This window comes from Pseudomonas sp. FW305-3-2-15-E-TSA4 (genome assembly GCF_058787295.1).
This window is the reverse complement of record NZ_JBYSZP010000008.1, coordinates 244,561-292,629: the sequence shown is the minus strand read 5'-3', so window position 1 is coordinate 292,629 and position 48,069 is coordinate 244,561. Positions and strand designations below refer to the sequence as shown.

Sequence of the window (48,069 nt, the reverse complement as noted above, 5' to 3'; positions counted from 1 at the left end):
GGAATAGCTCAGTTGGTAGAGCACGACCTTGCCAAGGTCGGGGTCGCGAGTTCGAGTCTCGTTTCCCGCTCCAATTTCACAAAAACGCCGATCAGTGATGATCGGCGTTTTTGTTTGTGCAGCGTTTTGTACGCAACAAAAAAGGACCTTCGGGTCCTTTTTTGTTTTCACGTCAGGCCCGCTGAATCACGGGCCCATGCCTTATCAGAGCTTCGGTAGCTGGCCGACACGGCCCATCATCTCAGTAACGATCTGCAGATCCAGCAGGAACTGGTCAACCGTCTTGAACTCGCCATCGGTATGTCCGGTGTATTTCACTTCAGGCCGGGCCAGGCCGAATTGCACGCCGTTCGGCAGTTCATGCACCGAGGTCGCGCCGGCAGACGTGCCGAACTCGTGCTTCATGCCGAGGTTTTCAGTGGCCACCGCCAGCAGTGCCTTGACCCATTCGCCTTCCGGATTGCGGTACATCGGTTCGGCGATCGAGTAAGTGAAGTCCACGGCAACGTGGGATTTCTTGCTCCAGGCCGCCAGTTTGTCAGCGATTTCCTTCTTCAGTACCTCCGGTGATTTACCCTTCGGCACGCGCAGGTTAACTGCCAGTTTGAAGGCTTTGTCGTCCACGCCGACGTAGGTCAGCGAGGTGGTCAGCGGACCCATGAACGAATCGGAGAAGCCCACGCCGAGTTTTTTACCCAGATAATCCAGGCCCCAGTTGGTGGACGCATAGCGTGCAGCGTCGGTGATCTGGTTGTGCTTGAGCGCCACCTTGCCGTCGAGGCTGTTGATGAAGTCGAGCATCCGCGCGACCGGGTTGACGCCGGACTCGGGTTCGGAGGAGTGCGCTGACACACCGGTGACACTCAGCTTGACGTCTTTGCCGTCAACCTTGGCCGCGACTTCGAAGTCACCACCGTGTTTTTTCGCGTATTCGCTGCCGGCTTTCTGCAGACTCGCAGCCAGTTGCTCAGGCTTGTCGGTGACGAGTGTCGCCACCGAAACCGATGGAATCTGGTTGGTTGCCAGGCCGCCGGTCATCGAGATGATTTCTGCGCCGCTGCCTTCAGCCTTGCGCAGCGGGAAGTTGGCCATGACCGTGCCGTAGCCTTTCTCGGCGATAACCACCGGGTAGCCACCGTCCAGCGCCATGTTGTAGTTCGGTGTCGGGTTGTGTTCGAAGTAATACGGGATCGCGTCGCCGGTGGTTTCTTCAGTGGTGTCCACCAGCAGTTTGAAGTTGCGTGCCAGCGGCAGCTTTTCTTCCTTGATCACTTTCATCGCGTACATCGCGACGACGATGCCGTTCTTGTCGTCCTCGGTGCCGCGACCGTACATGCGGTCGCCGATCAGCGTGACTTTGAACGGGTCGAGTTTGGTGCCGTCCTTCAGCACCCAGTTTTCCGGGGTGACCGGCACCACGTCGGCGTGCGCGTGAATGCCCACGACTTCGTCGCCGCTGCCGTCGAGGGAGATTTCATAGACGCGGTTGTCGACGTTGCGGAACTTCAGGTTGAACGATTCGGCCAGGTTCTTGATCTTTTCGGCGATCTTGATGAACTCAGGATTGTCGTGCTGGGCCACGCCTTCTTTCTGGAAGGTCGGGATTTCCACCAGTTCGCGCAGGGTCTCCAGGGCGGCTTTGCCGTACTTGGCGCGGGTGTAGATGCCCAGCAGGCGATTGATCTCGTTCTGTTGCTCGGCGGTCAGGGTCTTGTTGTCGAGAAAACCATTGATCGCCGGGGCGAGGTTGTCGGTCTTGCTCAGATCGCTTTTCGCTACGGCACCGAGAAACTGACGAAAATCGCTGGCCGTCGTATCGCTGAAGGTCTTAAGGATCGCAGCACTTTGCTCAGGGGTGATGTTGGCCTGGGCAGGCAGGGTGAACGACGAAAGACTGGCCAGAGCCAGGCTGGCAGCGGCCAGTCGCTTGAGAGAAAAATTCATTGCGGTGGGCATTCCTTTGCAGGCAGTTGAGTGGAAGTGTTTGAAAGTTGAAACAAATCTTTTCCAAACTAACACCGCGAAGGTGTTGAAGGGGAGCCCCTGAAGTGGGATCCGTCGCACAGAAATGCAAAAGCGGCGCACAAACGAAAAAGGCCCGAGCAGTGTGCAACTGACCGGGCCTTGTCTTTGGGTGTCGTTTTTACATCGACAGCACCAGCCTGCCGGCGAACAGAATCAGGATCACGCCCATGCTGCGCTCGAACCAATGGCCCATGCGCATGAACAGGGTGCGTACCCGGCTGCTGGAGAAAAACAGCGCGACGATCACGAACCACAGCGCATTGACGAAGCACATCCACACCCCGTACAGCGCCTGAATATTCAGCGGGGTGCTGGCGCTGATGATCGTGGTGAAGATCGCCAGGAAGAACAGCGTGGCCTTGGGGTTGGTGGCATTGGTCAGAAAACCGGTGCTGAACGCCTTGAACAGCGACTGCTCGACCAGCGGTTCGTCAGCGCTTTTTTCGCCTTCGAGCGTGGTCTTCGGTTTACTGCGGATCAGGCTGATGCCGAGGTAAAAGATGTATGCGCCACCGATCACCTTGGCCACCGTCAGCAACCACGGCGTGGTGTGCATCAGGGCGCCAACGCCGAGCAAGGTGTAGAGAACGTGAACGGAAATGCCGGCGCCGATGCCCAGTGCGGTGCAGATGCCCACCAGTCGGCCGAAGCGCACGCTTTGGCGAATGGTCACGGCAAAGTCCGGGCCGGGAGCGACCACGGCCAGAAAGTGAATGGTGGCCAGCGCCAGAAATTCGCCCAGGTAGTTCGATAACATCTCAGCTCCAGAAGGTCAGGGGTGAAGCATTGCCGCGATAGCCGACAAAGAACGAAAGGCTCAGACGCGGATCCGCCACGCCCGGGGTCACCGAGTGCATGCAGCGCGAATTGAACATGATGAAATCGCCGGGCTCCGGCCGCACTTCCAGGGTCGGTGGGCCGAGCAGCGCCGGGTCGATGCCGTAACTGTCGCCACGCATCTGGTCGAACTGATCCGGGGTGATGTCGTCGTCCCACATCTGCAGTGCGCCGCCCTCGGTCGGCATGTTCAGGTACACGTTGCAGGCGAACTGCGCCTCCAGGCTGCGGGCCTGAAAGCTGTCCGGGGCGTCCTTGGCGAAAATGTCGTGGTGGGCGAGGAAGCACACGCCGGGTTTGACCACCCGCGACAGGCCGACATACATCTTGCGGCCATAGAGGTTTTCCAGATGCGCGCCGGCCGGCCACGACTCGTCGAGCATGCAGCGCAGGGTGTCGACCGGCGAGGAATAGGGCGCACAGCGCTCGCGCAGTTCGGCGATGTTGCGGGTGGCGCGCTCGAAGTAGTCCTCGATCAGCAGCGGCTGGTTTTCCGCCTCGTAAAACGCCATGCCGATCCGGCCGATGCTCGGCGCGTTGATGTAGCCCTCAAAGCCCGGTGCAAGAATCTTGTCGCCAATCTCGATCGCCAGCGGCTCGGGCAAGAAGCCTTTGACGCGGATGGCGAGGACTTCTTCGTTGGCCAGTTTTTTTATGCACGTCTCATCGAGACGCTCGACGTCTAGCATCATTGTTTTTAGGTCCATCTATCGATAGTCAACGGAACCGGCGAGTGCGGTTCCCCCGGCGTCGGACGCTGCGCGGAGCAGCGCCCGAGAAGCTTAATCCACGCTGTAGTGGACGGATAACGTGCCTTTCTTCTGCGAAAGCGAGGCGATCGTGACTGTGCCCAAATCCTTCAGGCTGCGTACATGGGTGCCACCGCAGCCATAGGCCGGCAGCTCGCCAAAACCGATTTCCCGCGCGCCTTCGCGCAGTGAGGTCAGGCGCGGCAGGTCGTGCTCGATCCACTGACTGATACCGTGTTGAATGGTTGGCGCGTCGACTTCCTGAGCGGCATCGCCCGGCTTGAATTGCACCCGGCCTTCGTCTGGCCAGTGGTGTGCCTTGATCGGCGTCCAGCCCATGGCCTGCACGAAATGCCCGATCAGGTGCCCGGCCGAATGCATGCGGGTGTTGTAGCGGCGACGTTGTTCATCCACGTGAATACAGGTCATGCCGGGTTTTACCGGGCGATCGACGTAATGCACGATCCGGTCAGGCTCCTGCACCACGCGCAGCACCTGGCTTTCGCCGATCATGCCGGTGTCACAAGGCTGACCACCGCCTTGCGGATGAAACAGCGTGGCGCGCAGCACCACGGCAAATTCGTTCTCGTGGGGCGTGCAGTCGAGGACTTCCACATTAGCCTTGAGGTCATCACTATGGAAAAAGAGGCGAAGCGTCATATTCCATGCCCTTATTAAAGTGTCTTTTTTTATTATATGAATCGTGCAATAACGTGATAATCCGTTCAAACATCAAAGGACTTGTGCGCTGTGAGCATCAATCTTCCGCTGCCACTGCTCGGTGAAATGGCGATCTTCGTCAAGGTCGTGGAGACCGGCAGTTTTTCCGAGGCGGCCCGCCAGTTGGGCTCGTCGCCGTCGGCGATCAGTCGCAGCATTTCCCGGCTGGAAAAGGCCTTGGCGACGCGTTTGCTGCAGCGCACTACACGCAAACTGCGCCTAAGTGACGGTGGCGAGGAAGTGTTCAAGCGCTGTCAGGAGATGGTCAGCGCCGCCAAATCTGTGATGGAGATCAGTGGGCAGTTCACCCACGAGGCGGAAGGGCTGGTGCGGGTCAGTGTGCCGAAAGCGGTCGGGCGTTTCGTGATTCATCCGCACATGCCTGAGTTTCTGCGGCGTTATCCGAAAGTCGATGTCGAGTTGCTGCTGGAAGACCGCCAGGTTGATTTGATTGACGATCATGTCGACCTGGCGATTCGTATCACTGATCGACCGCCGGCCGGGCTGGTCGGACGGCAGTTGCTGACCATCGACCATTTGCTCTGCGCCACCCCGCAATACCTGGCCGAACATGGCACGCCGACCCACCCGCATGACTTGCTCAATCACAGCTGCATCTATCTGGGGGAAACCCCGAGCGATGCACGCTGGAAGTTCAAGAAGGGCAGCAAAGCAGTGACCGTCGGCGTGCGTGGCCGCTATGCCGCCAACCATACTGGCGTGCGGCTCGGGGCAGTGTTGCAGCACATTGGTATAGGCAGCCTGCCGTATTTCACCGCGCGCTATGCGCTTGAGCAGAAGTTGATTGTACAGGTGTTGCCGGAGTGGACATTTCTCGCTTCCTACCATGGCGGCCTGTGGCTGCTGCATTCACCGACGCGTTATCTGCCGCCGAAGCTGCGGGTATTCATCGATTATCTGGTGGAGTGCCTGGAGAAGGAGCCGACGTTGAGCAAGCCGGGCAAGGCGGGGGCGCCGAATAATCTGGCGCTTGCGTATGAATTGCCGGAGAGCGAGGGGCTGCTTTAAAAGCAAAAGATCGCAGCCTGCGGCAGCTCCTACAGGAATCACATGTATTCCCTGTAAGAGCTGCCGCAGGCTGCGATCTTTTGATCTTCAAACCATTAAATCAGTGCTCGCTGTCCTGAGCAGACATCGCCAGCAACTGTTTTTCCTGATTCCAGTCGAACGGTTCGTCGTTCTGTTCGGCTTCGTAGCGACGTTCTTCCAGTGCCTGATACAGGTCGATTTCTTCATCAGACAAGTAGTGCAGGCAGTCACCAGCGAAGAACCACAACAGATCCCGCGGGATCAGGTGGGCAATTTGCGGATAGCGGGTAATCACTTGGGTCAGGATGTCCTGGCCCAGGTACTGGCTTTCGATCGGGTCGATCGGCAGGGACGCCAGCAGTTCGTCAAAGCGCTCCAGGAACAAGGCATGGCTTTCTTCGGGAACCTGTTCGGCCTCACCTACGGCGACCAGGATACTGCGCAGGTGGTCGAGCAAAACCAGATGATCGGCAACGACGTTGGACACGAGATAAGTCCTCAAGAGCAAAACGGGCGCGGGAGTATAAAGCTCTCGTGCCCGTTTTTCACAAATAAACAGCTACACGGTCGTCGGCATCAGCGGACTTTGCCCTCAGCCTGCTTCAGCTCTTCCTTGTCGAAATCATCGACGTCGATCACCTTGCGCCGTGCCGCTTCGGCATCGCGCAGGGTCTGTGCTTCCTGCGGTTGCAGCACCCCGGCCTCCAGTGCGGCGTCGATGGCGTGTTCGCCAGCGACCGGTTTGACCTGACCACTCTTGAGCGAGGTGTGCAGTTTTTTGTGCAGCGGTTGGGCGGCATTCAGCAAATCGCTGGCGTGTTGCAGGGCACCGACGGCATCGTCGGCGGACTGCGGGCGATAGCAGCCGGCGAGCAGTTCTTCGAGGGTCGGATCGCCTTTGGCACGACCGATCACCGCTGCCACTTCGGCGCCGAGCTTGTCCGACGGGCCTTTATGGCGACGTCCGAACGGGAACACGATCACCCGCAGCAGGCAGCCAAACACTTTGTTCGGGAAGTTGCTCAGCAGCTCATCCAGCGCCCGTTCCGACTGGCCGAGGCTTTCTTCCATGGCCCAGCGGAACAGCGGCTCCATATGCGCCGGCGAATCCAGGTCGTGATAACGCTTGAGCGCAGCGGAGGCCAGATACAGGTTGCTCAACACATCGCCAAGACGTGCGGACAGGCGTTCCCGGCGCTTCAGTTCGCCACCCAGCAACATCATGCTGAAGTCCGCCAGCATGGCGAAAGCCGCTGCCTGACGGTTGAGTGCACGGAAGTAGCCCTGACTGATCCTGTCCCCGGGTGCATGTTCGAAGTGGCCGAAGCCCAGGTTCAGCACCAGGGTGCTGGCGGCGTTGCCGACGGCAAAACCGATGTGCTTGAGCAGCAGGCCATCGAATTCTTTCAGTGCCTGTTCTTTGTCTTCGCGGCCAGCGAGGGCCATTTCCTTGAGCACGAACGGATGGCAACGAATGGCGCCCTGACCGAAAATCATCAGGTTGCGCGAGAGGATGTTCGCGCCTTCCACGGTGATGAAGATCGGTGCGCCGTTCCAGCTGCGTCCGAGGTAGTTGTTCGGACCCATGATGATCGCCTTGCCGCCGTGCACGTCCATGGCGTGGGTGATGCACTCGCGGCCGCGTTCGGTCAGGTGATACTTGAGGATCGCCGACAGTACCGATGGTTTCTCGCCCAGATCCACCGCGTTGGCGGTGAGCATGCGCGCGGCGTCCATCATCCAGGCGTTGCCGCCGATGCGCGCCATGGCTTCCTGAATGCCTTCGAAGGCCGACAACGGGACGTTGAACTGCTCACGAATCTGCGCGTATTGACCGGTCACCAGACTGGTGAATTTGGCCGCGCCAGTGCCGACTGCCGGCAGCGAGATCGAACGCCCGACCGACAGGCAGTTCATCAGCATCATCCAGCCCTTGCCGAGCATTTCCTGGCCACCGATGAGGTAGTCCAGCGGGATGAACACGTCTTTGCCCGAGTTCGGGCCGTTCATGAACGCGGCACCCAGTGGCAGGTGACGACGGCCGATTTCCACTCCTGGTGTATCGGTGGGGATCAGCGCCAGACTGATGCCGAGATCTTCCTTATCGCCCAGCAGATGCTCCGGGTCATAAGCCTTGAAGGCCAGACCGAGCAGGGTCGCGACCGGGCCGAGGGTGATGTAGCGCTTTTCCCAGTTCAGGCGCAGACCGATGACTTCCTGGCCTTCCCATTCACCTTTGCAGATGATCCCGGTGTCCGGCATGGCGCCAGCATCAGAGCCAGCCAGCGGGCCGGTAAGGGCGAAGCACGGAATGTCGTCGCCACGGGCCAGCCGCGGCAGGTAATGATTGCGTTGCTCATCGGTGCCGTAGTGCAGCAGCAGTTCGGCCGGGCCGAGGGAGTTGGGCACCATCACGGTGGAGGCGAGGTCGCCACTGCGGGTCGCGAGTTTCATTGCTACTTGCGAGTGGGCGTAGGCGGAAAAGCCCTTGCCGCCGAATTCCTTGGGAATGATCAGGGCGAAGAAGCCGTGTTCCTTGATGTGGCTCCAGGCTTCTGGCGGCAGGTCCATCGACTGGCCGATCTGCCAGTCAGTGACCATCGCGCAGAGTTCTTCGGTGGGGCCGTCGATAAAGGCCTGTTCCTCTTCGCTCAGTTGCGCTTTCGGGTAGGACAGCAACTTGTCCCAGTCCGGACGCCCGCTGAACAGCTCACCGTCCCACCACACGGTACCGGCATCGATCGCGTCGCGTTCGGTCTGCGACATCGGCGGCAGGGTTTTCTGGAACCAGTTGAACAGCGGCGCGGTGAAGTGTTTGCGGCGCAGGTCAGGCAGCAACAACGGCGCGGCCACCACAGCAAGCACGATCCACAACACCAGCAGCAACCAGCCCGGGGCATGGCTGAAAATGCCCATCGCCAGCAGGTATACGGCGACGATACCCAACGCGGGCAGGGGGGCGATGCGGCGGTGGGCGAGATACGCCACACCGACGATCAGAACCAGTATCCACAACAACAGCATATGTAATCCTCCGTGAACCAAGGCAAACCGACCCTCCAGAGCTTAGACGGCATCTGTAAAACGGGGTGGTCAGAACATGGTGATTGAACTCGTGGGAAACCCCGGATGGTTTTCGTAGGTTCGGTGGGCAACACCCGTAGGAAATCGTTCGCCGTTCCCGCGTCTTTGCGTGCATGTTTGGCCGAAACGTCGTTATCTCTGTGCTTGAGCTGTCGCTAGACTCGGGGCTCACCCAGGAGAACATCGTCATGCGCGAGTATCTGAGCCCCGGCCGCTTCATCGATAGTGACCACCCGGCGGTGGTGGAGTTCGCCGAACAACAGCGTGGTGCCAGCCGCGACCCGCTCGCGCAGGCGATCAGTCTCTATTACGCCGTGCGTGAAGCGGTGCGCTACAACCCGTATACCTTCAGCCTCGACCCGCAAACCCTGTGCGGCAGCTATGCGCTGGCCACCGGGGAAAGCTATTGCGTGCCCAAGGCCACATTGCTGGCCGGGTGCGCACGGCATTGCGGCATTCCCGCACGCATCGGTCTGGCCGACGTCAAGAATCACCTGTCGACCCCGCGTCTGCTGGAACTGCTGCGCAGCGATGTGTTTGCCATGCACGGCTACACCGAGCTGTTTCTCAACGAGCGCTGGGTCAAAGCCACGCCGGCCTTCAATCAGCAACTTTGTGAGCTGTTCAACGTCGCACCGTTGGACTTTGACGGGATCAACGACAGCGTTTTCCACCCGTACAACCGTGACGGCGCGCTGCTGATGGAATATCTGGTCGATCACGGCCAGTTCGCCGATGTGCCGGAGCGATTCTTTTTCGAACACCTGGAAAAGTGCTACCCGCATCTGTTCGGCGAACATCAGGCGAAGGTCTTGGGCGATATGCAGAGTGATTTGAGTCGGGTCTGATCCGGCGTATGCTGCCTGCCCACGCATTGGAAAAGAGGCGGTCATGCTGAAGATCTGGGGACGGAAAAACTCATCGAATGTCAGGAAGCCACTGTGGGCCGCCGAAGAGCTGGGCCTGGCCTACGAGGCGATTGACGCCGGTGGCGCCTTTGGTGTGGTCGACACGCCTAAATACCGGGCGATGAACCCGAACGGCCGGGTGCCGGTGATCGAGGATGACGGCTTCGTGCTGTGGGAATCGAATGCGATCGTCCGTTACCTGCTGGCCAAACATGCGCCGAACAGCGCCTGGTATCCGGCAGACCTGCAAGCCCGGGCCATCGCGGACAAGTGGATGGACTGGACCACCTCGAGTTTTGCCGGGCCGTTCCGCACCGTGTTCTGGGGCGTGTTGCGTACCCCAGCGGACCAGCAGGACTGGCCGGCGATCAACGCCGCAATCAAGGAATGCACCGCGCTACTGGCCATGGCCGATCAGGCCCTCGCCAGCCAGCCATATCTGTCCGGCAGCGAAATCGGCATGGGCGATATTCCGCTGGGCAGTTTCATTTATGCCTGGTTCGAGATGCCCATCGAACGTGCCGCGCAGCCGCATCTGCAGGCTTGGTACGCAAGGCTGAAGCAGCGTCCGGCCTATCAGAAAGCAGTCATGACCACGTTGACTTGATAATAACTATCGACACTCTTGACTGTACTTGTGTGGCGGCGGCAAGCACCATTGCGCTCATGCGCCGTGGTTGTTTTGTTCGCCGCCCGGCCCAATCTTTCCTTTTCTTCCCTTCTTGGTGCGTAAATCCGATATGAGTTCCGCTCTGTCCATCCGGCAGCTAACCAAAACCTACGGCAACGGGTTCCAGGCCTTGAGTGGTATCGATCTGGACGTCGCCGAAGGTGATTTTTTCGCCTTGCTCGGCCCCAACGGCGCCGGCAAATCCACGACCATCGGCATTCTTTCGACCCTGGTCAACAAGACCAGCGGCACGGTGAATATCTTCGGTCATGACCTGGACAAGAACCCCGCCGCGCTCAAGCGCTCGATCGGTGTGGTGCCCCAGGAATTCAACTTCAACCAGTTCGAAAAGACTTTCGACATCGTCGTGACCCAGGCCGGTTACTACGGCATCCCGGCGAAGATCGCCAAGGAACGCGCCGAGCAGTACCTGACCCAGCTCGGCCTGTGGGACAAGCGCGATGTGCCGTCGCGTTCGCTGTCCGGCGGCATGAAACGCCGACTGATGATTGCTCGCGCCCTGGTGCATGAGCCGCGCCTGCTGATCCTTGATGAGCCGACCGCTGGCGTCGACATCGAACTGCGTCGCTCGATGTGGACGTTCCTCACCGAGCTGAACCAGAAAGGCATCACCATCATCCTCACCACGCACTATCTGGAAGAGGCTGAGCAGCTGTGCCGCAACATCGGCATCATCGACCACGGCACCATTGTCGAGAACACCAGCATGAAACAGTTGCTGGGCCAGTTGCACGTCGAGACCTTCCTGCTGGATCTGAAAAACGACTTGCACGCCGCGCCGCAATTGATCGGCTATCCCGCCCGGTTGCTCGACGGCCATACCCTGGAAGTCCAGGTCGACAAATCCATGGGCATCACCGCGCTGTTCACTCAATTGGCGCAGCAGAACATCGAAGTGCTGAGCCTGCGTAACAAAACCAATCGCCTCGAGGAGCTGTTCGTGTCTCTGGTAGAGAAGAATCTGTCGAAGGTGGCGGTATGAGTTCCGAGTTCCGCCCCAACCTCGTCGCCCTCCAGACCATCGTTTATCGCGAGGTCAAACGCTTCACGCGGATCTGGCCGCAGACCCTGCTGCCGCCGGCGATCACCATGGTTCTGTACTTCGTGATCTTCGGTAACCTGATCGGCAAGCAGATTGGCGGCATGGGTGGCTTCAGTTACATGGAGTACATCGTGCCGGGGCTGATTATGATGTCGGTGATCACCAACTCCTACGGCAACGTGGTCTCGAGCTTCTTCGGCAGCAAGTTCCAGCGTTCCATCGAGGAACTGATGGTCTCGCCGGTGTCGCCGCACACGATTCTGATCGGCTTCACCATTGGCGGCGTGCTGCGTGGCTTGATGGTCGGGGTCATCGTGACCATTCTGTCGTTGTTCTTCACTCATCTGCAGGTGCATCACCTGGGCGTGACCATCCTTGTGGTGGTGCTGACCGCGACGATCTTCTCGCTGCTGGGCTTCATCAACGCTGTGTTTGCGCGCAACTTCGATGACATCTCGATCATCCCGACGTTTGTGCTGACCCCGCTGACCTACCTCGGTGGCGTGTTCTACTCGATCACCTTGCTGCCGCCGTTCTGGCAGACCGTGTCGCTGGCCAACCCGGTGCTGCATATGGTCAATGCCTTCCGTTACGGCATTCTTGGCGTATCGGATATCCGCATCGGTATCGCAATCACCTTCATGCTGGTGGCGACGGTGGTGTTGTACCTCGGTTGTGCGCGGTTGCTGGTGAGTGGGCGCGGGATGCGGACCTGATCCGAAACCGCGTCGCTGCCATCGCGAGCAGGCTCACTCCTACAGAAGGGCGCGTTCCTATGTAGGAGTGAGCCTGCTCGCGATGGGGCCTATTCAGACGCTACAAAAAAACGGCCTCCACTGCGGAGGCCGTTTTGCATTCAAGACTTGCGGCTTTTCTTGCGCCGCGCCCATTGCCGCGCCACCCACCAGCGCCAATACAGCATGACCGTGAAGTAGGCGAGGATGCCGAGTAGCAGCCCGCATACCACCGATCCCAGCAGAAACGGCTGCCACATGGTCGACAACTCTCCACTGATCCATTCCCAGGTCAACGAATCGGGCAGGGTGCGGGCGGGCACATTCATCAACCAGGCTCCGGCCTGATAAGTACAGAAAAACACCGCCGGCATGGTGATCGGGTTGGTCAGCCAGACCAGACTGACGGCAATCGGCATGTTGCCGCGCACGGTGATCGCCAGTGCCGCCGCCACCAGCATCTGCGCCGGAATCGGCAGGAACGCGGCGAACAGGCCGACGGCCATCGCCCGGGCCACCGAGTGCCGATTGAGGTGCCAGAGGTTCGGGTCATGCAGCAACTTGCCGAGAAAGCGTAAGGATTTGTGTTCCCTGATGCTCGTCGGGTCGGGCATGTAACGTTTGAATAAGCGCCGGGGCATAAGGCTTCTCGGTCGGTTAAGGCGGCAAGTATGTCTGGATTCTACGAAGCGCCCATTCAGACTTTGTGACAATTGTTGACGACGACCCGCCCTCATACCAGCTACCCCTAATCCAGGAACTCTCAAGGACGGGCTTATGCGCACAGGGATGATGGCGCTGGCAGTCGGTCTGCTGGTTCCGGTTTTTTTGCCGGTTTTACCGCCGGTCGGGTTGATGATGTTGTTGCCGTTGGTGGGACTGATGTTGCTGCCGTTTCGCAGCTATCCCCTGGCGTTTCTGCTATTCGGTTTCACCTGGGCGTGCGTCAGTGCGCAATGGGCGTTGAATGATCGCCTGCCGGAAGCGCTTGACGGCGAAACCCGTTGGGTCGAAGGGCGGGTGGTCGGTTTGCCGCAAACCAGCGAGGGCGTGGTGCGGTTCGAGTTGGCCGATGCCCGCTCGCGACACGAAAAATTGCCGTCGTTGATGCGTCTGGCGTGGTACGCCGGGCCGCCGCTCAACAGCGGCGAGCGCTGGCGGCTGGCGGTGAAGCTCAGGCGCCCCGGTGGTTTGCTCAATCCCGACGCCTTCGATTACGAAGCCTGGCTGTTGGCGCAACGCATCGGCGCGACCGGCACGATCAAGGATGGTCAGCGCCTGGCCGAGGCAAACTGGGCATGGCGCGACAGCATTCGTCAGCGCTTGATGGCAGTCGATGCCCAAGGCCGGGGCGGTGCATTGGCGGCGCTGGTGCTCGGCGACGGCTCCGGGCTCAGTCGCGAGGATTGGCAGATCCTGCAGGACACCGGCACCGTGCATCTGCTGGTGATTTCCGGTCAACACATCGGGATGTTGGCAGCGGTCATCTATCTGTTGGTCGCCGGGCTGGCGCGCTACGGCTGGTGGCCGCTGCGCTGGCCATGGCTGCCATGGGCCTGCGGGCTGGCGTTTGCCGCGGCGCTCGGCTACGGCTTGCTCGCCGGGTTTGATGTACCGGTGCAACGGGCCTGCGTGATGGTCGGGCTGGTGTTGTTGTGGCGCCTGCGCTTTCGCCATCTCGGCGCGTGGTGGCCGCTGTTGCTGGCATTCGATGCGTTGCTGTTGCTCGACCCGTTAGCCAGTTTGCGTCCGGGTTTGTGGCTGTCGTTCGCCGCGGTGGGGATTTTGATTTTCACCTTCGGCGGGCGACTCGGCGCGTGGAAATGGTGGCAGACCTGGACCCGCGCGCAATGGCTGATTGCGCTGGGTCTGTGCCCGGTGTTGCTGGCGCTGAACCTGCCGATCAGCCTCAGCGGGCCATTGGCAAATCTGCTCGCGGTGCCGTGGGTCAGTCTGCTGGTGCTGCCACCGGCGCTGCTCGGCACGCTGTTGTTGCCGGTGCCTTACGTCGGTGCAGGCTTGTTGTGGCTGGCCGGTGGTTTGATCGACTGGCTGTTTCGTGGCTTGTCGCTGATCGCCGGGGCTTGGCCGGCGTGGATCTCGCCGTCGCTGCCGTGGTGGGTTTTGCTGCTCGGCAGTCTCGGCGCCTTGCTGTTGCTGTTGCCGCGTGGGGTGCCGTTGCGACCGTTGGGCTGGCCGTTGCTGTTGATTCTGCTGGCGCCGCCGCGCGAGCGAGTAGCCGAGGGCCAGGCCGATGTCTGGCAGCTCGATGTCGGTCAGGGCCTGGCGATCCTGATCCGCACGCGTCATCACGCGTTGCTCTACGACGCCGGTCCACGCTTCGGCGATTTCGATCTGGGGGAGCGGGTGGTGCTGCCGGCGCTGCACAAACTGGGGGTCGAGCGCATTGATTTGATGCTGCTCAGTCATGCCGACGCCGACCATGCCGGTGGTGCGTTGGCAGTATCGCGGGGCTTGAAAGTGACGCGGGTGATCAGCGGCGATCCGCCGGGGCTGCCCGCCATCCTGCAGGCCGAGGCCTGTGAAAGTGGACGTCAATGGCAGTGGGACGGGGTCAGTTTTCAGCTGTGGCAATGGTCGGCGGCCCATGACAGCAATCAGCGCTCCTGTGTGTTGCAGATCGAGGCCAATGGCGAGCGGCTGCTGCTGACCGGCGATATCGACACGGCTGCCGAACGGGTTTTGCTGGAAAGTCCGTTGGCGCTGCCGACGCACTGGCTGCAAGCGCCGCACCATGGCAGCCGCAGTTCCTCTTCGATGGCTTTGCTGCGGGCATTACGTCCGCATTCGGTGCTGATCTCCCGGGGGCAGGGCAATTCGTTCGGTCATCCGCACCCGCTGGTGCTCGCGCGTTATCGCCAGCAAGGGCTGCGCATCTACGACAGCGCGCAGCACGGCGCCATTCAACTGCGCCTGGGCGGCTTTCAGGCGCCGTGGCTGATGCGTCAACAACGGCGTTTCTGGCGCTGAAACACCATTGATCGCGGGATCGCCGAATGCGGCATCAGGTCGTCGGGGCAGCGGGTCTTAATCGCGAACCGGTATGGTAAAGTGGCGCACTTTTTCGAGGGGACTGTCACTGTGTGGGAATTGGTCAAATCCGGCGGCTGGATGATGTTGCCGATCATTCTGAGTTCCATCGCGGCCATGGCGATTGTCGCCGAGCGCCTGTGGACCCTGCGCGCCAGCCGCGTCACCCCCGAGCATCTGCTGGGCCAGGTCTGGGTCTGGATCAAGGACAAGCAGCTCAATAAAGAAAAACTCAAGGAATTGCGCGCCAATTCGCCGCTGGGTGAAATCCTCGCCGCGGGCCTGGCCAACTCCAAGCATGGTCGCGAGATCATGAAGGAATGCATCGAAGAAGCCGCCGCGCGGGTGATTCACGAGCTCGAACGCTACGTCAACGCGCTGGGCACGATTGCCGCCATGTCGCCGTTGCTGGGCCTGTTGGGCACGGTACTGGGCATGATCGACATTTTCAGCGCCTTCACCGGTTCCGGCATGACCACCAACGCCTCGGTCCTGGCCGGCGGTATTTCCAAGGCACTGATCACCACTGCGGCGGGCCTGATGGTCGGTATTCCGTCGGTGTTCTTCCACCGTTTCCTGCAACGCCGCATCGATGAGCTGGTGGTGGGCATGGAGCAGGAAGCGATCAAACTGGTCGAAGTGGTGCAGGGCGACCGTGACGTCGATCTGGCCGGGGACAAAGCGTGAAATTCCGTCGCAAACCCCGGGAAACGATCGACATCAACCTCGCGTCGCTGATCGACGTGGTGTTCATCCTGTTGCTGTTTTTCGTCGTGACCACCACCTTCACCCGCGAAACCCAGTTGCGCGTCGATCTGCCGGAATCGGTCAGCGGATCCCCCGCCGAAGACCAGCAGCTCAAGCAACTGGACGTCGCGATCAGCGCCGAAGGCGTGTTTTCGGTGAACAACAAGGTTTTGCCGAAGAATGACCTGGCGACGCTGATGGAAGCCATGCAGAAAGAAGCCAACGGTGACACCAACATGCCGTTGTCGATCAGCGCCGACGGCAAGACCCAACACCAATCGGTGATCACCGCCATGGACGCGGCCGGCAAGCTCGGTTTCAGCCATCTGCGCATGACCACGGTCGAGGCGGCGCCCAAATCCTGATGAGCCTGTCCGATCGTTTGCTCGCCGCGTGGTATCAGGGGCATCCGGCCCTGACGCTGCTGCGGCCGCTGGAAATGCTCTACCGCCGCGTGGTGGTCAACAAGCGTCAGCGCTTTCTCGACGGTGACGGCCAGATCTATCAGCCACCGGTGCCGTTGATCGTGGTCGGCAACATCACCGTCGGCGGCACCGGCAAGACACCGATGATCCTGTGGCTGATCGAGCATTGCCGACGCGCCGGTCTGCGGGTTGGTGTGGTCAGTCGTGGATATGGCGCCAAACCGCCGCAACTGCCGTGGCGGGTCACCGCCGAGCAGAGCGCCGACGTCGCCGGCGATGAACCGCTGTTGATCGTGCAGCGCACCGGCGTACCGCTGATGATCGACCCTGATCGCAGCGCAGCGGTCAAAGCCTTGCTCGCCAGTGAGCCGCTGGACCTGATCCTCTCCGATGATGGCATGCAGCATTACCGCTTGGCGCGAGATCTGGAGCTGGTGCTGATCGACGCCGCCCGTGGTTTGGGCAACAAGCGCTGCCTGCCGGCCGGTCCGTTGCGCGAGCCGATCGAGCGCCTGCAAAGCGTCGATGGCGTGCTGTTCAACGGTGCCACTGCGGATCGTGAAGACGGCTTCGCCTTTCACCTGCAACCGACCGCACTGGTCAATCTGCGCAGCGGCGAGCGTAAGCCGCTCGGTCATTTTGCGCCCGGTCAATCGGTGCACGCAGTGGCCGGGATCGGCAATCCGCAACGTTTCTTCAATACCCTCGAAGCGCTAGACTGGCGAGCAGTCCCCCATGCGTTTGCCGACCACGCAGAATACAGCGTGCAGGCCTTGAATTTCACACCGTCATTGCCGTTGGTGATGACCGAAAAGGACGCGGTGAAGTGCCGTGCCTTCGCAGCAGACGACTGGTGGTATCTGGCGGTCGATGCCGTGCCGTCACCGGCCTTCGTGGCCTGGTTCGACACCCAATTGATGCGCCTGTTGCCCGATCGTCTTTTGCCTTAACTCTTTATCCAGGGAATGTTCATGGACACCAAATTGCTCGACATCCTCGCGTGCCCGATCTGCAAAGGCCCGCTCAAGCTCAGCGCCGACAAGACCGAACTGATCAGCAAGGGCGCCGGTCTGGCCTATCCGATCCGCGACGGCATCCCGGTGATGCTCGAAAGCGAAGCGCGCACCCTGACCACTGACGAGCGTCTGGATAAATGACCACTGCTTTCACCGTTGTCATCCCGTCGCGTTACGCCTCGACCCGCCTGCCAGGCAAACCGCTGCTGGATATCGCCGGCAAGCCGATGATCCAGCATGTCTGGGAGCAGGCGAGCAAAAGCAGCGCCAGCCGTGTGGTGGTCGCGACCGACGATGCGCGCATCGTCGAGGCCTGCAAGGCGTTCGGCGCTGAAGTGGTGCTGACCCGTGAAGATCATAATTCCGGCACCGATCGGCTGGCGGAAGTCGCGGCGAAGCTGGGTCTTGCGCCGGACGCGATCGTGGTCAACGTGCAGGGTGATGAGCCGTTGATCCCGCCGAGCGTGATCGATCAGGTCGCGGCTAACCTCGCCGCCCACACCGAAGCGCGTATGGCCACCCTGGCTGAGCCGATCGAAGACGTTGAAACCCTGTTCAATCCGAACGTGGTCAAGGTCGTCAGCGACCTCAATGGTCTGGCGCTGACCTTCAGCCGCGCCACCTTGCCCTGGGCCCGCGATGCCTTCGCCAAGAGCCGCGACGTGTTGCCGGACGGCGTGCCGTACCGTCGCCACATTGGCATTTACGCCTACCGCGCCGGCTTCCTTCAGGACTTCGTGAACTGGGGCCCGTGCTGGCTGGAAAACACTGAATCCCTCGAACAACTGCGTGCCTTGTGGCATGGCGTGCGGATTCATGTCGCCGACGCGTTGATCGCGCCGCCAACCGGCGTCGACACCGTTGAAGACCTCGAGCGCGTTCGTCGCCTGCTGGAGGCCTGATGCGCGTTCTGTTCGTGTGCCTGGGCAACATCTGCCGTTCGCCCACCGCTGAAGGCGTGCTGCGCCACAAATTGCGCGAAGCGGGGCTGGCGGATCAGGTCGAAGTGGCGTCCGCCGGCACCGGTGACTGGCACGTCGGCAATCCGCCGGACAAGCGCAGCCAGGCTGCAGCCAAAGTGCGTGGTTATGACCTGTCGGCGCAACGCGCGCAGCAGGTCAGCCGCGCCGATTTCGCCAGTTACGACCTGATTCTGGCCATGGACAACAGCAACCTGCGCAACCTCAAGGCGCTTCAACCGTCCACCGGCAAGGCCGAGCTGGATCTGTTCCTGCGCCGTTATGCCGGTGTGGTCGATGAAGTGCCGGATCCGTACTACGACGGCGATCAGGGCTTCGAGCAGGTGCTGGACCTGATCGAGGCAGCGTGTGACCAACTGTTGATCGAAGTGAAGGGCCGGTTATGAGTTTGCAGCTTCAATCACAGGTTTCGCTGAAACCATTCAACAGTTTTGGCGTGGATGTGCGCGCGCAGTTGTTCGCCGAGGCCCACAGCGATGCCGACGTGCGCGAAGCGCTGGCCTATGCAACTGCCCATGACCTGCCATTGCTGGTGATCGGTGGCGGCAGCAATCTGCTGTTGACCGCAGACATTCCGGCGCTGGTGCTGCGCATGGCAAGCCGTGGCATTCGGCTGATCAGCGATGACGGCAGCCGCGTGGTGATCGAGGCTGAAGCCGGCGAACCGTGGCATCCGTTCGTGCAACACACCTTGGCGCTGGGTTTTTCCGGTCTGGAAAACCTCAGCCTGATCCCCGGCACCGTGGGCGCAGCACCGATGCAGAACATCGGCGCCTACGGCGTCGAGATCAAGGATGTGTTCGCCGGGCTGACCGCGCTGGATCGCCAGACCGGCGAGCTGCGCGACTTCAGCCTGGAAGAATGCAACTTCGCCTACCGCGACAGCCTGTTCAAGCAGCAGCCGGGGCGTTGGCTGATCCTGCGGGTGCGCTTCAAGCTCGATCGTGTCGCGCATCTGCGTCTGGAATACGGCCCGGTGCGTCAGCGCCTGACCGAGCAAGGCATCGAGCAACCGACACCCAGCGACGTCAGCCGCGCGATCTGCAGTATCCGCAGCGAAAAATTGCCGGATCCGGCGGTGCTCGGCAATGCCGGCAGTTTCTTCAAGAATCCGCTGGTGTCGGCGGCGCTGGTCGAGCAGATCAAGGCGCAGCACCCGGATCTGGTGGCCTATGCGCAAGCGGACGGGCAGATGAAACTGGCCGCCGGCTGGTTGATCGAGCGCGCTGGCTGGAAAGGTTTCCGCGAGGCCGATGCCGGCGTGCATAAGTTGCAGGCGCTGGTGCTGGTCAACTACGGCACCGCCACCGGCCTGCAGTTACTCGATCTGGCACAACGCATCCAGAAAGATATTGCCGAACGTTTCAATGTCGAGCTGGAAATGGAGCCGAACCGCTATTGAGGCTACGCTTCAGGTCGGTATCCAAAGCCCTGCACTGATAAAAAGTGCAGGGCTTTTTTGTTAACGGTGGGTTAACTTAGCCAGCTAACGATAACCGTCCATTTGCTCCACCAAAGGCCCGGTGCAGACGTTCGCGTCGGCACAAGAGAGCCTGTGCCAATCACATATCAGTCAGCGATGACCCTGTGGCGAGGGAGCTTACTCCCGCTGGGGCGCGTAGCGGCCCCGCTTTCAAGAAGGGCCTGCTCCGCAGTCCAGCGGGAGCAAGCTCCCTCGCCACAGGTTCATTGTTCGGCTTCACTGGTGTGTATTGGCCCATTAGCCTGAGTCGATCTGCGTGAACCACCGCCAGTTCTGCTCGACCCCATAACCACCAAGAATATGCGGGCGTGCCCATGATTACCCTGAAACTCAATGGCCAGGATCACCCACTGGATGTAACCGAAGACATGCCGCTGCTGTGGGCAATCCGTGATGTCGCCGGTTACAACGGCACCAAATTCGGCTGCGGCATGGGCCTGTGCGGTGCCTGCACCATTCATATCGACGGCTTGCCGGCGCGCAGTTGCATCACGCCGATCGGCTCGGTGGTCGGGCAAAACGTCACCACCATCGACAATCTGCACGCCGATCCGGTCGGGCAGGTGGTGCAGCAAGCCTGGCTCGATAGCGCCGTGGCGCAGTGTGGTTTTTGTCAGGGCGGGCAGATCATGTCCGCCACCGCGTTGCTCAAGACCAACCCCGATCCGAGCGACGAGCAGATCGAAGAGGCAATGGTCGGCAACATTTGCCGGTGCGGCACCTACAACCGGATCAAGACTGCGATCCGCCAGGCCTCGACTCACTTGAAGGAGGCCAAGGCATGAGCCGCTTGCCGAATGATTTCGCCCTGAGCAATCTCAGCCGTCGCGGTTTTCTCAAAGGCGTTGGCGCGACTGGCGCGTTGGTACTGGCCGCGAGTTGGGGCTGGCAGGATGCACTAGCTGAAGACGCGCCGAAGAAGTTCGGTGCTGATGGCATGCCCAACGGCTGGATCGATGATCCCAAGGTTTACGTCAGCATTGCCGCAGACGGCACGGTCACCGTTGTGTGCAACCGTTCGGAAATGGGCCAGGGTGTGCGCACCAGCCTGACCATGGTGGTTGCCGATGAACTGGACGCCGATTGGGCCAAGGTCAAAGTCCAGCAGGCGCCGGGTGACGAGGTACGTTTCGGCAACCAGGACACCGACGGTTCGCGCAGCATGCGTCACTGGTATGAGCCGATGCGTCGTTGCGGCGCGGCGGCCCGGACCATGCTGGAACAAGCCGCCGCCGCGCAATGGCAGGTGCCGGTGGGCGAGTGCCAGGCGCAGCTGCACAAAGTCCTGCATAAACCGTCCGGTCGCGAGCTGGGTTACGGCGAACTTGCCGCTGCAGCCAGTGCACTGGCGGTGCCGGCCCGTGACAGCCTGCGCCTCAAGCAGCCGTCAGAGTTCCGCTACATCGGCAAGGAGGGCACCAAAGCCATCGACGGTGCCGATATCGTCAACGGGCGCGCGGTGTTCGGCGCGGACGTGCATTTCGACGGCATGCTCTACGCGACCATCGCCCGTCCGGCGGTGTACGGCGGTAGGGTCAAGTCGCTGGATGACAGCGCCGCGCTGAAGGTTCCGGGTGTGCTGAAGGTGATGCAGATCGAAAGCCGTCCGCTGCCTTCGGAATTCCAGCCGCTGGGCGGCGTAGCGGTGATTGCCAGCAACACCTGGGCGGCGATCAAGGGCCGCGAGGCGCTGAAGATCGAATGGGACGACGGCCCCAACGCCAGTTATGACTCGATCGCTTACCGCAAGGAACTGGAAGCGGCGTCGCGCAAGCCCGGCAAAGTGGTGCGCAACACTGGCGATATCGACAAAGCCCTGAGCGGCGCTGCCAGTAGTCTCGAAGCGTCTTACTATCTGCCGCATCTGGCCCAGGCACCGATGGAGCCGATGGTTGCCATCGCTCGCTACGACAAAGGTGTGTGTGAAGCGTGGGCGCCGAGTCAGGCGCCGCAGGTGACTCGCGAACGCATCGCCGAGCGCCTCGGGCTGCCGTTCGACAATGTCACCTTCAACGTCACGCTGCTCGGTGGCGGTTTCGGCCGTAAATCGAAGCCGGATTTCGTCGTCGAAGCAGCGATCCTTGCCAAGGAGTTCCCCGGTAAAGCCGTGCGGGTGCAATGGACCCGCGAGGATGACATCCACAACTCGTATTTCCACACAGTGTCCGCCGAGTACCTGAAGGTCGCTGTCGGCAAGGACGGCATGCCGTCCGGCTGGCTGCATCGCACAGTGGCGCCGAGCATCACTGCGCTGTTCGCCCCGGGCATGAACCATGAAGCGGCGTTCGAACTGGGCATGGGTTTCACCAATATGGCTTACGCGATTCCCAGCGTGCGCCTGGAAAACCCCGAAGCCACGGTGCATACCCGCGTCGGCTGGTATCGCTCGGTGTCGAACATTCCTCACGGTTTTGCGATTCAGAGTTTCGTCGACGAACTGGCGCACAAGGCTGGCGTCGATCCGCTCAAGTACCAGATCAAGTTGCTCGGCCCGGATCGGCAGATCGACCCGCGTACCCTGAGTGAGGAGTGGAACTACGGCGAATCCCCCGAGCGTTACCCGATCGACACCGGACGCATGCGCACGGTACTGGAAACCGCGGCCAAGGCTGCCGGCTGGGGGCGTCAGTTGCCCAAGGGCCGAGGCCTCGGTCTGGCGGTGCATTACAGCTTCGTCACCTATGTGGCGGCGGTGATCGAAGTCGAGGTCAAGGACGACGGTACGCTGATCGTGCACAAGGCTGACATCGCCGTCGATTGCGGGCCGCAGATCAACCCTGAGCGCATCCGCTCGCAGTTCGAAGGCGCCTGTGTCATGGGCCTGGGCAACGCGGTGCTGGGTGAAATCAGCTTCAAGGACGGCAAGGTCCAGCAGGACAACTTCCATATGTACGAAGTGGCGCGCATGTCGCTGGCGCCGAAGGAAGTTGCGGTGCATCTGGTGACGCCGCCGGGTGACGTGCCGTTGGGCGGAGTCGGTGAGCCGGGCGTGCCGCCGATTGCGCCGGCACTGTGCAATGCGATCTTCGCCGCCACCGGCCAGCGCATCCGTAACTTGCCGGTGCGTTATCAGTTGCAGAGTTGGCAGAAGGCGCAGGCGTAATGGACAGCGCCGATCTCAACGTCCTGCGCAGCGTGCTCGAATGGCGCCGCGCCGGGCAGCGGGTGGTGCTGTTCAGTGTGGTGCAGACCTGGGGCACTGCGCCCCGGGCACCCGGCGCGATGCTCGCGTTACGTGAGGACGGCGTGGTGATCGGCTCGGTGTCGGGTGGTTGTGTCGAGGATGACTTGATCGCCCGTCTGCACGACGGGCGCATCGCCAGCGACGGGCCACCGGTGCAACTGATTACCTATGGCGTCACCCGCGAGGAGGCGGCGCGTTTCGGCTTGCCCTGTGGCGGCACGCTGCGCCTGACCGAGGAGCGGGTCGCTGATCCGGCGTGGGTCGCCGAGTTGCTCGCCCGTTGTGAAAACCATGAGATTGTCGCCCGTGAGCTGAACATAGAAACCGGTGAGGTTGTGCTGTCGGCGGCGAGCAAATCCGATGTGCTCGAATTCGATGGCAAGACCCTGCGCGCCATTTATGGTCCGCGCTGGCGTCTGTTGTTGATCGGCGCCGGGCAGCTGTCGCGTTACGTGGCGGACATGGCGCGGCTGCTGGATTTCGAAGTGCTGATCTGCGATCCGCGTACCGAGTTCGTTTATGGCTGGGAAGAGCACCACGGACGGTTCGTCCCGGGTATGCCGGATGACGCGGTGTTGAGCATTCAGACGGACGAACGCACAGCCATCGTCGCGCTGACTCACGATCCCCGTCTGGATGATATGGCGTTGCTCACCGCGCTCGATTCGCCGGCCTTCTATGTCGGTGCACTCGGTTCGCGGATCAACAGTCAGAAGCGCCGGGACAATCTGGCTCAGCTGGGCTTGTCAGAAGCTGCCATTGCGCGATTGCACGGGCCGATCGGTCTGCACATCGGCAGTCATTCGCCAGCGGAGATTGCTCTGTCGTTGTTGGCGGAGATTGTGGCGATCAAGAACGGCGTCGAGTTGAAACAGAAGAAAGTCGTGGAGGGCGCATGAGTCGATCTATCGCAGTGATTGTGCTGGCGGCGGGCGAGGGCAGTCGCTTTCGCCAGGTTGCCGGTGCCGACAAGGACAAGTTGCTGGCCGATTGCACCGGGCGTGATGGCGCGGTGCGCTCGGTGATCGAGCAAGTGTTGCTGAATCTACCGGCCAACCTCGACAAGCGGGTGCTGGTGACCACTGAAGCGCGGCCGCAGGCGATGCGCATGGCTCAGGCTTATGGCTGTGACGTGGTCTCGATTGAATCGACCGGGATGGGTGACAGTATTGCGGCTGGCGTTGCCGCCTGCCCCGAGGCGGATGGCTGGCTGATCGTGTTGGGGGACATGCCGTTTATTTTGCCGTCGAGTATTGAGCGGGTGGTGGCGGCGATGGCCGATGACGCCGTAAGTGTGCCGGTGCAGGAGGGCGAATTTGGGCATCCGGTGGGGTTCGGGCGTTCGTTCGGGCCGGGCTTGCAGGCATTGAGTGGTGATCGCGGCGCCAGGCCTTTGTTCAAGCAGGGCAGGGTGATTGAGGTAGCGGTGGATGATCCCGGGGTGTTGTGGGATATCGATGTGCCCGATTCTCTGGTATTTCCTCAATCCTGAGCCCTGCATAAATCCTCTGTAGGAGTGAGCCTGCTCGCGATAGCGTTGGGTCAGTGTCATTTGTGGTGGCTGATACACCGCTATCGCGAGCAGGCTCACTCCTACAAGGGATCGGGGTGATGCTTGAATTGGATGAGATAAAAAAGCCCCGCCTGATTGCTCAGGCGGGGCTTTTTATTGGCTTGCGGAATCAGACGAGCGGTTTAGGCTCGTGCTCTTTTTCCTCGGCCGCCTGGTGATGCTCGACCGCGTCCTGAACGGAGCGTGGTGCTTCGGCGATCACCGATTCAACCACCGCTTCTTCAGTCACGGCAGCAACCTCGACCACTTCAGCTGCCGGAGCAGCAGCGGCAGCCAGTTCGGCTTCCTTCTGCAGACGCTCGGCTTCACGCTTGCGGCGACGCACTTCACGTGGGTCGTTTGGCGCACGGCCGTTTGGCGTCAGGGCGCTGACCGGAGCGGCTTCAACCACTGGAGCAGGGGCTTCGGCAACCACTGGCGCTTCGACCACCGGTGTTTCAACCACTGGCGCTGGAGCAGGTTCGGCGGCTTCGACCACTGGCGCGGCAGCCTTGGCTTCTTCAACCACTGGGGCTTCAACGACTGGCGCTGAAGTTTCAGCGACGGCAGGCTCGGCAACCCAGTTGAACGCGGTCTGTTCTTCGCGTACTTCACGCACGGTTTCGGTCACGGTTTCAGTGACGGTTTCAGCAACCGGCTCTGCGGCCACGACTGGCGCCTCAACGGCAGGTTGTGCAACGGATTCAACCTGAGGCAGTGTTTCTTGAACCGGTGCCACTTCGACTTCCGGAGCAGCAACCACTTCCACTGGGGTAGTGGCCTCAACAACCGGCGCTTCCACTGGAGCGGTTTCCTGAACAGCGGCGGTGGCGCGTTCGGCTTGCTCGTGAGCCTGTGCTTCGGCCGGAGCGCTGATCACGCTGCTGGCAACAGCGGCAGTGACGGCCAGGCCGGCAGCCAGATCGGCGGCGCTTGGTGCTGTTTCAGCGTTTTCGCCGGACTCGGACTCTTCCGAACCTTCGATCACGTTGCCGTTGGCATCACGCTGACGCTCGCGACGGTTGCTGCGACGACGCTGACCACGGGAGCGACGACGTGGACGATCGCCTTCGGCGTTGTCCTGACCGTCTTCCGGCAGTTGCTCTTCGTTGCTGTTCACTTCTTCTTCAGCAACGGCAGCAGCAGCTTGCTCGGCACGTGGTTGACGCTCTTCACGCGGTGGGCGCGGTGCGCGCTCTTCGCGTGGCTGACGGGCCGGACGCTCTTCTGCGACCACAGCGGCAGCGGCAGCCGCTACGGGTGCAGCCGGAGCGGCGTCCAGTGGCTCGCGCAGTTCACGCACACGCTCTTCACGCTCGCCACGTGGCTTGCGGTCTTCGCGCGGCGCACGTGGTGCACGTTCTTCACGCGGAGCGCGGGGTGCGCGTTCTTCGCGAGCGGCCGGTGCTTCGCTGCGGGCTTCACGCGGCTCGCGGACTTCACGGGCTTCACGTGGCTGACGCTCTTCACGCGGCTCGCGTGGGGCGCGTTCTTCACGCGGTGCACGTTCTTCGCGCGGCTTGCGCTCTTCATCACGGCGACCGTTACGGTTGCGGCTCTGCTGACGACCGTTGCGACGCTCTTCGTTGCGGGCCGGACGCTCGGTGGCCGGTTTTTCAACGACGACCGGAGCGGCTGGCTCTTCTTTGGTCGCGAACAGGCTGACCAGCGATTTCACCAGGCCCTTGAACAGGCTTGGCTCTGGCGCGGCAACCGGAGCCGGTGCAGCAGCGGCAGGCGCGGCGACTTCGGTCGGCACCGGCGCATTGGCACGGGCCGGCGCAGTCTTGACCGCGGCTTCCTGGCGAACCAGGGTGCGGGTCGCCGCGGCTGGCTGGACTTCTTCGACTTCGGCAGCGGCAGCAGCGATTTCGTAGCTGGACTGGTTGGTCGCGGCTTCCGGGCTGTCGTCACGCAGACGCTGAACTTCGAAGTGCGGGGTTTCCAGGTGATCGTTCGGCAGAATGACGATACGGGCACGGGTGCGCAGTTCGATCTTGGTGATCGAGTTGCGTTTTTCGTTGAGCAGGAACGCGGCGACCGGGATCGGCACCTGAGCGCGCACTTCGGCCGTGCGGTCTTTCAGGGCTTCTTCTTCGATCAGGCGCAGGATTGCCAGCGACAGCGATTCGACGTCACGGATGATGCCGGTGCCGTTGCAGCGCGGGCAGACGATGCCGCTGCTTTCGCCCAGCGATGGACGCAGGCGCTGACGGGACATTTCCAGCAGGCCGAAGCGCGAGATGCGGCCGATCTGCACGCGAGCGCGGTCGGCTTCCAGGCATTCGCGGACTTTCTCTTCCACGGCGCGCTGGTTCTTGGCAGGGGTCATGTCGATGAAGTCGATGACGATCAGGCCGCCGATGTCGCGCAGGCGCAACTGACGGGCGATTTCTTCGGCGGCTTCAAGGTTGGTCTGCAGCGCGGTTTCTTCGATGTCGCTGCCTTTGGTGGCACGCGCCGAGTTGATGTCGATGGACACCAGGGCTTCGGTCGGATCGATGACGATGGAGCCGCCGGAAGGCAGTTCGACGACGCGCTGGAAAGCGGTCTCGATCTGGCTTTCGATCTGGAAACGGTTGAACAGCGGCACGCTGTCTTCGTACAGCTTGATCTTGCTGGCGTACTGCGGCATCACCTGGCGGATGAAGGTCAGGGCTTCGTCCTGGGCTTCAACGCTGTCGATCAGCACTTCGCCGATGTCCTGGCGCAGGTAATCGCGGATGGCGCGGATGATCACGTTGCTTTCCTGATAGATCAGGAATGGCGCGGAGCGATCCAGCGAGGCTTCTTTGATGGCAGTCCACAGTTGCAGCAGGTAGTCGAGGTCCCACTGCATTTCTTCGCTGCTGCGGCCCAGGCCGGCAGTGCGCACGATCAGACCCATGTCGGCTGGAGCAACCAGACCGTTCAGCGCTTCACGCAGTTCGTTGCGCTCTTCGCCTTCGATGCGACGGGAGATACCGCCGGCACGCGGGTTGTTCGGCATCAGCACGAGGTAACGACCGGCCAGGCTGATGAAGGTGGTCAGGGCGGCGCCCTTGTTGCCACGTTCTTCTTTTTCGACCTGAACGATGACTTCCTGGCCTTCGCTCAGGACGTCCTTGATGTTGACGCGGCCTTCAGGGGCTTTCTTGAAGTATTCGCGGGAAATTTCTTTGAGGGGCAGGAAGCCGTGGCGCTCGGAGCCGAAATCGACAAAGGCAGCCTCAAGGCTTGGTTCGATGCGAGTGATACGGCCTTTGTAGATGTTGGCCTTTTTCTGCTCGCGTGCACCGGATTCGATGTCCAGGTCGTAGAGGCGTTGGCCATCTACCAGTGCAACACGCAACTCTTCGGGTTGAGTTGCGTTAATCAGCATTCTTTTCATGTAGTACCGTCGGTTTCCGGGCTGCCGGAAACGGCGTTCGGCACACACGACTTCTCACGGTCGGTGTCAGGTGCGTCGGGAGTGGTTGGCCATTCCCGTGTCCAGCGATGTCAGGCCAATTGGGCCGATATCGCGACGTACGCGTCCTGCTTGCTGTGGCTACTTAAGCACTCAGTCAGGAGGAGGAATCAACCAGCGGCTGTGGACGAGATGAAGCGTCTTGATAAAGCCTATTGCTACACAGTCCGGCGGTTGTGCATCTCCACCCTACACGTATCCCTGATAATTCGGGTGCTGCCGCGCGCAGAATCCGCAGCGGGTTGGCATTTACCGTGAGCTCCGAAAGGGGAGGTCACGCATCATGGCTAATTCAGGCGATGTTTCCGAAGCCTTCGCTCGGGGTCATCTGCAGCTGACTGCACTTTGTGAACTGGCCTCGAATATTTGCCTGTCAGGCGAGTGAAAACTCTGCTCGACGGTGTAATTCAGGCCTCATGTCACCTGCGCTTGTTACAACTGCAAACTCCACCGTTACGTAGCGAAAGCCCCGTAGGACGGCCTCGCGTCCTGGTGAATTGCGTTGGTCAGGGCCGGTTTTTGACCGTGGTTCCGCTGTCCAGGCCGCTTTTGGCGGCGTTCGCGACTATAGCAGCAATGATTAAGTGCTTCAATTCCATAAAAATTGTTATCATCCGCGGCATGACAACTACTGCCCCTTCGACTCCAGGCGTTCAACTGCTTGAAGTCTCGCCGGAGTATGCCGGCCAACGAATCGACAATTTCCTCCTTGCCCGGCTCAAAGGCGTGCCCAAGACCTTGATTTACCGCATTTTGCGTAAAGGCGAAGTGCGCGTGAACAAGGGGCGGATCAAGCCCGAATACAAGCTGCAGGCCGGCGATATCGTGCGCGTGCCGCCGGTTCGTGTGCCTGAGCGCGACGAACCGGTGCCATTGGCTCAAGGCCTGTTGCAGCGGCTGGAAGCCTCGATTATCTACGAAGACAAAGCCCTGATCGTGATCAACAAGCCCGCCGGCATTGCGGTTCACGGCGGCAGTGGCTTGAATTACGGCGTCATCGAAGCCTTTCGTCAGTTGCGCCCCGATGCCAAAGAGCTGGAGCTGGTTCACCGTCTCGACCGTGACACCTCCGGCCTGCTGATGATCGCCAAGAAGCGCAGCATGCTGCGGCACTTGCATGCCGCCCTGCGCGGTGACGGTGTCGACAAGCGCTACATGGCGCTGGTGCGCGGCAACTGGGCGACCTCGATCAAGCAAGTCCGTGCGGCGCTGGGCAAGAGCAACCTGCGCTCCGGCGAGCGCATGGTCGAGGTCGACGAGGAGGAGGGCAAGGAGTCGGTGACCGTGTTCAAGGTCCTGCGTCGTTTCGGCGACTTTGCCACTCTGATCGAAGCCAAGCCGATCACCGGTCGCACCCATCAGATCCGCGTCCATACGTTGCACGCCGGGCACTGCATTGCCGGCGACACCAAGTACGGCGATGACGGTTTCAGCAAGGAAATCCGTGATCTGGGCGGCAAGCGTCTGTTCCTGCACGCCTACATGCTGACCGTGCCGCTGCCCGATGGCGGTGAGCTCAAGTTGCAAGCACCAGTGGATGAAATGTGGGCCAAGACCGTGGAGCGATTGAGTGCGCCCATCTGATTACAAGCTGCTGATTTTCGATTGGGACGGCACCCTCGCTGATTCCATTGGTCGGATTGTCGAAGCGATGCATTCTGCGTCCGCGCGTTCCGGTTTCGAGTTGCGTGATGATTTTGCCGTCAAGGGCATCATCGGTCTGGGCTTGCCCGAGGCGATCCGCACCTTGTACCCGGACATCAGCGATGCCGAGATGACCCTGTTTCGCGAGTATTACGCCGACCACTACATCGCGGCAGAAGCCGTGCCTTCGCCGCTGTTCGAAGGCGTAGTGGAGTCGATGGCGTCGTTTCGCGAGCAGGGCTACCACCTGGCGGTCGCGACCGGCAAGAATCGTCGTGGACTGGATCGGGTGCTCAAGGCCAATGGCTGGGAAGATTATTTCGATATCACCCGTGCCGCTGACGAGACCGCGAGCAAGCCGCACCCGCTGATGCTCGAGCAGATTCTCGACCATTGCGGCGTGCGTCCCGAGCAGGCGTTGATGGTCGGGGATTCGTCCTTCGATCTGCTGATGGCGCGCAATGCAGGCATGGCGTCGGTGGCGGTCAGTTACGGTGCGCAGTCGATTGAATCGCTGCAACAGTTCGAACCGCGCCTGTCGATCGACCGTTTTAGTGAATTGCACGCCTGGCTGAGGCAGCAGGCTTAATATGTTTTTGCTGGGGTAGCGCATGACCGACGAATGGAAAGCATCGGCCAAGGCAAGTGCCGACGACGGTGACGAGAAAAGCTGGAAGCTGCTGGAAAAGACTTTGCTGGCCAGTGTGCAGGAGCAGCGTCGCTCACGGCGTTGGGGGATTTTCTTCAAGCTGCTGACGTTTGTTTATCTGTTTGTCGCGCTGATCCTGTTCACGCCGCTGATGGACATGGAAAAGAGCGCCACCCGTGGCCCGAACTACACCGCGCTGATCGACGTCACCGGCATGATTGCCGACAAGGAGCCTGCGAGCGCTGACAACATCGTCGGCAGCCTGCGTGCAGCCTTCGAGGACAAGAAGGTCAAGGGTGTGATCCTGCGGATCAACAGTCCTGGCGGCAGTCCGGTGCAGTCGGGTTATGTGTATGACGAGATCAAGCGTCTGCGCGGTCTGCACCCGGATACCAAGGTGTACGCGGTGATTTCCGATCTCGGTGCGTCCGGTGCCTATTACATCGCCAGTGCTGCGGATCAGATCTATGCCGACAAGGCCAGTCTGGTCGGCTCCATCGGTGTAACGGCCGCCGGTTACGGTTTCGTCGGCACCATGGACAAGCTCGGCGTCGAGCGTCGCACTTATACCTCGGGCGAGCACAAGTCGTTTCTGGATCCGTTCCAGCCACAGAAGCCTGACGAGACTGCGTTCTGGCAGACCGTACTGGATACAACGCACAAGCAGTTCATCAACAGTGTCAAACAGGGTCGTGGCGATCGCCTGAAGGACAAGGAGCATCCGGAGTTGTTCTCCGGGCTGGTCTGGTCCGGCGAGCAGGCGCTGCCGTTGGGCTTGATCGATGGTCTGGGCAATGCCAGTTCGGTGGCGCGGGATGTGATCGGCGAGAAAGAGCTGGTGGATTTCACTGTGCAGGAATCGCCGTTCGACCGCTTCTCGAAGAAGCTCGGTGCCAGCGTGGCTGAGCAGTTGGCGATGTGGATGGGTTTCCACGGGCCTTCGTTGCGTTAAGCCTGGTGCAGTGTTGAAAAGAAACCGGCCTCAATGGCCGGTTTTTTGTGCGTTAAGGGATTTGCACGCCCTCGACCAGCAGCATGTCGATCAGGCGAATCAGCGGCAGACCGATCAGGCTGGTTGCATCAGGCCCTTCGGTGGACTGGAACAGACTCACGCCCAACCCTTCAGCCTTGAAGCTTCCGGCGCAGTCGTAGGGCTGCTCCAGGCGCAGGTAGCGTTCAATTCGCGCCTCGTCGAGCTGACGCATGTGCACGGTAAACGGCACGCAGTCGACCTGGCAGTGGCCGGTCTGGCTGTTGAGCAGCGCCAGGCCGGTGAGGAAGGTCACGCTGGCGCCGCTGGCGGCGAGTAGTTGCTCGCGAGCCTTGTCGAAGGTGTGTGGCTTGCCGATGATCTGATCGCCGAGCACTGCGACCTGATCCGAGCCAATAATCAGATGAGCGGGATGGCTCGCGGCGAGTGCGCGGGCTTTCTGTTCGGCGAGGCGCTTGACCAGTTCGATGGCGGATTCGCCCGGTCGGTGGCTTTCGTCGATATCCGGCGAGCTGCAGACGAACGGTAGGTGCAGGCGGGCGAGCAATTCCCGGCGATAGGTCGAGCTGGAAGCAAGTAATAAAGGCAGCATTGGCGTCTCCTGAGGCAGGCGCGAATTCTAGCGGAGGCACGCAAGTGACGGACAGGGCACAATTTCCTTTGACATGGGTGGGTGCATCCCTATAATGCTGCGCCTATGTTGAATGACCCGATTCCACCTCACGTTGACCCGCGCAAATTGGCTGACCGTGGCACCACCCTTCAAGGTGAACTGCTGCTGGCCGATTTGAAGAGACTCTGCGACCCGCTTTCCGACGATGTCGGTACGGTGCAGGCCAAATTCGTTTTTGAACGAGATGAACGTAAATCTGTGGTGATCCACAGCTTTATCGACACCGAAGTCAAAATGGTTTGCCAGCGTTGTCTTGAGCTGGTCACCCTGCCGATCCACAGCGAATGCAGTTACGCTGTAGTGAAGGAGGGTGCGAATACCCAGTCGTTACCGAAAGGTTATGACGTGCTGGAACTGGGCGAAGATCCATTGGATCTGCAGTCACTGATCGAGGAGGAGCTTCTGCTCGCCTTGCCCATTGTGCCTGCTCATCATCCGGAAGAATGCCAGCAGCCGGCGGGAGCAGATGAACCCGAACCGAGCGAGGACGAGGTAACGCGGTCCAACCCGTTCAGTGTATTGGCGCAGTTAAAGCGTGACCCAAACGTTTAGGAGTTAATCAATTATGGCTGTTCAGCAGAACAAAAAATCCCGCTCTGCCCGTGACATGCGCCGTTCGCACGACGCTCTCGAGGCTAGCACCCTGTCTGTAGAAAAAACAACTGGTGAAGTTCACCTGCGTCACCACGTATCGCCAGAAGGCGTATACCGTGGCCGTAAAGTGATCGACAAGGGCGCTGACGAGTAATCACTTGTCCGCTCAAGTCATCGCGATTGACGCAATGGGCGGGGACTTCGGTCCCCGCAGCATTGTTCAGGCCAGCCTTGCTTGCCTTTCTGCTACGCCCTCGCTGCACCTGACCCTCGTCGGTCAACCCTCCCTACTTGAAGAACTGATCAACGGCCAATCGGCTGCCGATCGCGCGCGCCTGACAATTGTCCCGGCGTCTGAAGTCATCACCATGGACGAAAAGCCGACCCAGGCCTTGCGTGGCAAGCCGGACTCGTCGATGCGTGTCGCCCTTGAACTGGTGCGTGACGGCAAGGCTCAGGCCTGTGTCAGTGCCGGCAATACCGGGGCGTTGATGGCGCTGTCGCGATTTGTGCTCAAGACCTTGCCGGGGATTGATCGGCCGGCGATGGTGGCGGCGATTCCGACGCAGAAGGGTTATTGCCAGTTGCTCGACCTGGGCGCCAACGTCGATTGCAGCGCCGAGCATCTATTGCAGTTCGCGGTGATGGGCTCGGTGGCGGCGCAGACGCTGGGCATCGCCCGGCCGCGTGTCGCGTTGCTGAATATCGGCACCGAGGACATCAAGGGCAATCAGCAGGTCAAGCTGGCGGCGACCTTGTTGCAGGCGGCGCGCGGCATTAACTATATCGGTTTTGTCGAGGGCGATGGCCTGTATCGCGGCGAGGCGGATGTGGTGGTCTGTGACGGTTTTGTCGGCAATATCCTGCTCAAGTCCAGCGAGGGCCTGGCGACGATGATCGCCGCGCGCATTGAGGCCTTGTTCAGGAAAAACTTTGCTTCCCGCGTGGTAGGTGCTTTGGCCCTGCCATTGATGAAGCGCCTGCAGGCGGATCTCGCACCGGCGCGACATAACGGCGCAAGCTTCCTCGGCTTGCAGGGTATCGTGGTGAAAAGTCACGGTTCGGCCGGGGTTCAGGGTTTTCAGAGTGCGATTCAACGCGCGCTGATCGAGATTCAGGAGAACCTGCCCGAACGCCTCCACGGTCGTCTGGAGGATCTGTTGTCTTAGGCGTTTTCGTCGGACAATGCTTAAATGTGACCGCCCGGTTCAAAGGGCCATCCAACTGTCAGTTTCTTGCGTCCCCCAGTGGGGCGTCATTTTCGACGACAAGATCATTAGGGGCTTGTTACATGTCTGCTTCCCTCGCATTCGTCTTTCCAGGACAGGGTTCGCAGTCCCTCGGCATGCTGGCCGAGCTGGGCGCGGAATATCCGTTGATCCTCGAAACCTTCAAAGAAGCCTCCGCTGCTCTGGGCTATGACCTGTGGGCACTGACCCAGCAGGGCCCGGAAGAGCTGCTCAATCAAACCGACAAAACCCAACCGGCCATTCTGACCGCTTCGATCGCTCTGTGGCGTCTGTGGCTGGCTGAAGGTGGCGCGCGTCCGGCATTTGTTGCCGGTCACAGCCTGGGTGAATACAGCGCGCTGGTTGCTGCCGGCAGCCTGAGCCTGGCTGACGCGGTGAGGCTCGTTGAGCGCCGTGGACAGTTGATGCAGGAAGCCGTTCCGGCCGGGCAGGGCGGCATGGCTGCCATCCTCGGTCTGGAAGATGCCGACGTGCTGGCAGCCTGTGCCGAAGCGGCGCAGGGCGAAGTGGTCAGCGCGGTGAACTTCAACTCGCCGGGTCAGGTAGTGATTGCCGGCGCCAAGGCTGCGGTTGAACGTGCCATCGAGGGCTGCAAGGCCCGTGGCGCCAAGCGTGCCATGCCGTTGCCAGTGAGCGTGCCATCGCACTGCGAACTGATGCGTCCGGCTGCCGAGCGCTTTGCCGAATCCATCGCCGCCATCGACTGGCAGGCGCCGCAGATCCCGGTCGTACAGAACGTCAGCGCGCAAGTGCCGGCCGATCTGGAGACCCTCAAGCGTGATCTGCTCGAACAACTGTACAAGCCCGTTCGCTGGGTTGAATCGGTTCAGACCCTGGCTGCCAAGGGCGCTACCAGTCTGGTCGAGTGCGGCCCGGGCAAAGTGCTGGCCGGTCTGAACAAACGTTGCGCCGAAGGCGTTTCGACTTCCAATCTCAATACCCCAGACGCTTTCGCTGCCGCCCGTGCAGCGCTGGCCTGAATCAGGAGAAACTTGCATGAGTCTGCAAGGTAAAGTTGCACTGGTCACCGGTGCAAGCCGCGGTATCGGCCAGGCTATCGCACTGGAACTGGGTCGTCAGGGCGCCATCGTTGTTGGCACTGCGACCTCCGCCAAGGGTGCCGAGGCGATTGCTGCCACGCTCAAGGAGCACGGCATTCAAGGTACCGGCCTGGAGCTGAACGTCACCAGCGACGAATCCGTTGCCGCCGTGATCGCGAGCATTCAGGAGCAGTTCGGCGCGCCGGCGATTCTGGTCAATAATGCCGGCATCACCCGCGATAACCTGATGATGCGCATGAAAGACGATGAATGGTACGACGTGATCGATACCAACCTGAACAGTCTGTATCGCCTGTCCAAGGGCGTTTTGCGTGGCATGACCAAGGCGCGCTGGGGCCGAATTATCAGTATTGGCTCGGTGGTGGGTGCCATGGGCAACGCAGGCCAAGTAAACTATGCAGCCGCCAAGGCCGGTCTGGAAGGTTTCAGCCGTGCGATGGCGCGTGAAGTCGGTTCGCGTTCGATTACGGTCAATTCGGTAACCCCTGGGTTCATCGACACCGATATGACCCGCGAACTGCCGGAAGCACAGCGTGAAGCCTTGCAGACGCAGATTCCGCTGGGCCGTCTGGGACAAGCTCAAGAGATCGCCTCGGTGGTCGCTTTTCTTGCATCCGACGGTGCGGCATACGTCACTGGGGCTACAATCCCGGTGAACGGTGGGATGTACATGTAAGTAAAATGTGACGGATTGCTTCAAAAAAATGTCATACGAGCTGTCTAAAATCCGTTATAAAGCTGCAATCTATTTATAGGCAGAGGGCCGCAGGGTTTGAGGAGTGAAGCTTTCAGTTGAAAAGCTGAAAAGCCTTTCTATACACTTACCCGCTGGCCAGCTGCCTGAATTTGTCCATTAGGAGTGAAAACAAGGTATGAGCACCATCGAAGAGCGCGTCAAGAAAATCGTTGCCGAGCAACTGGGCGTTAAAGAAGAAGAAGTGGTCAACACTGCTTCCTTCGTTGAAGACCTGGGTGCCGACTCCCTTGACACCGTTGAGCTGGTGATGGCTCTGGAAGAGGAATTCGAGACCGAAATCCCTGACGAAGAAGCTGAGAAGATCACTACTGTACAAGCTGCAATCGACTACGTTACTAGCCACCAGGCGTAATAGTTTGTAATCGTTGTCTGCTGTCATGGAAAAACCGCACTGCCATCATGGCGTGCGGTTTTTTCTTTAGGCCTGATGCAAAGTCGTCATTTGAAAAAGGAGAGTGCTGTGTCGCGTAGACGCGTCGTAGTCACCGGTATGGGTATGTTGTCGCCACTGGGCACGGATGTGCCGAGCAGTTGGCAGGGCATTCTGGCTGGCCGCAGTGGCATTGGTCTGATCGAACACACCGACCTTTCTGCCTATTCCACCCGTTTTGGCGGCTCGGTAAAGGGCTTCAATGTCGAGGAATACCTGTCGGTCAAGGAAGCACGCAAGCTCGACCTGTTCATTCAGTACGGTCTGGCCGCGGGTTTTCAGGCTGTTCGCAACGCCGGTCTGGAAGTCACCGACGCCAACCGTGAGCGCATTGGCGTGGCCATGGGCTCGGGCATCGGCGGTCTGACCAACATCGAAGAAACCAGCCGTACCCTGCATGAGACGGGCCCGCGTCGAATTTCGCCATTCTTCGTGCCAGGCTCGATCATCAATATGATTTCCGGTTTTCTGTCCATCCACCTGGGTGCACAGGGGCCGAACTACGCCATTTCCACTGCTTGTACCACCGGTACGCACTGCATTGGCATGGCCGCGCGCAACATCATGTACGACGAAGCCGACGTAATGATCGCCGGTGGTGCCGAGATGGCCGCGTGCGGTCTGGGCATGGGCGGCTTCGGCGCGTCCCGTGCGCTGTCGACCCGCAACGACGAGCCGACTCGCGCCAGTCGTCCATGGGACAAGGGCCGTGATGGCTTCGTGCTGTCTGACGGTGCCGGTGCGCTGGTACTCGAAGAACTCGAGCACGCCAAGGCCCGTGGCGCCACGATCTACGCCGAGCTGATCGGCTTCGGCACCAGTGGCGATGCGTTCCACATGACTTCGCCGCCTGCTGATGGCGCCGGTGCAGCCCGCTGCATCACCAATGCGCTGCGCGATGCGAAGATCAACATCGACCAGGTGCAGTACATCAACGCCCACGGTACTTCGACCCCGGCCGGCGACCTTGCCGAAGCCAACGCGATCAAGACCGTGTTCGGTGATCACGCCTACAACCTGGCGGTCAGCTCCACCAAGTCCATGACCGGTCACCTGTTGGGTGCGGCGGGCGCGGTCGAGGCGATCTTCAGCGTACTGGCGATCAACAGTCAGGTGGCACCGCCGACCATCAACCTCGACGAGCCGGATGAAGGCTGCGATCTCGATTTCGTGCCGCACACTGCGCGCAACATGGACATCGACGTTGTACTGTCCAACTCGTTCGGGTTTGGCGGCACCAACGGCACATTGGCATTCCGCCGGTTCGCCGGTTGATGGACAGCTGGGTCGACGGTCAGCCGGCTGACGCTCTGTCGCTGAAAGATCGCGGCCTGGCTTATGGCGATGGGCTGTTCGAGACCATTGCCGTGCACGGCGGCCAGCCGGTATTGCTGGATCGTCACCTGACGCGTTTGGCCGAGGGCTGCTCGCGTCTGGCCATCGCCGCGGATATCGAGCGGGTTCGCAGCGAGCTACTGGCTTATGCCGCGGCAATGGGCGAGGGCGTGCTCAAGCTCATTCTCACCCGTGGTGACGGCTTGCGTGGCTACGCACCTGATCCTGCGGCGCAGGGCCGACGCATTCTGCAAGGCACCCCGCCTGCTGTTTATCCTGCCGTGCATGGCGAGCAGGGCGTGCGCCTGTTTCCCTGCGTCACGCGGTTATCCAACCAGCCGTTGCTGGCCGGTCTCAAGCACCTGAATCGTCTGGAACAAGTGCTCGCCCGCGCCGAATGGCACGATGTCGAACACGCCGAAGGCTTGATGCTCGATCAGGCCGGGCGCGTCATCGAGGGCGTGTTCAGCAACCTGTTTCTGGTGCGCGACGGCGTGCTGATCACTCCGGATCTGAAGCGCTGTGGCGTGGCCGGTGTGATGCGTGCTGAAATATTGTTTCAGGCCGAGTCATTGGCCATCCCCACTCAAATCACCGACATCAGCCTCGAACAGCTGCAATGGGCTGATGAAGTCTTTATCTGCAACAGCGTGTATGGCGTCTGGCCGGTACGCGCCTACGCTGCACTGAGCTGGCCGGTTGGCCCGCTCACCCGTAAACTGCAAACCATTGCCCGTGCGCTACTGGATGCCTGATTCGTGAGACGTAAACTCTTGCTGCTGCTGGAAACCGGACTGGTTCTGGCAGGGCTGCTGATGGGCGCCAGCGCCTGGAAAATTCATTCGGCGCTGGAACAGCCCCTGAATGTCACGCAGGAAGAACTGCTGGATGTGCCGAAGGGCTCGACGCCGACCCGTACCTTTCTTGAACTTGAAACCGATGGGGTCATCAAGGACGCCTTCTGGTTGCGCATCTACTGGCGCTTCAATCTGGCCGGCACACCGATCCATACCGGCGAATACCGCATGCAGCCGGGCATGACTGTCAACGGTCTGATCGACCTGTGGAAGCGCGGCGAAGTGGTGCAGTACAGCCTGACACTGGTCGAGGGCTGGAATTTCCACCAGGTCCGTGCCGCGCTGGCAAAAGACGAAAAGATCGAGCAGACCCTCAAGGGCTTGAGCGACAGCGAAGTGATGGAGAAAATCGGCCATCGCGGGCTGTTCCCGGAAGGGCGATTCTTCCCGGATACCTACCGCTTTGTGCGCGGTGTTTCCGACGTCGAATTGCTGAAGAAAGCCTTCGACCGCCTCGACGAGGTGTTGGCCAAGGAGTGGGAGAACCGCTCCGCTGATGCGCCGTACAGCGAGCCATATCAGGCGCTGATCATGGCCTCGCTGGTAGAGAAGGAAACCGGTGTGCCGCAGGAGCGTGGGCAGATTGCCGGCGTGTTCGTGCGTCGCATGGCGCTGGGCATGCAGTTGCAAACCGACCCGACCGTGATCTACGGCCTGGGCGATCGCTACACCGGCAAGTTGACCCGTGCTCATCTCAAGGAGCCGACGCCCTACAACACCTATGTGATCCCCGGATTGCCGCCGACGCCGATTGCCATGGTCGGTCGCGAGGCGATTCATGCCGCGCTCAATCCGGTGGAAGGTAACAGTCTGTATTTTGTCGCCCGTGGCGATGGTAGCCATGTGTTCTCCGATGATCTGGATGCGCACAACAGCGCGGTGCGCGAGTTCCAGCTCAAGCGCCGCGCCGATTACCGCTCCAGCCCGGCCCCGGCAAATACGCCGACCGCTCCGGCTACTGCGACCGAGGAGGCGACTCCTGCGGCATCTCCTGATACCGCGCCTGAAGCGCTGCCACAGGTTCCCGCTCAGGAACCCGCGCCGACGCCGGCTCCTGCTGCCGAACCCGCGACGACCGCACCGCAGAACGCGCAATGACTTTGATTAAGGACTGCCTGTGACTGGCTTGTTTATTACCCTGGAAGGCCCGGAAGGCGCCGGCAAGAGCACCAACCGCGAATACCTCGCCGAGCGCCTGCGCGCCGAAGGTGTCGAAGTAGTGCTGACCCGCGAACCCGGGGGTACGCCACTCGCCGAGCGCATTCGCGATGTGCTGCTGGCCCCGGCCGATGAAGTCATGAACCCCGATACCGAGCTGTTGCTGGTGTTCGCCGCGCGCGCCCAGCATCTGGCCGAAGTGATCCGTCCGGCGCTGGCTCGCGGCGCGGTGGTGCTGTGCGATCGTTTCACCGACTCGACTTACGCCTATCAGGGCGGAGGTCGTGGTTTGTCGCTGGAACGCATTGCTGCGCTGGAGACGTTCGTTCAGGGCGACCTGCGTCCGGATCTGACGCTGATTTTCGATCTGCCGGTGGAAATCGGCCTGGCTCGCGCCACTGCCCGTGGTCGTCTGGATCGATTTGAACTGGAAGGACGGGCGTTTTTCGAAGCGGTACGCAATGCGTTCCTCAAGCGCGCCGAGGCTGATCCGGCGCGCTATGTGCGCATCGATGCTGGTCAGTCATTGGTCAAGGTTCAGCAAGCGCTGGATACCTTGATTCCGAACTTGCTGGAGCTGATTCGTGGCTGAGGCCTATCCATGGCAGGACAGCCTCTGGCAGCAACTGGCCGGACGTAGCCAGCACGCCCACGCGTACTTGCTGCACGGCCCGGCCGGGATCGGCAAGCGCGCGTTGGCCGAGCGCCTGATGGCCAGCCTGCTCTGTCAGCGTCCTACGCCGGAAGCGTGCGGTGAGTGCAAATCCTGCCTGTTGCTCAAGGCCGGCAGCCATCCGGACAATTACATCCTTGAGCCGGAAGAAGCCGACAAGGCGATCAAGGTCGACCAGGTCCGCGATCTAGTCAGTTTCGTGGTGCAGACCGCGCAGTTGGGCGGGCGCAAGGTGGTGCTGATCGAGCCGGTGGAGTCGATGAACATCAACGCCGCCAACGCCTTGCTCAAGAGCCTCGAAGAGCCGTCCGGCGATACCGTGTTGTTGCTGGTCAGCCACCAGCCGAGCCGTTTGCTGCCGACGATCAAGAGCCGCTGTGTACAGCAGGCATGTCCGCTGCCGGGCGAGGCCATGAGCCTGCAGTGGCTGGCGCAAGCGCTGCCGGAGTGTTCCGAAGAGGAACGCGTCGAATTGCTGACGCTAGCGGCTGGTTCGCCGTTGGCGGCAGTCAGCCTGCAGTCCCAGGGCGTGCGTGAACAGCGGGCGCAGGTGGTCGAAGGGGTGAAGAAGCTGCTCAAACAGCAGCAATCGCCGACGCAACTGGCCGAAGAGTGGAAAAGCATTCCGATGCTGCGCCTGTTCGACTGGTTCTGTGACTGGTCGAGCCTGATACTGCGTTATCAACTGACCCAGGATGAAAACGGCCTCGGCCTGACCGATATGCGTAAAGTCGTGCAGTACCTGGCGCAGAAAAGCGCCCAAGGCAAAGTCCTCGATATTCAGGACTGGATTCTCGCCCAGCGGCAGAAAGTCCTGAGCAAAGCCAACCTCAACCCGGCACTGCTGCTGGAAGCGTTGTTGGTGCAATGGGCGGGATTGCCTGGTCAAAGATAAGAATGTGTACCTAGACTCTGAACATCAGCAGTGGAGGTCAACATGAATGAAGCCATCAGCCCCGGGCCGCGCAACGGCATCCTGTCCCTGACGATCAAGGACAAATCGGTGCTTTACGCCGCCTACATGCCGTTCATCAAGAACGGTGGCCTGTTCATCCCGACCAACAAGAGCTACAAGTTGGGCGACGAGGTGTTCATGCTGCTGAACTTGATGGACGAGGCGGAGAAAATTCCGGTGGCCGGCAAGGTCGCCTGGATTACCCCCAAAGGCGCGCAAGGCAATCGTGCCGCCGGTGTCGGCGTGCAATTCAACGATGGCGACAACACCGCCCGCAGTCGCATTGAAACCCATCTGGCCGGAGCACTGAAATCCGACCGTCCTACTCATACGATGTAAGTTGCAGTCTCTTTTATGCTCGTAGATTCCCATTGTCACCTTGATCGCCTCGACCTCGCCGCCCATGACGGTTCGCTGGATGCTGCACTCGATGCGGCTCGCCAGCGCGGGGTAGGGCACTTCCTGTGTATCGGCGTGAGTGCCGATAACGCCGCCGACGTCAAAGCCCTCGCCGAGCGCTACGACGACGTCGATTGCTCGGTTGGTGTGCACCCATTGGATGTGCAACCGGGCGCGGCGCCTGCACTTGACTGGCTGCTGCACGAACTCAATCACCCGAAAGTGGTGGCGATCGGTGAAACCGGTCTGGATTATCATTACGAACCTGAAGCCGCCGAGCTGCAGCAGGCATCCTTCCGCTTGCATCTGCAAGCCGCACAGCAGACCGGTAAACCGGTGATCATCCACACCCGTGGCGCCCGCGCCGATACCCTCGAGCTGCTGCGTGAAGCGGCATTGCCCCAGGCCGGTGTGCTGCATTGCTTCACCGAAGACTGGGACATGGCCAAAGCCGCGCTGGACATGGGCTACTACATTTCCCTGTCGGGCATCGTCACCTTCCGCAATGCCGACGCCCTGCGTGATGTGGCGAGCAAAGTGCCGGCCGATCGTCTGCTGGTGGAGACCGACTCGCCGTATCTGGCGCCGATCCCTTATCGCGGCAAGCCGAACCTGCCGCAGTACGTGCGTGAGGTGGCTGAGTTTCTGGCGATGCTGCGTGGGGAGAGCTACGAGCGGTTTGCCGAGCAGACCACCGAGAACTTCAAGCGCCTGTTTCCGCTGGCCTCTGTCAAATCTGCCATGTAGGTCATCGGCAAATCGCAGGCAAAAAAAACCCGGGTTCTGGGGGGTGAATCCGGGTTAAGACCATTAGGAGTAAAACAAAGGCACGCGGTCCCTTGGTACCTTTACCGGCACGGCACTTGGGGGAGATGCCGCCCGACAGTTCAAGTATTGATCAGTCTGGCGTTCAGTCCAGTTAGCCGGTCGGGGTTTTTAAACAAATTTGGAATACGTGCGCTTCAGTTGAGTTCTCATTGCACCCCTGGCGTTCGCAAAATGAACAAGAAACGCAGATATGGTCGGATGATCCGTGCATTTTTGTGCAAGTTAGGCATAATACGCGGCTTCGAATTTTGACCCCTACAGACCTTTTCTTATGCACAAAGAACCTCGTAAGGTCCGTGAGTTTCGTCGCCGCGAGCAAGAAATTCTCGATACCGCGCTCAAGCTGTTCCTCGAACAAGGTGAAGACAGTGTCACCGTCGAGATGATTGCTGATGCCGTGGGTATCGGCAAAGGCACGATCTACAAGCATTTCAAATCCAAGGCCGAGATCTATCTGCGCCTGATGCTCGATTACGAGCGTGATTTGAACGAGCTGCTGCATTCGGCCGATGTCGACAAGGACAAGGAAGCGCTGTCCCGTGCCTACTTCGAATTCCGCATGCGCGACCCGCAGCGCTACCGCCTGTTCGACCGTCTCGAAGAGAAGGTGGTAAAAGGCAATCAGGTGCCGGAAATGGTCGAGGAGCTGCACAAGATCCGTGCCTCGAACTTCGAACGCCTGACCCTGCTCATCAAAGGCCGGATCAGCGAAGGCAAGCTCGAAGACGTGCCGCCATACTTCCACTACTGCGCGTCCTGGGCGCTGGTGCACGGCGCGGTGGCGCTGTATCACTCGCCGTTCTGGAGCAATGTGCTGGAAGATCAGGAAGGTTTCTTCCAGTTCCTGATGGACATCGGCGTGCGCATGGGCAACAAGCGCAAGCGCGACCCGGAAACACCGAGCAGCTGAATCATTCAGCGGCCTTATTGCGCCATGATTTCGCTACATGACGCAGTACCGCAGGAATATACTCAGGCATAGGGCTTGCTAAAACTTGATTTGTGAGTCAAGTTTTAGCGGCTCGAAATTCTATCGCCGGAGTGATCATGATCGTTGACCGTCAAGGCAGGCGTTTTCGCAATTTGCGCATCAGCCTGACTTCAGCCTGCAATTACGCCTGTACCTACTGCGTGCCCAACGGCAAGCGGCTGGTGGCTGCGCAGGATGAACTGTCGGCCGAGGCCATGGCCCGCGGCGTGGCTTATCTGATCGAAGCCGCCGGCATCGAGCGCTTGCGCATCACCGGTGGCGAGCCGCTGGTCAGCCCCAAACTCGAATCTTTCATGAGCGCCGTCGGCAAGATGGGCCTGGAAGACATCAGCCTGACCACCAACGGTCAACTCCTGGCGAAAAAACTTCCGCTGCTGGTGGATGCCGGCCTGCGCCGGATCAACGTTTCTCTCGATACCCTGGATGCCGGTGCGTTCCGCAGCATTGCCCGTGGCGGCGATCTGGCGACCGTGCTCGATGGCATGGACCAGGCGAAAGCGGCGGGACTGAAGATCAAGGTCAACATGGTGCCGTTGCGTGGGCAGAACCTGGATCAGGTGATGCCGCTGCTCGATTACTGCCTGGAACGGGGCTATGAGTTGCGTTTCATCGAGTTGATGCGCATGGGCCACCTCGCCACCGACTCCAACGCCTTCCTGCAACAGTTCGTCAGCCTGCAGCAACTGCTGAGCCTGATCGGCGAGCGCTACGAGTACGCCCAGGCCGATGCGCCGGTGGATGCCACGGCCGTGCGCTATGCGATCCCGGGCCGCGGGCATTTCGGCGTGATCGCCAACGAAAGCGTGCCGTTCTGCAGAACCTGTTCGCGCTTGCGTCTGTCGTCGACCGGTTGGCTGCATGGCTGCCTGTCGTCGAGCAACCGCCACTATGTCGGTGATCTGCTCGACAAGCCTCGCCATCAGGCGTTGCCGGCGTTGCAGCGTCTGTTGGTCAAGGCGTTGGGCGACAAGCAGGAAGTGGCGTTCTCCGGTGGTGCGACCGTCATGAAGATTATCGGCGGCTGATCCCTCTTTTTCGCGAGCAGGCTCGCTCCCACTGGGTTTTGCGCAATCCTGTGGGAGCGAGTCTGCTCGCGAAAGCGATTCATCATTCGACGAAGATCCTGAGCTGGCGCAAAAGCTGCATCCAACGGCCATTCGCCGGTTTTCCGTCACCGGCTTCTGGAGGATGAGGATGCGTAGCCTGGTTTTGCTGCTGGCCGTTTTGGCGCTTGGCGGCTGTATGACTGTCAGCGATATGGCCGAAGGCACTCGCTATCAGATGAGCGACGCGGGGCTGCTGGATCACAGCGACAGCCGTCGGGTGAACAACTTCCGCATTCAGCCGGATTCGTTCATCTACATCGCTCAGGGCGCATTCGCACCGCCGGGTGGCTCCTATCCGCGCCCGAACGTGGTGGCAGAAGAGGCGTTCAAGGGTTTTGTCGAATACTTCCCGATGGTCCGCCGCGCCCGTGCCCCTGAAGGCCTCGATCAGGCGATGGGCGAAGCCCGCGATGCCGGCGCGCATTACCTGCTGTACACCCGCTTCGCCAAGGCTGACGACCGCATCGGCAACTCTGACGAATGGCTCGATCAGGAAGCCGTGGATCGCCTCGGCATCGACGGCGGGGTGATTCAGATCATGTTGATCGAGACCAGCACCCAGTATTTGATTGATACTGCACGGATCAAGAGTCGTGGCGGTTTACTGACGTTCCACGATAACAAGCCGGAAGACCTGATCGGCCCGCCGCTGGCGCAATACGCGCGCAGCCTGCTGGGAGTCGGCGACCAATAAACCAAGGAGTACGCCATGAGTGGACCGCAAAAAGCCAATGACCTGTTGGGGCAGATTCCCAAAACCAAAGGCCTGCCGCCGGTGCACTTGTGGAACCCGGACTTCTGCGGCGACATCGATATGCGCATCGCCCGCGACGGCACCTGGTATTACCTGGGTACGCCGATCGGGCGCAAGCCGATGGTCAAGCTGTTCTCCACCATCATCCGCCGCGACGGCGATGATTATTTCCTGATTACCCCGGTCGAAAAGGTCGGGATCAAAGTCGACGATGCGCCGTTCGTGGCGATTGCCGTTGAGGTCGAAGGCGAGGGCGAGGCGCAGGTCCTGCGTTTCACCACCAACGTTGAAGAGACCGCCGAAGCCGGGGCGGAGCATCCGCTCCGCGTCGAGATCAACCCAATAACCCAGGAACCTGCGCCTTACGTGCATGTGCGCACCAACCTCGAAGCGTTGATTCACCGCAATGTGTTTTACCAACTGGTGGAACTGGCGGTCAGTCGCGAAATCGACGGGCAGCGCTGGTTGGGCGTATGGAGTGGCGGCGAGTTCTTCCGGATCGGCCTCGAACCTTAAACACAATCCCCCTGTAGGAGTGAGCCTGCTCGCGATAGCGGTGGATCAGTCACTGTTGCTGGTGACTGACACACCGCTATCGCGAGCAGGCTCACTCCTACAGGGGTTTTATTTTTCAGTAGAAAATCCCGATTGACTGTTAATCATATGATCATTAGCGTGGACACCCATCGCCAACTGCTTTGAGGTCTCCATGTCCAGCAGCTTTCATGCATCAACGGTCGATTGGCTGGGCAGCTGGATTGCCGCTGGCCAGGTCAAACCGGGGCAGGCGATCAAGGTCGAGGCGGATCTGGGCGAGCAGTTAGGTGTCAGCCGCACGGTGATTCGCGAAGCGATCAAGACCCTGGTCGCCAAAGGCATGCTCGAAGTCGGGCCTAAGGTTGGCACTCGCGTGTTACCGGTACGGCGCTGGAACCTGTTCGATCCGCAAGTCGTCGGCTGGCTCTCACGCAACGGCCTGCCGGAAAACTTTGTTGATGACCTGCTCGACTTGCGCCGCACCATCGAACCGATGGCCGTGCGCTGGGCCTGCGAGCGCGCCAGCCTGGAGCAGATTCACGCGGTGCAACTGGCCTACAACGCGCTGGAACGGGCGGTCGACAGCGGCGTTGATTACAACCGTGCCGACCAGTCCTTCCACGAATGCATTCTGGCGGCCAGCCACAACCAGTTCATCGAGCAAATGGTCCCGGCCCTCGGCGCCTTGCTCGCCGTGTCGTTTGAAGTCTCCGCTGCCGACCCCGATGAACTGCGTCGCACCTTGCCGATCCACAAAGACATGGCCGACGCCATCGCCGCCCGTGACTCCGCGCGCGGCGTGTGGGCCTGCATGACCCTGATTGACAATGCCGACCTGGCAATCAAACGCTTTTACCCACAGGTGATGGCCGACAAAAAAGCCAGTTGAAAACACAAATCCCCCTGTAGGAGTGAGCCTGCTCGCGATGGCGGTGGGTCAGTCACAATCGTCGTCACTGACCCACCGCTATCGCGAGCAGGCTCACTCCTACAGTTAAAACAACAACATGAAGGATTCGATATGCCGTTGACCGCCGTAACCCAACACCGCGCCAGGCTCGGTGAAGGGCCATTCTGGGACGCCCCGACCCAGGCGCTGTACTGGGTCGATATCGCCGGCAAGCAGGCGCTGCGGCTGATCGGCAACAATGTGCAGATCTGGCAGATGCCCGAGCACGTTTCCGCGTTCATACCCTGTGCGAGCGGCGATGCGCTGGTGACCCTGAGCAGCGGCGTGTACCGCCTGGACCTCGATTCCCCGGGCCTCGAACCACGCCTTACGCTGTTCTGCATTGCCGACCCGCAACCCGGCAATCGACCCAACGAAGCACGCTGCGACGCCCAAGGCCGACTGTGGCTCGGCACCATGCAGAACAACATCGGTGACAACGGCGAAGACCTGCCGATCGAGCGTCGTTCCGGTGGCTTGTTTCGCATTGATCCCGACCAGCGTGTCACGCCATTGCTGCTCGGTCTCGGCATTCCCAACACACTGCTGTGGAGTGATGCCGGCACCACGCTGCTGTTCGGCGACAGCCTCGACGGGGCGCTCAATCGCTATTTTATTCACACCGACGGCAATCTGGATAACGCCGAGATCTGGTATGGCCCTGACCAGAATGGTGGCCCGGACGGATCGGCAGTCGACGCCGAGGGTTATGTCTGGAACGCCCGTTGGGACGGCAGTTGCCTGCTGCGCCTTACGCCGGACGGCAAGGTCGACCGTAAAATCGATCTGCCTGTCAGCCGTCCAACCAGTTGCGTATTCGGCGGCGAAGACCTGAAAACCCTGTACATCACCAGCGCCCAGAGTCCGCACAACCATCCACTGGATGGCGCAGTCCTGTCGATGAGGGTCGATGTGCCGGGCAAACTCTGCACACGCTTCGCTGGCTAAATCCCAAAATATGGGATGCAAAATTATATATTGAGATTATTTGTCGGTCGGGTTTATAGTCGGCTCCAGCAGTAACACGCACTCACACTTAAAAAGAACAAAACAGGTGAAGTGATGCAGCGAACCTCTATCGCACTCCTCAGCGGAGCCAGCGTCTCGCAACGGCCCGGCGTCGCTCGCCGCGCCTGCCTGTTTCGTTTTCACAGTCTTCCAGACCGGACATCGACAGATGCCCGGTTTTTTTGTGCTGACGAACAGGAGTCCTGATCCATGGCTGAACCTCTTTCCTTGCCGCCGGTGCCCGCGCCGCCGAAGGGTGAGCGTCTGAAAAACAAAGTGGTGCTGCTGACTGGCGCGGCCCAAGGCATCGGCGAAGCCATTGTTGCCACGTTCGCCTCGCAGCAGGCCAGACTGGTGATCAGCGATATTCAGGCAGAGAAGGTCGAGAAGGTTGCCGCCCAGTGGCGCGACAAGGGCTACGACGTGCAGGCGATCAAGGCTGACGTCTCGCGCCAGCAAGACCTGCATGCCATGGCCAAACTGGCGGTTGAGTTGCACGGGCGCATCGACGTGCTGGTCAACTGCGCCGGGGTCAACGTGTTCCGCGACCCGCTGCAAATGACCGAAGAAGACTGGCGTCGTTGCTTCGCCATCGATCTGGACGGCGCCTGGTACGGTTGCAAAGCCGTGCTGCCGCAGATGATCGAGCAGGGTGTCGGCAGCATCATCAACATCGCCTCGACCCATTCCAGCCACATCATTCCCGGCTGTTTCCCGTACCCGGTAGCCAAGCACGGCCTGCTT

At 60.6% G+C, this 48,069-nt stretch carries 49 protein-coding genes (1 of these 49 only partly in view); 40 read left to right on the top strand and 9 right to left on the bottom strand.

The window, feature by feature from the left end; genetic code table 11:
* Positions 1 to 204 precede the first annotated feature (204 nt).
* The 4 genes from AC3WMV_RS13960 to AC3WMV_RS13945 all read right to left on the bottom strand — a co-directional run bounded on the left by AC3WMV_RS13960 (position 205) and on the right by AC3WMV_RS13945 (position 4,271).
* Positions 205 to 1,944 (bottom strand): dipeptidase, encoded by a 1,740-nt coding sequence (locus AC3WMV_RS13960; protein WP_103369236.1) that lies wholly within the window; start codon positions 1,942 to 1,944, stop codon positions 205 to 207.
* 199 nt (positions 1,945 to 2,143) lie between these two features.
* Positions 2,144 to 2,782, bottom strand: a complete 639-nt coding sequence (locus AC3WMV_RS13955; RefSeq protein WP_096797798.1) for a LysE family translocator — start codon at positions 2,780 to 2,782, stop codon at positions 2,144 to 2,146.
* Between the two features lies 1 nt (position 2,783).
* Entirely contained in the window at positions 2,784 to 3,554 is a 771-nt protein-coding gene (locus tag AC3WMV_RS13950) for a 2OG-Fe(II) oxygenase (RefSeq protein ID WP_047600411.1), read from the bottom strand.
* A 90-nt stretch (positions 3,555 to 3,644) separates the two neighbouring features.
* Complete coding sequence (locus AC3WMV_RS13945) at positions 3,645 to 4,271, bottom strand: alanyl-tRNA editing protein (protein ID WP_103369235.1); 627 nt, start codon at positions 4,269 to 4,271, stop codon at positions 3,645 to 3,647.
* A 90-nt stretch (positions 4,272 to 4,361) separates the two neighbouring features.
* Between AC3WMV_RS13945 and AC3WMV_RS13940 the strand changes: the two genes are divergently transcribed.
* A complete protein-coding gene (locus AC3WMV_RS13940) occupies positions 4,362 to 5,360 on the top strand; it encodes a LysR family transcriptional regulator (RefSeq protein WP_027612331.1) in 999 nt (332 codons plus the stop codon).
* 100 nt (positions 5,361 to 5,460) lie between these two features.
* Here AC3WMV_RS13940 and AC3WMV_RS13935 read toward each other — a convergent pair whose 3' ends face one another.
* The gene (locus AC3WMV_RS13935) at positions 5,461 to 5,868 is read right to left on the bottom strand and encodes a PA2817 family protein (protein WP_103369234.1); all 408 of its coding nucleotides are present in this window, start codon (positions 5,866 to 5,868) and stop codon (positions 5,461 to 5,463) included.
* Between the two features lie 89 nt (positions 5,869 to 5,957).
* On the bottom strand, positions 5,958 to 8,405 hold the full coding sequence (locus AC3WMV_RS13930) for an acyl-CoA dehydrogenase (RefSeq protein ID WP_103369233.1): 2,448 nt from the start codon (positions 8,403 to 8,405) through the stop codon (positions 5,958 to 5,960).
* A gap of 248 nt (positions 8,406 to 8,653) precedes the next feature.
* On the opposite strand from AC3WMV_RS13930, the gene AC3WMV_RS13925 reads away from it, so the two are divergent.
* The 4 genes from AC3WMV_RS13925 (at position 8,654) to AC3WMV_RS13910 (ending at position 11,822) form a co-directional block, all read left to right on the top strand.
* A complete protein-coding gene (locus AC3WMV_RS13925; RefSeq protein ID WP_097088478.1) occupies positions 8,654 to 9,313 on the top strand; it encodes a transglutaminase-like domain-containing protein in 660 nt (219 codons plus the stop codon).
* 43 nt (positions 9,314 to 9,356) lie between these two features.
* On the top strand, positions 9,357 to 9,980 hold the full coding sequence (locus AC3WMV_RS13920) for a glutathione S-transferase family protein (protein WP_103369232.1): 624 nt from the start codon (positions 9,357 to 9,359) through the stop codon (positions 9,978 to 9,980).
* 133 nt (positions 9,981 to 10,113) lie between these two features.
* The gene (locus AC3WMV_RS13915; protein ID WP_027612335.1) at positions 10,114 to 11,046 is read left to right on the top strand and encodes an ABC transporter ATP-binding protein; all 933 of its coding nucleotides are present in this window, start codon (positions 10,114 to 10,116) and stop codon (positions 11,044 to 11,046) included.
* Positions 11,043 to 11,822 carry an ABC transporter permease gene (locus AC3WMV_RS13910; protein ID WP_027612336.1) on the top strand — a complete coding sequence of 260 codons (780 nt, stop codon included), beginning with the start codon at positions 11,043 to 11,045 and terminating at the stop codon, positions 11,820 to 11,822. Before AC3WMV_RS13915 ends, AC3WMV_RS13910 begins: the two co-directional genes overlap by 4 nt.
* Positions 11,823 to 11,962: 140 nt before the next feature.
* Here AC3WMV_RS13910 and AC3WMV_RS13905 read toward each other — a convergent pair whose 3' ends face one another.
* Positions 11,963 to 12,481 (bottom strand): DUF2062 domain-containing protein, encoded by a 519-nt coding sequence (locus tag AC3WMV_RS13905; protein WP_097088476.1) that lies wholly within the window; start codon positions 12,479 to 12,481, stop codon positions 11,963 to 11,965.
* A gap of 136 nt (positions 12,482 to 12,617) precedes the next feature.
* On the opposite strand from AC3WMV_RS13905, the gene AC3WMV_RS13900 reads away from it, so the two are divergent.
* The 12 genes from AC3WMV_RS13900 (at position 12,618) to AC3WMV_RS13845 (ending at position 24,218) form a co-directional block, all read left to right on the top strand.
* Positions 12,618 to 14,831 (top strand): DNA internalization-related competence protein ComEC/Rec2, encoded by a 2,214-nt coding sequence (locus AC3WMV_RS13900; RefSeq protein WP_103369231.1) that lies wholly within the window; start codon positions 12,618 to 12,620, stop codon positions 14,829 to 14,831.
* Between the two features lie 111 nt (positions 14,832 to 14,942).
* A complete protein-coding gene (locus tag AC3WMV_RS13895; RefSeq protein ID WP_003227083.1) occupies positions 14,943 to 15,578 on the top strand; it encodes a MotA/TolQ/ExbB proton channel family protein in 636 nt (211 codons plus the stop codon).
* Complete coding sequence (locus AC3WMV_RS13890) at positions 15,575 to 16,003, top strand: ExbD/TolR family protein (RefSeq protein ID WP_103369230.1); 429 nt, start codon at positions 15,575 to 15,577, stop codon at positions 16,001 to 16,003. The genes AC3WMV_RS13895 and AC3WMV_RS13890 overlap by 4 nt, the downstream gene beginning before the upstream one ends.
* Complete coding sequence (gene lpxK, locus AC3WMV_RS13885; RefSeq protein ID WP_103369229.1) at positions 16,003 to 17,013, top strand: tetraacyldisaccharide 4'-kinase; 1,011 nt, start codon at positions 16,003 to 16,005, stop codon at positions 17,011 to 17,013. The genes AC3WMV_RS13890 and lpxK overlap by 1 nt, the downstream gene beginning before the upstream one ends.
* Positions 17,014 to 17,034: 21 nt before the next feature.
* Positions 17,035 to 17,220: a Trm112 family protein gene (locus tag AC3WMV_RS13880; protein ID WP_003174668.1), complete on the top strand. Its 186-nt coding sequence runs from the start codon at positions 17,035 to 17,037 to the stop codon at positions 17,218 to 17,220.
* Complete coding sequence (gene kdsB / locus AC3WMV_RS13875) at positions 17,217 to 17,981, top strand: 3-deoxy-manno-octulosonate cytidylyltransferase (protein ID WP_103369228.1); 765 nt, start codon at positions 17,217 to 17,219, stop codon at positions 17,979 to 17,981. Before AC3WMV_RS13880 ends, kdsB begins: the two co-directional genes overlap by 4 nt.
* Positions 17,981 to 18,445: a low molecular weight protein-tyrosine-phosphatase gene (locus AC3WMV_RS13870; RefSeq protein WP_016986041.1), complete on the top strand. Its 465-nt coding sequence runs from the start codon at positions 17,981 to 17,983 to the stop codon at positions 18,443 to 18,445. Before kdsB ends, AC3WMV_RS13870 begins: the two co-directional genes overlap by 1 nt.
* Positions 18,442 to 19,461 carry a UDP-N-acetylmuramate dehydrogenase gene (gene murB / locus AC3WMV_RS13865; protein WP_103369227.1) on the top strand — a complete coding sequence of 340 codons (1,020 nt, stop codon included), beginning with the start codon at positions 18,442 to 18,444 and terminating at the stop codon, positions 19,459 to 19,461. The genes AC3WMV_RS13870 and murB overlap by 4 nt, the downstream gene beginning before the upstream one ends.
* 395 nt (positions 19,462 to 19,856) lie before the next feature.
* On the top strand, positions 19,857 to 20,327 hold the full coding sequence (locus AC3WMV_RS13860; RefSeq protein WP_027612345.1) for a (2Fe-2S)-binding protein: 471 nt from the start codon (positions 19,857 to 19,859) through the stop codon (positions 20,325 to 20,327).
* The gene (locus tag AC3WMV_RS13855) at positions 20,324 to 22,645 is read left to right on the top strand and encodes a xanthine dehydrogenase family protein molybdopterin-binding subunit (protein WP_103369226.1); all 2,322 of its coding nucleotides are present in this window, start codon (positions 20,324 to 20,326) and stop codon (positions 22,643 to 22,645) included. Before AC3WMV_RS13860 ends, AC3WMV_RS13855 begins: the two co-directional genes overlap by 4 nt.
* Entirely contained in the window at positions 22,645 to 23,625 is a 981-nt protein-coding gene (locus AC3WMV_RS13850; protein ID WP_103369225.1) for an XdhC family protein, read from the top strand. Before AC3WMV_RS13855 ends, AC3WMV_RS13850 begins: the two co-directional genes overlap by 1 nt.
* Entirely contained in the window at positions 23,622 to 24,218 is a 597-nt protein-coding gene (locus tag AC3WMV_RS13845; RefSeq protein WP_103369224.1) for a nucleotidyltransferase family protein, read from the top strand. The genes AC3WMV_RS13850 and AC3WMV_RS13845 overlap by 4 nt, the downstream gene beginning before the upstream one ends.
* Before the next feature lie 190 nt (positions 24,219 to 24,408).
* On the opposite strand, the gene rne is transcribed toward AC3WMV_RS13845, so the two are convergent.
* Complete coding sequence (gene rne, locus AC3WMV_RS13840; RefSeq protein ID WP_103369223.1) at positions 24,409 to 27,648, bottom strand: ribonuclease E; 3,240 nt, start codon at positions 27,646 to 27,648, stop codon at positions 24,409 to 24,411.
* A gap of 699 nt (positions 27,649 to 28,347) precedes the next feature.
* On the opposite strand from rne, the gene rluC reads away from it, so the two are divergent.
* From rluC to sppA, 3 genes are read left to right on the top strand one after another with little or no spacing between them, the layout of a single operon-like run.
* Complete coding sequence (gene rluC / locus AC3WMV_RS13835; RefSeq protein ID WP_027612350.1) at positions 28,348 to 29,310, top strand: 23S rRNA pseudouridine(955/2504/2580) synthase RluC; 963 nt, start codon at positions 28,348 to 28,350, stop codon at positions 29,308 to 29,310.
* Positions 29,297 to 29,959 carry an HAD-IA family hydrolase gene (locus AC3WMV_RS13830; RefSeq protein ID WP_097088454.1) on the top strand — a complete coding sequence of 221 codons (663 nt, stop codon included), beginning with the start codon at positions 29,297 to 29,299 and terminating at the stop codon, positions 29,957 to 29,959. The genes rluC and AC3WMV_RS13830 overlap by 14 nt, the downstream gene beginning before the upstream one ends.
* Before the next feature lie 22 nt (positions 29,960 to 29,981).
* Entirely contained in the window at positions 29,982 to 30,971 is a 990-nt protein-coding gene (sppA, locus tag AC3WMV_RS13825; protein ID WP_103369222.1) for a signal peptide peptidase SppA, read from the top strand.
* Positions 30,972 to 31,023: 52 nt separating this feature from the next.
* Here the strand turns inward: sppA and AC3WMV_RS13820 are convergent, their stop codons facing one another.
* On the bottom strand, positions 31,024 to 31,602 hold the full coding sequence (locus AC3WMV_RS13820) for a Maf family protein (protein WP_097088450.1): 579 nt from the start codon (positions 31,600 to 31,602) through the stop codon (positions 31,024 to 31,026).
* A gap of 105 nt (positions 31,603 to 31,707) precedes the next feature.
* Here AC3WMV_RS13820 and AC3WMV_RS13815 point away from each other — a divergent pair, with 105 nt between their 5' ends.
* From AC3WMV_RS13815 to AC3WMV_RS13720, 20 genes are all read left to right on the top strand, one after another.
* Positions 31,708 to 32,235 (top strand): YceD family protein, encoded by a 528-nt coding sequence (locus AC3WMV_RS13815; RefSeq protein WP_003204262.1) that lies wholly within the window; start codon positions 31,708 to 31,710, stop codon positions 32,233 to 32,235.
* Between the two features lie 13 nt (positions 32,236 to 32,248).
* Positions 32,249 to 32,431, top strand: a complete 183-nt coding sequence (gene rpmF, locus AC3WMV_RS13810; protein WP_003179396.1) for a 50S ribosomal protein L32 — start codon at positions 32,249 to 32,251, stop codon at positions 32,429 to 32,431.
* Positions 32,432 to 32,435: 4 nt separating this feature from the next.
* Positions 32,436 to 33,446 carry a phosphate acyltransferase PlsX gene (gene plsX, locus AC3WMV_RS13805; RefSeq protein ID WP_080963300.1) on the top strand — a complete coding sequence of 337 codons (1,011 nt, stop codon included), beginning with the start codon at positions 32,436 to 32,438 and terminating at the stop codon, positions 33,444 to 33,446.
* A 122-nt stretch (positions 33,447 to 33,568) separates the two neighbouring features.
* Positions 33,569 to 34,507 carry an ACP S-malonyltransferase gene (gene fabD / locus AC3WMV_RS13800; protein WP_103369221.1) on the top strand — a complete coding sequence of 313 codons (939 nt, stop codon included), beginning with the start codon at positions 33,569 to 33,571 and terminating at the stop codon, positions 34,505 to 34,507.
* Between the two features lie 16 nt (positions 34,508 to 34,523).
* The gene (fabG, locus tag AC3WMV_RS13795; protein WP_027612356.1) at positions 34,524 to 35,264 is read left to right on the top strand and encodes a 3-oxoacyl-ACP reductase FabG; all 741 of its coding nucleotides are present in this window, start codon (positions 34,524 to 34,526) and stop codon (positions 35,262 to 35,264) included.
* A gap of 196 nt (positions 35,265 to 35,460) precedes the next feature.
* Positions 35,461 to 35,697, top strand: coding sequence for an acyl carrier protein (gene acpP, locus AC3WMV_RS13790; protein WP_003175607.1), 237 nt, complete (start codon positions 35,461 to 35,463; stop codon positions 35,695 to 35,697).
* A gap of 108 nt (positions 35,698 to 35,805) precedes the next feature.
* Positions 35,806 to 37,050 (top strand): beta-ketoacyl-ACP synthase II, encoded by a 1,245-nt coding sequence (gene fabF, locus AC3WMV_RS13785; RefSeq protein ID WP_003227039.1) that lies wholly within the window; start codon positions 35,806 to 35,808, stop codon positions 37,048 to 37,050.
* Positions 37,050 to 37,865, top strand: coding sequence for an aminodeoxychorismate lyase (gene pabC, locus AC3WMV_RS13780; RefSeq protein ID WP_103369220.1), 816 nt, complete (start codon positions 37,050 to 37,052; stop codon positions 37,863 to 37,865). The genes fabF and pabC overlap by 1 nt, the downstream gene beginning before the upstream one ends.
* A 3-nt stretch (positions 37,866 to 37,868) precedes the next feature.
* Complete coding sequence (gene mltG / locus AC3WMV_RS13775; protein ID WP_103369219.1) at positions 37,869 to 39,065, top strand: endolytic transglycosylase MltG; 1,197 nt, start codon at positions 37,869 to 37,871, stop codon at positions 39,063 to 39,065.
* 19 nt (positions 39,066 to 39,084) lie between these two features.
* Positions 39,085 to 39,717, top strand: a complete 633-nt coding sequence (tmk, locus tag AC3WMV_RS13770) for a dTMP kinase (protein ID WP_103369218.1) — start codon at positions 39,085 to 39,087, stop codon at positions 39,715 to 39,717.
* On the top strand, positions 39,710 to 40,693 hold the full coding sequence (locus AC3WMV_RS13765) for a DNA polymerase III subunit delta' (RefSeq protein WP_103369217.1): 984 nt from the start codon (positions 39,710 to 39,712) through the stop codon (positions 40,691 to 40,693). The genes tmk and AC3WMV_RS13765 overlap by 8 nt, the downstream gene beginning before the upstream one ends.
* Positions 40,694 to 40,735: 42 nt before the next feature.
* Positions 40,736 to 41,092, top strand: coding sequence for a PilZ domain-containing protein (locus AC3WMV_RS13760; RefSeq protein ID WP_007967607.1), 357 nt, complete (start codon positions 40,736 to 40,738; stop codon positions 41,090 to 41,092).
* Between the two features lie 15 nt (positions 41,093 to 41,107).
* Positions 41,108 to 41,899: a TatD family hydrolase gene (locus AC3WMV_RS13755; protein ID WP_103369216.1), complete on the top strand. Its 792-nt coding sequence runs from the start codon at positions 41,108 to 41,110 to the stop codon at positions 41,897 to 41,899.
* Between the two features lie 352 nt (positions 41,900 to 42,251).
* Positions 42,252 to 42,890 carry a TetR/AcrR family transcriptional regulator gene (locus tag AC3WMV_RS13750; RefSeq protein WP_007950805.1) on the top strand — a complete coding sequence of 213 codons (639 nt, stop codon included), beginning with the start codon at positions 42,252 to 42,254 and terminating at the stop codon, positions 42,888 to 42,890.
* Between the two features lie 137 nt (positions 42,891 to 43,027).
* Positions 43,028 to 43,996 carry a GTP 3',8-cyclase MoaA gene (locus tag AC3WMV_RS13745; protein ID WP_098965014.1) on the top strand — a complete coding sequence of 323 codons (969 nt, stop codon included), beginning with the start codon at positions 43,028 to 43,030 and terminating at the stop codon, positions 43,994 to 43,996.
* A gap of 169 nt (positions 43,997 to 44,165) precedes the next feature.
* A complete protein-coding gene (locus tag AC3WMV_RS13740) occupies positions 44,166 to 44,771 on the top strand; it encodes a DUF4823 domain-containing protein (RefSeq protein WP_007967613.1) in 606 nt (201 codons plus the stop codon).
* A 15-nt stretch (positions 44,772 to 44,786) separates the two neighbouring features.
* Positions 44,787 to 45,347 carry a DUF1285 domain-containing protein gene (locus AC3WMV_RS13735; protein ID WP_103369215.1) on the top strand — a complete coding sequence of 187 codons (561 nt, stop codon included), beginning with the start codon at positions 44,787 to 44,789 and terminating at the stop codon, positions 45,345 to 45,347.
* 193 nt (positions 45,348 to 45,540) lie between these two features.
* On the top strand, positions 45,541 to 46,257 hold the full coding sequence (locus tag AC3WMV_RS13730; RefSeq protein WP_103369845.1) for a FadR/GntR family transcriptional regulator: 717 nt from the start codon (positions 45,541 to 45,543) through the stop codon (positions 46,255 to 46,257).
* Between the two features lie 132 nt (positions 46,258 to 46,389).
* Entirely contained in the window at positions 46,390 to 47,265 is an 876-nt protein-coding gene (locus tag AC3WMV_RS13725; protein ID WP_103369237.1) for an SMP-30/gluconolactonase/LRE family protein, read from the top strand.
* Between the two features lie 270 nt (positions 47,266 to 47,535).
* A protein-coding gene (locus AC3WMV_RS13720) for an SDR family oxidoreductase (RefSeq protein WP_096794887.1) crosses the window boundary here: on the top strand, positions 47,536 to 48,069 show its 5' portion. The gene runs 285 nt beyond the window's last position; only the first 534 of its 819 coding nucleotides appear in the window; it begins with the start codon at positions 47,536 to 47,538; the stop codon falls past the right edge of the window.

Bases quoted from the DNA above. Each gene is read 5' to 3' on its own strand.
- rluC (WP_027612350.1), top strand. From the start codon at position 28,348: ATGACAACTACTGCCCCTTCGACTCCAGGCGTTCAACTGCTTGAAGTC.
- AC3WMV_RS13920 (WP_103369232.1), top strand. From the start codon at position 9,357: ATGCTGAAGATCTGGGGACGGAAAAACTCATCGAATGTCAGGAAGCCA.
- rne (WP_103369223.1), bottom strand. From the start codon at position 27,648: ATGAAAAGAATGCTGATTAACGCAACTCAACCCGAAGAGTTGCGTGTT.
- AC3WMV_RS13930 (WP_103369233.1), bottom strand. From the start codon at position 8,405: ATGCTGTTGTTGTGGATACTGGTTCTGATCGTCGGTGTGGCGTATCTC.
- AC3WMV_RS13820 (WP_097088450.1), bottom strand. From the start codon at position 31,602: ATGCTGCCTTTATTACTTGCTTCCAGCTCGACCTATCGCCGGGAATTG.
- AC3WMV_RS13960 (WP_103369236.1), bottom strand. From the start codon at position 1,944: ATGAATTTTTCTCTCAAGCGACTGGCCGCTGCCAGCCTGGCTCTGGCC.
- AC3WMV_RS13870 (WP_016986041.1), top strand. From the start codon at position 17,981: ATGCGCGTTCTGTTCGTGTGCCTGGGCAACATCTGCCGTTCGCCCACC.
- fabG (WP_027612356.1), top strand. From the start codon at position 34,524: ATGAGTCTGCAAGGTAAAGTTGCACTGGTCACCGGTGCAAGCCGCGGT.
- sppA (WP_103369222.1), top strand. From the start codon at position 29,982: ATGACCGACGAATGGAAAGCATCGGCCAAGGCAAGTGCCGACGACGGT.
- AC3WMV_RS13910 (WP_027612336.1), top strand. From the start codon at position 11,043: ATGAGTTCCGAGTTCCGCCCCAACCTCGTCGCCCTCCAGACCATCGTT.
- AC3WMV_RS13955 (WP_096797798.1), bottom strand. From the start codon at position 2,782: ATGTTATCGAACTACCTGGGCGAATTTCTGGCGCTGGCCACCATTCAC.
- kdsB (WP_103369228.1), top strand. From the start codon at position 17,217: ATGACCACTGCTTTCACCGTTGTCATCCCGTCGCGTTACGCCTCGACC.
- AC3WMV_RS13735 (WP_103369215.1), top strand. From the start codon at position 44,787: ATGAGTGGACCGCAAAAAGCCAATGACCTGTTGGGGCAGATTCCCAAA.
- AC3WMV_RS13755 (WP_103369216.1), top strand. From the start codon at position 41,108: ATGCTCGTAGATTCCCATTGTCACCTTGATCGCCTCGACCTCGCCGCC.
- rpmF (WP_003179396.1), top strand. From the start codon at position 32,249: ATGGCTGTTCAGCAGAACAAAAAATCCCGCTCTGCCCGTGACATGCGC.
- AC3WMV_RS13900 (WP_103369231.1), top strand. From the start codon at position 12,618: ATGCGCACAGGGATGATGGCGCTGGCAGTCGGTCTGCTGGTTCCGGTT.
- AC3WMV_RS13850 (WP_103369225.1), top strand. From the start codon at position 22,645: ATGGACAGCGCCGATCTCAACGTCCTGCGCAGCGTGCTCGAATGGCGC.
- pabC (WP_103369220.1), top strand. From the start codon at position 37,050: ATGGACAGCTGGGTCGACGGTCAGCCGGCTGACGCTCTGTCGCTGAAA.
- murB (WP_103369227.1), top strand. From the start codon at position 18,442: ATGAGTTTGCAGCTTCAATCACAGGTTTCGCTGAAACCATTCAACAGT.
- AC3WMV_RS13950 (WP_047600411.1), bottom strand. From the start codon at position 3,554: ATGATGCTAGACGTCGAGCGTCTCGATGAGACGTGCATAAAAAAACTG.
- AC3WMV_RS13725 (WP_103369237.1), top strand. From the start codon at position 46,390: ATGCCGTTGACCGCCGTAACCCAACACCGCGCCAGGCTCGGTGAAGGG.
- AC3WMV_RS13730 (WP_103369845.1), top strand. From the start codon at position 45,541: ATGTCCAGCAGCTTTCATGCATCAACGGTCGATTGGCTGGGCAGCTGG.
- AC3WMV_RS13815 (WP_003204262.1), top strand. From the start codon at position 31,708: ATGTTGAATGACCCGATTCCACCTCACGTTGACCCGCGCAAATTGGCT.
- AC3WMV_RS13860 (WP_027612345.1), top strand. From the start codon at position 19,857: ATGATTACCCTGAAACTCAATGGCCAGGATCACCCACTGGATGTAACC.
- lpxK (WP_103369229.1), top strand. From the start codon at position 16,003: ATGAGCCTGTCCGATCGTTTGCTCGCCGCGTGGTATCAGGGGCATCCG.
- AC3WMV_RS13750 (WP_007950805.1), top strand. From the start codon at position 42,252: ATGCACAAAGAACCTCGTAAGGTCCGTGAGTTTCGTCGCCGCGAGCAA.
- AC3WMV_RS13925 (WP_097088478.1), top strand. From the start codon at position 8,654: ATGCGCGAGTATCTGAGCCCCGGCCGCTTCATCGATAGTGACCACCCG.
- AC3WMV_RS13760 (WP_007967607.1), top strand. From the start codon at position 40,736: ATGAATGAAGCCATCAGCCCCGGGCCGCGCAACGGCATCCTGTCCCTG.
- AC3WMV_RS13915 (WP_027612335.1), top strand. From the start codon at position 10,114: ATGAGTTCCGCTCTGTCCATCCGGCAGCTAACCAAAACCTACGGCAAC.
- AC3WMV_RS13855 (WP_103369226.1), top strand. From the start codon at position 20,324: ATGAGCCGCTTGCCGAATGATTTCGCCCTGAGCAATCTCAGCCGTCGC.
- AC3WMV_RS13845 (WP_103369224.1), top strand. From the start codon at position 23,622: ATGAGTCGATCTATCGCAGTGATTGTGCTGGCGGCGGGCGAGGGCAGT.
- acpP (WP_003175607.1), top strand. From the start codon at position 35,461: ATGAGCACCATCGAAGAGCGCGTCAAGAAAATCGTTGCCGAGCAACTG.
- AC3WMV_RS13745 (WP_098965014.1), top strand. From the start codon at position 43,028: ATGATCGTTGACCGTCAAGGCAGGCGTTTTCGCAATTTGCGCATCAGC.
- fabD (WP_103369221.1), top strand. From the start codon at position 33,569: ATGTCTGCTTCCCTCGCATTCGTCTTTCCAGGACAGGGTTCGCAGTCC.
- AC3WMV_RS13880 (WP_003174668.1), top strand. From the start codon at position 17,035: ATGGACACCAAATTGCTCGACATCCTCGCGTGCCCGATCTGCAAAGGC.
- AC3WMV_RS13740 (WP_007967613.1), top strand. From the start codon at position 44,166: ATGCGTAGCCTGGTTTTGCTGCTGGCCGTTTTGGCGCTTGGCGGCTGT.
- AC3WMV_RS13905 (WP_097088476.1), bottom strand. From the start codon at position 12,481: ATGCCCCGGCGCTTATTCAAACGTTACATGCCCGACCCGACGAGCATC.
- AC3WMV_RS13945 (WP_103369235.1), bottom strand. From the start codon at position 4,271: ATGACGCTTCGCCTCTTTTTCCATAGTGATGACCTCAAGGCTAATGTG.